55 protein-coding genes, 1 tRNA gene and 1 pseudogene (2 of these 57 only partly in view) are annotated in these 55,865 nt (G+C 64.7%); 15 read left to right on the top strand and 42 right to left on the bottom strand.

Going from position 1 to position 55,865, the window contains the following annotated elements; translation table 11 throughout:
• The 10 genes from AC3WP6_RS09705 to AC3WP6_RS09750 all read right to left on the bottom strand — a co-directional run.
• Positions 1–1,570, bottom strand: the 5' portion of a protein-coding gene (locus AC3WP6_RS09705; RefSeq protein ID WP_492627517.1) for a DUF3363 domain-containing protein. 392 nt of this gene lie to the left of the window's left edge; 1,570 of the gene's 1,962 nt are visible here — the first part of the coding sequence; its start codon is at positions 1,568–1,570; its stop codon lies beyond the left edge, outside the window.
• Positions 1,567–2,010 carry a hypothetical protein gene (locus AC3WP6_RS09710; protein ID WP_492627518.1) on the bottom strand — a complete coding sequence of 148 codons (444 nt, stop codon included), beginning with the start codon at positions 2,008–2,010 and terminating at the stop codon, positions 1,567–1,569. The genes AC3WP6_RS09705 and AC3WP6_RS09710 overlap by 4 nt, the downstream gene beginning before the upstream one ends.
• The gene (locus AC3WP6_RS09715) at positions 2,007–2,594 is read right to left on the bottom strand and encodes a S26 family signal peptidase (protein WP_492627519.1); all 588 of its coding nucleotides are present in this window, start codon (positions 2,592–2,594) and stop codon (positions 2,007–2,009) included. Before AC3WP6_RS09715 ends, AC3WP6_RS09710 begins: the two co-directional genes overlap by 4 nt.
• Complete coding sequence (locus tag AC3WP6_RS09720; protein WP_492627520.1) at positions 2,591–3,112, bottom strand: DUF2840 domain-containing protein; 522 nt, start codon at positions 3,110–3,112, stop codon at positions 2,591–2,593. Before AC3WP6_RS09720 ends, AC3WP6_RS09715 begins: the two co-directional genes overlap by 4 nt.
• Positions 3,109–3,360 carry a chromosome partitioning protein ParB gene (locus AC3WP6_RS09725; RefSeq protein ID WP_492627521.1) on the bottom strand — a complete coding sequence of 84 codons (252 nt, stop codon included), beginning with the start codon at positions 3,358–3,360 and terminating at the stop codon, positions 3,109–3,111. Before AC3WP6_RS09725 ends, AC3WP6_RS09720 begins: the two co-directional genes overlap by 4 nt.
• Positions 3,357–3,995 (bottom strand): ParA family partition ATPase, encoded by a 639-nt coding sequence (gene parA / locus AC3WP6_RS09730; RefSeq protein WP_492627522.1) that lies wholly within the window; start codon positions 3,993–3,995, stop codon positions 3,357–3,359. The genes AC3WP6_RS09725 and parA overlap by 4 nt, the downstream gene beginning before the upstream one ends.
• A gap of 277 nt (positions 3,996–4,272) precedes the next feature.
• Positions 4,273–5,100, bottom strand: a complete 828-nt coding sequence (locus AC3WP6_RS09735; RefSeq protein ID WP_492627523.1) for a replication initiator protein A — start codon at positions 5,098–5,100, stop codon at positions 4,273–4,275.
• A 26-nt stretch (positions 5,101–5,126) separates the two neighbouring features.
• The gene (locus AC3WP6_RS09740; protein ID WP_492627524.1) at positions 5,127–5,423 is read right to left on the bottom strand and encodes a helix-turn-helix transcriptional regulator; all 297 of its coding nucleotides are present in this window, start codon (positions 5,421–5,423) and stop codon (positions 5,127–5,129) included.
• An 83-nt stretch (positions 5,424–5,506) separates the two neighbouring features.
• A complete protein-coding gene (locus AC3WP6_RS09745; RefSeq protein ID WP_492628677.1) occupies positions 5,507–6,298 on the bottom strand; it encodes a DUF2285 domain-containing protein in 792 nt (263 codons plus the stop codon).
• 314 nt (positions 6,299–6,612) lie between these two features.
• Entirely contained in the window at positions 6,613–6,960 is a 348-nt protein-coding gene (locus AC3WP6_RS09750) for a DUF2958 domain-containing protein (protein WP_492627525.1), read from the bottom strand.
• A gap of 376 nt (positions 6,961–7,336) precedes the next feature.
• Here AC3WP6_RS09750 and AC3WP6_RS09755 point away from each other — a divergent pair, with 376 nt between their 5' ends.
• Positions 7,337–7,627, top strand: coding sequence for a helix-turn-helix domain-containing protein (locus AC3WP6_RS09755; RefSeq protein ID WP_081699983.1), 291 nt, complete (start codon positions 7,337–7,339; stop codon positions 7,625–7,627).
• 50 nt (positions 7,628–7,677) lie between these two features.
• Positions 7,678–8,556 (top strand): TIR domain-containing protein, encoded by an 879-nt coding sequence (locus tag AC3WP6_RS09760; RefSeq protein ID WP_155950908.1) that lies wholly within the window; start codon positions 7,678–7,680, stop codon positions 8,554–8,556.
• A gap of 73 nt (positions 8,557–8,629) precedes the next feature.
• On the opposite strand, the gene AC3WP6_RS09765 is transcribed toward AC3WP6_RS09760, so the two are convergent.
• The 3 genes from AC3WP6_RS09765 to radC form a co-directional block, all read right to left on the bottom strand.
• Positions 8,630–8,941 (bottom strand): DUF736 domain-containing protein, encoded by a 312-nt coding sequence (locus tag AC3WP6_RS09765; protein WP_492627526.1) that lies wholly within the window; start codon positions 8,939–8,941, stop codon positions 8,630–8,632.
• A 754-nt stretch (positions 8,942–9,695) separates the two neighbouring features.
• Positions 9,696–10,097, bottom strand: a complete 402-nt coding sequence (locus AC3WP6_RS09770; protein ID WP_492627527.1) for a hypothetical protein — start codon at positions 10,095–10,097, stop codon at positions 9,696–9,698.
• Between the two features lie 161 nt (positions 10,098–10,258).
• Entirely contained in the window at positions 10,259–10,906 is a 648-nt protein-coding gene (gene radC, locus AC3WP6_RS09775; protein WP_492627528.1) for a RadC family protein, read from the bottom strand.
• 1,089 nt (positions 10,907–11,995) lie between these two features.
• Between radC and AC3WP6_RS09780 the strand changes: the two genes are divergently transcribed.
• Positions 11,996–14,644 carry an AAA family ATPase gene (locus tag AC3WP6_RS09780; RefSeq protein ID WP_492627529.1) on the top strand — a complete coding sequence of 883 codons (2,649 nt, stop codon included), beginning with the start codon at positions 11,996–11,998 and terminating at the stop codon, positions 14,642–14,644.
• On the opposite strand, the gene AC3WP6_RS09785 is transcribed toward AC3WP6_RS09780, so the two are convergent.
• From AC3WP6_RS09785 to AC3WP6_RS09835, 11 genes and pseudogenes are all read right to left on the bottom strand, one after another.
• Positions 14,607–15,314 carry a hypothetical protein gene (locus tag AC3WP6_RS09785; protein WP_492627530.1) on the bottom strand — a complete coding sequence of 236 codons (708 nt, stop codon included), beginning with the start codon at positions 15,312–15,314 and terminating at the stop codon, positions 14,607–14,609. The two genes, AC3WP6_RS09780 and AC3WP6_RS09785, sit on opposite strands and share 38 nt — an antisense overlap.
• A 6-nt stretch (positions 15,315–15,320) precedes the next feature.
• Positions 15,321–16,604 carry a hypothetical protein gene (locus AC3WP6_RS09790; RefSeq protein WP_492627531.1) on the bottom strand — a complete coding sequence of 428 codons (1,284 nt, stop codon included), beginning with the start codon at positions 16,602–16,604 and terminating at the stop codon, positions 15,321–15,323.
• 13 nt (positions 16,605–16,617) lie between these two features.
• A complete protein-coding gene (locus tag AC3WP6_RS09795) occupies positions 16,618–17,436 on the bottom strand; it encodes a TIGR02391 family protein (protein ID WP_492627532.1) in 819 nt (272 codons plus the stop codon).
• A gap of 22 nt (positions 17,437–17,458) precedes the next feature.
• Positions 17,459–17,761, bottom strand: coding sequence for a helix-turn-helix domain-containing protein (locus AC3WP6_RS09800; RefSeq protein WP_492627533.1), 303 nt, complete (start codon positions 17,759–17,761; stop codon positions 17,459–17,461).
• A pseudogene (locus AC3WP6_RS09805) lies at positions 17,745–17,888 on the bottom strand (type II toxin-antitoxin system RelE/ParE family toxin); the annotation flags it as partial. The pseudogene AC3WP6_RS09805 and the gene AC3WP6_RS09800, both read right to left, overlap by 17 nt.
• A 21-nt stretch (positions 17,889–17,909) precedes the next feature.
• Positions 17,910–18,188: a helix-turn-helix domain-containing protein gene (locus AC3WP6_RS09810; RefSeq protein ID WP_492627534.1), complete on the bottom strand. Its 279-nt coding sequence runs from the start codon at positions 18,186–18,188 to the stop codon at positions 17,910–17,912.
• Between the two features lie 73 nt (positions 18,189–18,261).
• Entirely contained in the window at positions 18,262–18,579 is a 318-nt protein-coding gene (locus AC3WP6_RS09815; RefSeq protein ID WP_492627535.1) for a helix-turn-helix domain-containing transcriptional regulator, read from the bottom strand.
• Complete coding sequence (locus AC3WP6_RS09820) at positions 18,576–18,905, bottom strand: type II toxin-antitoxin system RelE/ParE family toxin (protein WP_492627536.1); 330 nt, start codon at positions 18,903–18,905, stop codon at positions 18,576–18,578. The genes AC3WP6_RS09815 and AC3WP6_RS09820 overlap by 4 nt, the downstream gene beginning before the upstream one ends.
• Positions 18,906–19,090: 185 nt before the next feature.
• Complete coding sequence (locus tag AC3WP6_RS09825) at positions 19,091–19,489, bottom strand: hypothetical protein (RefSeq protein WP_492627537.1); 399 nt, start codon at positions 19,487–19,489, stop codon at positions 19,091–19,093.
• The gene (locus tag AC3WP6_RS09830; protein WP_492627538.1) at positions 19,486–20,823 is read right to left on the bottom strand and encodes a tyrosine-type recombinase/integrase; all 1,338 of its coding nucleotides are present in this window, start codon (positions 20,821–20,823) and stop codon (positions 19,486–19,488) included. Before AC3WP6_RS09830 ends, AC3WP6_RS09825 begins: the two co-directional genes overlap by 4 nt.
• Positions 20,824–21,186: 363 nt before the next feature.
• Positions 21,187–23,817, bottom strand: coding sequence for a TonB-dependent receptor plug domain-containing protein (locus AC3WP6_RS09835; protein WP_492627539.1), 2,631 nt, complete (start codon positions 23,815–23,817; stop codon positions 21,187–21,189).
• Positions 23,818–24,231: 414 nt separating this feature from the next.
• On the opposite strand from AC3WP6_RS09835, the gene arsC reads away from it, so the two are divergent.
• Positions 24,232–24,642, top strand: coding sequence for an arsenate reductase (glutaredoxin) (arsC, locus tag AC3WP6_RS09840; protein WP_492627540.1), 411 nt, complete (start codon positions 24,232–24,234; stop codon positions 24,640–24,642).
• Between the two features lie 775 nt (positions 24,643–25,417).
• Here arsC and AC3WP6_RS09845 read toward each other — a convergent pair.
• Complete coding sequence (locus tag AC3WP6_RS09845; protein WP_492627541.1) at positions 25,418–27,487, bottom strand: sigma factor-like helix-turn-helix DNA-binding protein; 2,070 nt, start codon at positions 27,485–27,487, stop codon at positions 25,418–25,420.
• Positions 27,488–27,656: 169 nt separating this feature from the next.
• On the opposite strand from AC3WP6_RS09845, the gene AC3WP6_RS09850 reads away from it, so the two are divergent.
• A complete protein-coding gene (locus tag AC3WP6_RS09850; RefSeq protein ID WP_492627542.1) occupies positions 27,657–28,259 on the top strand; it encodes a hypothetical protein in 603 nt (200 codons plus the stop codon).
• Positions 28,243–29,922 (top strand): ATP-binding protein, encoded by a 1,680-nt coding sequence (locus AC3WP6_RS09855; RefSeq protein WP_492627543.1) that lies wholly within the window; start codon positions 28,243–28,245, stop codon positions 29,920–29,922. Before AC3WP6_RS09850 ends, AC3WP6_RS09855 begins: the two co-directional genes overlap by 17 nt.
• Before the next feature lie 229 nt (positions 29,923–30,151).
• Here AC3WP6_RS09855 and AC3WP6_RS09860 read toward each other — a convergent pair.
• The 3 genes from AC3WP6_RS09860 to serS form a co-directional block, all read right to left on the bottom strand.
• A tRNA-Ser gene (locus AC3WP6_RS09860) sits at positions 30,152–30,241 on the bottom strand.
• 123 nt (positions 30,242–30,364) lie between these two features.
• Positions 30,365–30,739: an LrgA gene (locus AC3WP6_RS09865; RefSeq protein ID WP_492627544.1), complete on the bottom strand. Its 375-nt coding sequence runs from the start codon at positions 30,737–30,739 to the stop codon at positions 30,365–30,367.
• Positions 30,736–32,016 (bottom strand): serine--tRNA ligase, encoded by a 1,281-nt coding sequence (serS, locus tag AC3WP6_RS09870; protein ID WP_492627545.1) that lies wholly within the window; start codon positions 32,014–32,016, stop codon positions 30,736–30,738. The genes AC3WP6_RS09865 and serS overlap by 4 nt, the downstream gene beginning before the upstream one ends.
• 130 nt (positions 32,017–32,146) lie before the next feature.
• Here serS and cycA point away from each other — a divergent pair, with 130 nt between their 5' ends.
• The 5 genes from cycA (at position 32,147) to xseA (ending at position 38,402) form a co-directional block, all read left to right on the top strand.
• Positions 32,147–33,541: a D-serine/D-alanine/glycine transporter gene (gene cycA, locus AC3WP6_RS09875; RefSeq protein ID WP_492628678.1), complete on the top strand. Its 1,395-nt coding sequence runs from the start codon at positions 32,147–32,149 to the stop codon at positions 33,539–33,541.
• Positions 33,542–33,543: 2 nt separating this feature from the next.
• Complete coding sequence (locus tag AC3WP6_RS09880) at positions 33,544–34,482, top strand: peptidylprolyl isomerase (protein WP_492627546.1); 939 nt, start codon at positions 33,544–33,546, stop codon at positions 34,480–34,482.
• Positions 34,483–34,560: 78 nt separating this feature from the next.
• Complete coding sequence (locus AC3WP6_RS09885) at positions 34,561–35,490, top strand: DMT family transporter (protein WP_492627547.1); 930 nt, start codon at positions 34,561–34,563, stop codon at positions 35,488–35,490.
• Between the two features lie 37 nt (positions 35,491–35,527).
• Positions 35,528–36,955, top strand: a complete 1,428-nt coding sequence (locus tag AC3WP6_RS09890) for a phospholipase D-like domain-containing protein (protein ID WP_492627548.1) — start codon at positions 35,528–35,530, stop codon at positions 36,953–36,955.
• 91 nt (positions 36,956–37,046) lie between these two features.
• On the top strand, positions 37,047–38,402 hold the full coding sequence (gene xseA, locus AC3WP6_RS09895; RefSeq protein WP_492627549.1) for an exodeoxyribonuclease VII large subunit: 1,356 nt from the start codon (positions 37,047–37,049) through the stop codon (positions 38,400–38,402).
• 22 nt (positions 38,403–38,424) lie between these two features.
• On the opposite strand, the gene AC3WP6_RS09900 is transcribed toward xseA, so the two are convergent.
• Complete coding sequence (locus AC3WP6_RS09900) at positions 38,425–39,078, bottom strand: response regulator (protein ID WP_492627550.1); 654 nt, start codon at positions 39,076–39,078, stop codon at positions 38,425–38,427.
• A gap of 185 nt (positions 39,079–39,263) precedes the next feature.
• Positions 39,264–39,806 (bottom strand): DUF2058 domain-containing protein, encoded by a 543-nt coding sequence (locus AC3WP6_RS09905; RefSeq protein WP_492627551.1) that lies wholly within the window; start codon positions 39,804–39,806, stop codon positions 39,264–39,266.
• Between the two features lie 134 nt (positions 39,807–39,940).
• Between AC3WP6_RS09905 and AC3WP6_RS09910 the strand changes: the two genes are divergently transcribed.
• Positions 39,941–41,368, top strand: coding sequence for an aldehyde dehydrogenase family protein (locus tag AC3WP6_RS09910; protein ID WP_492627552.1), 1,428 nt, complete (start codon positions 39,941–39,943; stop codon positions 41,366–41,368).
• 5 nt (positions 41,369–41,373) lie between these two features.
• Here the strand turns inward: AC3WP6_RS09910 and AC3WP6_RS09915 are convergent, their stop codons facing one another.
• On the bottom strand, positions 41,374–42,108 hold the full coding sequence (locus tag AC3WP6_RS09915) for a YdcF family protein (protein WP_492627553.1): 735 nt from the start codon (positions 42,106–42,108) through the stop codon (positions 41,374–41,376).
• A gap of 103 nt (positions 42,109–42,211) precedes the next feature.
• Positions 42,212–42,970, bottom strand: a complete 759-nt coding sequence (locus AC3WP6_RS09920) for a YdcF family protein (RefSeq protein ID WP_492627554.1) — start codon at positions 42,968–42,970, stop codon at positions 42,212–42,214.
• A 177-nt stretch (positions 42,971–43,147) separates the two neighbouring features.
• Between AC3WP6_RS09920 and AC3WP6_RS09925 the strand changes: the two genes are divergently transcribed.
• Positions 43,148–43,744, top strand: coding sequence for an IMPACT family protein (locus AC3WP6_RS09925; RefSeq protein ID WP_492627555.1), 597 nt, complete (start codon positions 43,148–43,150; stop codon positions 43,742–43,744).
• 71 nt (positions 43,745–43,815) lie between these two features.
• On the top strand, positions 43,816–45,585 hold the full coding sequence (locus tag AC3WP6_RS09930; protein ID WP_492627556.1) for an ABC transporter transmembrane domain-containing protein: 1,770 nt from the start codon (positions 43,816–43,818) through the stop codon (positions 45,583–45,585).
• Between the two features lie 133 nt (positions 45,586–45,718).
• Here the strand turns inward: AC3WP6_RS09930 and AC3WP6_RS09935 are convergent, their stop codons facing one another.
• Positions 45,719–46,906, bottom strand: coding sequence for a serine hydrolase domain-containing protein (locus AC3WP6_RS09935; protein ID WP_492627557.1), 1,188 nt, complete (start codon positions 46,904–46,906; stop codon positions 45,719–45,721).
• Between the two features lie 225 nt (positions 46,907–47,131).
• On the opposite strand from AC3WP6_RS09935, the gene AC3WP6_RS09940 reads away from it, so the two are divergent.
• A complete protein-coding gene (locus tag AC3WP6_RS09940; protein ID WP_492627558.1) occupies positions 47,132–47,590 on the top strand; it encodes a cytochrome c in 459 nt (152 codons plus the stop codon).
• A 66-nt stretch (positions 47,591–47,656) separates the two neighbouring features.
• On the opposite strand, the gene fabV is transcribed toward AC3WP6_RS09940, so the two are convergent.
• From fabV to AC3WP6_RS09985, 9 genes are all read right to left on the bottom strand, one after another.
• Positions 47,657–48,871 carry an enoyl-ACP reductase FabV gene (fabV, locus tag AC3WP6_RS09945; protein WP_492627559.1) on the bottom strand — a complete coding sequence of 405 codons (1,215 nt, stop codon included), beginning with the start codon at positions 48,869–48,871 and terminating at the stop codon, positions 47,657–47,659.
• Between the two features lie 186 nt (positions 48,872–49,057).
• Positions 49,058–49,270, bottom strand: a complete 213-nt coding sequence (locus AC3WP6_RS09950) for a cold-shock protein (RefSeq protein ID WP_492628679.1) — start codon at positions 49,268–49,270, stop codon at positions 49,058–49,060.
• 191 nt (positions 49,271–49,461) lie between these two features.
• Positions 49,462–50,211, bottom strand: a complete 750-nt coding sequence (locus tag AC3WP6_RS09955; RefSeq protein ID WP_492627560.1) for an S-methyl-5'-thioinosine phosphorylase — start codon at positions 50,209–50,211, stop codon at positions 49,462–49,464.
• Between the two features lie 89 nt (positions 50,212–50,300).
• Entirely contained in the window at positions 50,301–50,864 is a 564-nt protein-coding gene (locus AC3WP6_RS09960; RefSeq protein WP_492627561.1) for a hypoxanthine-guanine phosphoribosyltransferase, read from the bottom strand.
• A complete protein-coding gene (gene nagZ / locus AC3WP6_RS09965) occupies positions 50,861–51,877 on the bottom strand; it encodes a beta-N-acetylhexosaminidase (protein ID WP_492627562.1) in 1,017 nt (338 codons plus the stop codon). The genes AC3WP6_RS09960 and nagZ overlap by 4 nt, the downstream gene beginning before the upstream one ends.
• Entirely contained in the window at positions 51,877–52,401 is a 525-nt protein-coding gene (locus tag AC3WP6_RS09970; protein WP_492627563.1) for a CYTH domain-containing protein, read from the bottom strand. Before AC3WP6_RS09970 ends, nagZ begins: the two co-directional genes overlap by 1 nt.
• Positions 52,402–52,404: 3 nt before the next feature.
• Positions 52,405–53,748 carry a 23S rRNA (uracil(1939)-C(5))-methyltransferase RlmD gene (gene rlmD / locus AC3WP6_RS09975; protein ID WP_492627564.1) on the bottom strand — a complete coding sequence of 448 codons (1,344 nt, stop codon included), beginning with the start codon at positions 53,746–53,748 and terminating at the stop codon, positions 52,405–52,407.
• Positions 53,749–53,819: 71 nt separating this feature from the next.
• Positions 53,820–54,425, bottom strand: a complete 606-nt coding sequence (locus tag AC3WP6_RS09980; protein ID WP_492627565.1) for a YdbL family probable chaperone protein — start codon at positions 54,423–54,425, stop codon at positions 53,820–53,822.
• 39 nt (positions 54,426–54,464) lie between these two features.
• Positions 54,465–55,865 carry the 3' portion of an AsmA family protein gene (locus AC3WP6_RS09985; protein ID WP_492627566.1) on the bottom strand. Its footprint extends 621 nt past the window's final position, so only the last 1,401 of its 2,022 coding nucleotides appear in the window; the start codon falls outside the window, past its right edge; it ends in the stop codon at positions 54,465–54,467.

Genomic DNA, 55,865 nt, shown 5'->3' on the forward strand with positions numbered 1-55,865 from the left:
CAAAGCCCACGTCGCCCAACCCCGTGCCGCCACCAACCAACTGCTGGTCCAGCCAGGTAGCACCGATCACGCGGACCTGTCGTTCAATGGACAGGTGTGACTTCAGTTCGACCGCGACGCCACCGCCCAGGCGCTGGCTGTCATACCGGCGACCCCGTTCGGACAGATCGTCCGGCACCTTCCATAGTCCCTCGGTCACACGCTCCACGATGCCGGCTCGGCGCAGGGCTTCGAGTCGGCGCACGTGCGCGGCGACCACTTCGTAGGGATCGCGGGCGGGCGTGGCCTGGCCTTGGGCGATGGCTAGATGCTGGTCGGTGCGATAGAAACCATCGACGGCCAGCGCAGCGATGGTTTTGTCCGACGCGCGTGCGCCGGCGGCACCCTTGATCTCGACGACGCTACCGGTCGGGTACTGCTCCAGTTCGGTTTTCGGCGGAAGTGCCACGTAGTGCGCCTTGCCCTCCGTGCCATCCACGACCAGATACCCCTTGTCGTACAGTTCGTCGGCCAACCCTTTGGCGGCGACCCGGCCGACGATGGCACGGCCACTCTCGCCGGACTGGAACACGGCCAGCTCGCGCTGCGCGCCACCCATCGCCCGCTGCATGGTGCGGATGATGTCGCCGCGCTCGCCCATCGCCCGCAGGGTCGGCTCGGCCTCGATGTGAATCACCCACGCGCCAGCTTGCGATTCGCTCGCCAGCCCCATGCACTGCAAGTGTTGCAGGCGGCCGATCAACACCTCGCGCTGGCGGTGCAGTCGCGGCTCGTTGAGGCGTTCGGTACGCACCTGGCCATTGACGGCTTCGCGCTGCAAGGTGCGGTCCAGGCTAGTCCAGCGTTCCTGTTCGACCTCGCGCACGAGCGTGCGCTGGATCTCCTGTTCGGTACGCGGTCCCAGCCATTCGGTGGCGAGTTCGGCAGCGCGTTCGCGCAGACCGCGGGTCAGGTACGCCTGCGCGATGATGAGATCGTGGCCGGTGTTGTCCTTACCGCGCAGGATGATGTGGGTGTGTGGGTTGTCGGTGTTCCAGTGATCGACGGCTACCCAGTCCAGCCGCGTACCCAAGTCGGCTTCCATGCGGGCCATCAGGTGGCCCGTGTAGGTACGCAGGTCACCCAGCTCGGCGCCGTCTTCGGGTGACACGATGAAGCGGAACTGGTGGCGGTCGCCGTGTCCGCGTTCCTCGAATGCGGTCAGGTCGGCTTCGTCGGTCGCCGTGCTGTATGCCCTGCCCGGCTCACCGTCGCGGCCCACGCCCTCGCGCTCGATGTAGCGCAGGTGCGTGACGGTCGAGCGCGCGCCGGCCTGCTTCAGGTACACCAACCGCACCTTGACGGTGGCACGCCGCGATTGTGCGGACAGCGACTGCCCGGTGAAGCGCGCCGCCACATAGCCGCGCCCCAGTCGAGAGCCGGGGGTCTTGCCGCGCCGGCCGCCGGTGGTGTTGGCGGCCTTGCTCGCCTGGCGCAAGACCTGGGCGACGAAGGTATCGCCGCGTTGCTTCGGCGCGCCGGGACGGAGGCGGAAACTGTCGTCGCTGTCCGAGCGGCTGCGTCGGCTCATCGGCAAGCTCCATCCAAGGCCATCGCGTCCGCGGGTGGCAGGCACGCGATGCCTCCTGCGCCCTCCTGACCTTGCGGCGGTTCGCGGCACGGTGCCGCGTACCGGCGCGTGCCGCGCCACCCCCATGTGCAGACAGGCTTTGTGCGCACCGTGGTGCCGCACCCTTCAATCTTGCCCTGCATCTTTCCCCGACCTGACGGCACGGGGATGCGATGCCCCGGCAGCGCTGCGCGATGCGCAGCCTGCACACCGGCGAGTGCCTGCCATGCCATCGGCATAACGCGCTCGGGGCAAGCCGTCTGCACGATGGAAACCACTTCAGCATGTCGCAACGGATACCGGGCAAAGCGCGGCGCGGATGCGCTCGCGCTGCATGCACGGCGACGCTGCGGCGACACGGCACAACGCAGGTCCACATGCACGACGTCGATCGGCATCATGGCCTCTTCTCCAGCCAGACCGGATGCGCCACGCCGAGCACGGTGTCGGCGCGTACCGGCCCGAAATACCGGCTGTCGAACGACGCCGGATTGGTCGTACTGAGCAGGAACAGTTCGCCAGGGTGAAGACGCCGGCAGGACGACCAGGCATGCAGCGATCGGCCCATCCCATCGGTGCGCAACACGGCGGCCACCGGCACGCCGTCGATGCGCACGCTGCCCCCGGTGGTGCACACCTGTTGTGGCGCGACGGCAGCGACCGGCTTGAGCAGCGGGATGCGCAATGGCAGGTAGCCGCGCCGCGCGGCCAGTGCGGTGACGTCGGCCGGCAACGGAACCAGTACGATGCTGCCGACGTGCATCGGAGACGGCAGCGAGCTGGCATGGCGTGCGAGCGGATCAACACGATACCAACCGACCGCCACGCTGTCGGACGGGTTGTACACCAGATGCGGCACCGGCGACACGAAGGACGCCCAGGCCAGCGCAGCGAAGCCGACGGCGGCCAGTGTCGCCACGACGAGGCGAGCGTGCTCGCGCGGGCGACGACGCGGCACCGCGTCGGTGGTGGGAATGACCGTCATGACAACGCCCTCCCCGCCAGCCACGCGGCGTGCCGCTCTGCGGTGTAAACTGGCAACGGCTCATGCGCAACGAGCCGGTTGCTTAGCATGCGCCAGTAAGCGGGCGATACGTCGACCGGCGCGATGCCCAATGCGTCGATGGCGTCGATGAGCGGCAACACGAGGCGAACCATGCGTTCACCTTCGGCGTGCAGTAGCAGGCATGCGCCCGGCCACACACCGGGGATGCGCTGCGCGGCATCCATCGACGTACATGCCTGCATCACCATGAGCTGCCAGCGCACCGTGCCGTAGTCGTTGGCCTCCCAGCGGATGCGGCAGAAGATCGATGCTGGCCAGAACGCCGCCACGCGCCGCCAACGATCACGTTGCACGTGATACGCCGGTTCACCGAAGCGCAGGTAGAGGTTGAAACGATGCGCGACGTAAGCGAGCGAGACCCGCGTCAATAGCTCGTGATCGATGAGCGCTACGAATGGCGGCGGCGCGACTGCTGCCGCTTGAGAAGACGCATTCATGGCGTGTGCTCCGGGAACTCGCGCTCCAGCAACGCGCGCAACAGGTCGGCCACCGTCACGCCCTGCGTGAAGGCCGAGACCTTGATGCGCGCGCGCAGCGCAGGCGTGATGTCGAGCGTCAGACGCGCGGTGTAGAGGTCGCCTTTCTGAAGGTCGGCGCCGTCGCCTTGGCGAATCCACGCCTCGGCATGCGGATTCGTTGGCGGACGTGCGCCGATGGCGATGCGCTTGCTGCGCGCATGGTTCATGACGACCACCGCAGCAGTTCGTCGGTGAGCGCCGTGATCTCGCGTGCGGCGGCGCTGTCGGGCGCCAGCTCGCGCGCAAGCTGACCGGCCGCCACGCTGTCGGCGAAGACGATGCGCTGACGGATTTCCGATTGCAGCGATGGCAGCGGCTGTTCTGCAAGCGCACTGCGCGCCTCGCGACCGATGACGGTGGTGCTGACGCGTCGGTTGATGACGAAGGCCGCATGCAGCGCCGGCCGGAACACCTGCGCCTCGCGGATCAGCGCCACCATCTCGGCACTCGCCCACAGGTCGTAGGGACTGGGTTGCACCGGAACCAGCACACAATCGGCTGCCAGCAGCGCCGAGCGCGCCAGCGCGGCGATGCGCGGCGGCCCGTCGATGACGATGTAATCGCTACGGCGTGCCAGCTCCGGTGCTTCCTGGTGCAGCGTCTCGCGTGCGAGGCCCACGGCGCTGAACAACCGCGGCAGACCCTGCTGGCTGCGGCGCTGCGTCCAGTCAAGTGCGGAGCCCTGCGGATCGGCATCGAGCAGGATGACCTGCTGACCGCGCAGCGCCAGTTCGCCGGCAATGTGCGTGGCGAGCGTGGTCTTGCCCACGCCGCCTTTCTGGTTGAGCAGAGCGACGATCATGGGACGGTTCTCCATGATGGAAAACGACTCGTTGATCGACCTGCAAAACGCGACTGCTTGGGCCGTTGCTTTTGCGTTTCGGCAGTTGTCCACTGCAACGGCGTAGCTCTACTACCTGTTAGTGTTTTTAGGTTAGGTAGGTTAGAGGTCGCGAAAACTCGCGTGGCGATTGGGTTTGCGGCCGATTTTGTTGCCTGATAGCACGAGGATGTGTTGCCTGATAGCACGATACTTTGGTTGCCTGATAGCACGAGGCCATTCACCGCTTGTTCCCGAGTTATCCCCGTGCCGTGTACGGCACGGGCCGAAAGGTCAGCAGCTCCGCTTTGCGGTCGGACATCCACTCGATGCCCAGCACGTAGCCGGGTAAGGATTGTTTCGCCACCAGCGCACGCAGGTCGGCGGCGAAGTCGTAGAACCGGGCCATGCTGCCGGACTTGCGATGCAGGTACGCGAAGTCGAACTGCCAGCCGCCGGCCTGGCGTCCACCGTGTTTGCGCACGAGACGATACAGCCAGCGTTCGATGCCGCCGGTGAGCCGGAAGTACGCCGGGTCGATGGTCAGTACCAAGGCGGCGTCGAGCACGCCGGCGTAGAACCAATCCGGCAGGATCAGTTCGAGACCGAGCGGCACACCCTTGGCGTTCGCGCGCTCCTTCCATTCGTTGATCCACGAGAAGCGATGCAGACGCCGTCTGGTCGTCTCGCGGATCGAGGTTGCCACCGTGGTCGATTGCAGGCGATCCAGCGCGGCCTTGAGGCGCTGATAGTCGCGCAGCGACGTGCCGCGCCCGATGAAGCGCAAGATCTCGTAGGGCGTGGCCTGCATCAGCCGCGAGGTCGGGATGCCGGCGTCGCGTGCTTCGACGATCTGGCTCGCGGCCCAGATCAGGATGTCCGCGTCCCAGATCGTGGCGATGCCGTGCTCGGCCGTCCCTTCCACGCGCACGGTCACGCCACCGGAGCGGAAGTCGATCGGCGCGGTGCGCCGCGACTTCGCCAGTGAGAAGAACGGAAACGCCATCAGGTCCTGGCTGTCGCGCGGTGCCATGTCGCCCGGCAACGCGCGGAACAGCGCAAGCTGTTCGCGTACCGGTCGGGACATGGCGCTGACCGCCCGCGCGCCGCCGGTCAGCGCACACGGCTATCGGCCGAGTGCCGCTCGGCGTACTCGGGATCGGACGTGGCCTCGAAGCTGCGCGCATCGGCCCAGGCATCGAGGTCGGCGACGGCGTACATGACGCGCCGGCCGAACTTGCGAAAACGTGGCCCGCCACCGATCACGCGCTGTTTTTCCAGCGTGCGCGGCGACAGCCGTAGGTAGTCGGCGGCTTCGTCGTTGGTCAGGTAGCGCGGCGGCTGGGCGGTCACAGCGGGTTGTGGTGCGGCGGTGTGGGCGGCATAGGGCCGCACAAGAGCGGATCGCATGGGGTGAGCCTCCATCGGTTGAGAGCACCGGCCGCCATGGCGCGGCCAGATGGAGGCAGTCTCGGGAAAGATAGGCGGCTTGCTCAGGGACGTTTTGCGGGACGGTACAAACGTCCCTGTACGGCGGGCGCGTGCTGGAGTAAGCGGCGGTAACCGCCGCGCATCAGCACGGTGCCGCGCTGTGCCAGCCGACGCACGCGGGCGCGCAACGCGCTGTCGGCGTGCCAGTCGGCCGCGACAGCCGCCAGTCCGTACAGCACCTCGGCCATCTCACGCAGCGTGGCACCCGCCAGCGTGCCATCCAACGCCTGCAAGGTGTGCGCCTCCAACAGTGTGGCGCGGCCAGGCCGGGGCACGCACCAGGCCCACGGCGCATGCTCGTCCGCAGGAAATGATATTTCGGGATCATTGGAGTGAACGGCACGCACATAGGGCATGCCATGCGCCAGAGCAGGCGCGAGTGCAAAGCGCTGCCATCGGCCCGGCACCCAGACGGTCAGTGCCAAGTGCTGACCATCATGAAACAGGTGCTTGTGACCGACCATGCGCCAGAGATCGAATGGTGTCGCATCGGGCGTCGACGCGAGGTCGGGGTGGAGCTGCACGACACCGATCGGCTCAGGACACCAAGCTGGATGCGCGTCGCGCGCATCCAGGGCGGGGTTCTCCAGCCCATGCAAGCCCCAGCGACGTGCTACGGCATCGCCGCAGCGATGGTGACGCCGCCAGTCGCGACGGTAGTCGGGATGGCGCCGCAGGTATTCCCAAGCGAGTGTCGGGCCGTCCAGGTGCAGCACGTACAGATAGGCGGCGCTGGGATGCCAGGCTTCATGCGAATCGGTCATGGTGCGGACTCCTGTCGATCGGCAGGACATCGCCACGGGCATCCGTAAACCAGCGCGCTATCGCCAAAGCATCATGTCGATAGGCGAGACTCTGAGAAAATCAAGACCGTTTGGCTCCGGCGTGTTACGTGGCTCGTCCGGGTGCGACGGCGGCGCGTGTTGTTTTTCGCGCGCCGCACCGGACACGGTGCACAAGATCGAGCGTGCGATAGCGACTCTTTCGGTCTGGTCTGCACCACAACGGCGCAGCAATCGCGATTGATTCCGACTCGATCTGGAGCCGGACCTAAATAGACACAATGCGCCCGGCTTGCCGGGGCCTGGATCACGCGCACCGCGGTCGATCAGTCAAGGATCGACCCGTTGAGGCGGGCCAGCCGTGCGTATGCCGACAGCGTGCGCGTAGGTTGAAAATACCGATCACGCAGAATCGGCCGATCCAACGGGCCGATGATGGACGCGAGGTCTGATAGCCGCACTGTGCCCAGCTCGGGCATGCCAATGCCGACATCGCACAGGCCCCAGGCCGTATCGCCATCAACGGGATCGAGCGCGGCCAGCAGCCAGGTCGCGTGCGCGTCCGGCGTGAACAGCTTGACGACCGGCAGAGGATCGAAGTCCCGCGCGGCGGCGCGGGACTGACCGTTGGCCAGCAGTTGTGCGCGTTCGCCGTCAGTGATGAGGGGATTCATGGCTACGGCCCATGCAAGGATACGCTCCATCGGCGTATCGACCACGCTGTGTCAATGCCAGTTCGGAACCGCACCAAACCGCGCATGCACGGGTGCAACTTCCCGCCGCTGGACATATCCGCCGATCCGGCATCGTGCTTTCGTGCGAAAGCGCGGATGTGCAAGCCAGTTCATCTGTACAGGTACGAAAGCGCAAAAGCGGCATCGTGGAATGTAGGGAAGACACGGACGCGGCTCTCCGGCTTTGGCGTCATCCGTAGATGCGCAAATCCGCAAAGACACGGATACGGAAGGCATCATGATGAAATGAACACTATAGATTGTAGCTCTATAGAGCGCAATCAGTTGTCATCTTGGTTTTTAAGAGGAACCATAGGTGGCAGCGAAACTCGCATTGGCGGCGGCATTGAAGACGGTCAGGAAAGCGCGCGGCTTGAGTCAGGAAGCGTTCTCCGACGTGTCGAGCCGCACCTATCTGAGTACGCTGGAGCGCGACCTGAAGAGCCCGACCCTAAACAAGCTGGCCGAGTTGTGCGAAGTCATGGAGATTCACCCGCTCACGCTGCTGACGCTGGCCTATGCCGGCGACAGCACGCGCAAGGCCGATCAACTATGGGCTCAGGTGAGGCAAGAGCTGCGGGGAATCACCAAAGAAGACAACGAATGAACCTGTCGGCGCGTCGATCGCTGCGTCCGTAACTACGAAACGTTGATGCCATGTATAACTTGCTTGTTACGGCTGCGGAAGGCGCATGGGACTTATCCGCATACGAATATGATCGAACGCGATTCCTGGAATACACCACAGACAGCCTGAAGGCGAAGTTTGCCAAGCTCGATGCGAATGCGCTTGAAGAGTTGAAATCTCTGCCGACCCTCTTCACCTACGAGGGCGATGACGAGATTGTGCGAGTTGGATATATCCGGACAATCAGGGAGCGCGGCCGCAGCATTCTCATCGAGTACGAGTTCGATGAAAGCATCCCGGCTTTTTCGTTCTCCCAGCTAAAGCCATTGGCGATCAAGCTGGATATCCAAGGGTGGGAGATGTCGCGCACCCATTGGGCAGTGAAAGACGAGGACCTCTTTGAACTGCTTGCCTCCGTTGGTCTTGTCGATTCGAGCTACGTGGGTGAAGGACGGCCCCCCGGTCGGGTCGAAGAGATGCGATTCCGGGTTGCCCTGTCTTTCCCTGGTGAAAAGCGAGAATACGTTGCTGCGGTGGCTGCGGAAGTAAAGAAGAGGCTGGGGCGCGATGCAGTTTTTTACGATAAGGACTTCACCGCCCAGCTTGCCCGTCCCAACCTGGATACTTTGCTACAGCGCATCTATCTCAACAACTCGGACCTGGTCGTCGTTTTTCTCTGCGCAGAGTACGAGAGCAAGGAATGGTGTGGGCTGGAATGGCGTGCGATCCGCAACATCATCAAGAATAAAAATGATCACGCGATCATGTTCATGCGCTTCGATCACGCCGATATAAGCGGCACGTTCTCGATTGATGGCTATGTTGATCTGGAATGCACCCCACTGGAAGCCGCGCGGATGATTGTCGAACGTGCTCGATTGAACGATTTGCCTCCTGCTGCGGCGTGATGCGCTACTTGATGAACACATGGAAGCGTGAGACAGCGCCCCGCCGCGAGGGGCGGGACGCTGTGGGCGACCGTCAGGCCGCCGGCTTGCTGCGCGACCAGATCAGGTTGTGCGTGCCGTTGTCTTCCTCGATCAGCCGGGCGTAGATCGTCGCCGGGAACGAAGGGTCGTCGAGGGTCACGGACAGGTAGGGCCGTTCGGCCTGGCTGATTTTCTTCCACGCCGCGCCGATGTCGTAGCCGCCGGCCGCCTGGATGCGGAAGTCGGGGGCGTTCTCGCTGCCCTTGTCGTTGGGGACGAACTTGACCTTGACGTTGAGCGTCAGGGTGCGGACCGTGCCGGTGAAGCCGTCGTTCTGAGCGGTGAAGGTGCCGATGTTGGCCATGATGCTTTCTCCTTTCGGGTTAACCAAGGTCGCGCCTATCGCGTCCTTGTTGTGATCCGATCAGCAGGGGCCGGGCGGGCTGCACCGCTTGCGGCCGAAACGCAGTGGAGGACCGGGAGGCGCAAAGAATTTGCTGCGCGAGGAATCCGCATAGCGGAGGGGAAATTGTTTGCGCCGACGGTTGCGGCCATGAAGCCCGAGGCGCAGCCGCGCCCCCGCCAGGATGCACAACAGCAAAAGGACGCATGGGCCGATCTCCCCCGAAAGGAGCCGTGGCTGACTCGGCATCGCCGCGGGACGGCTTCACCGGCTCGTTCCCTGACGCGGACAAGGTCAACACCCCAACGACGAGTGAGAACGTGCCACAGCTTGCGGCAACGTGGTTGGGGCGTGGTGTGGAAGCTCCTTGGCAAGGCCGAGCGGCGTGTCGGTGATCCGTCCTTCATGACGTGCGGACAACGAACCGTCAGCGTCGAAGACGGCACGCTTTCACACAACCTGCCGCAGCAAGTCGGGGCGTAGCCCCCCCCTGCCCGCCCATTGCGGCGGGGCGCCATCAAAAGGTTGCCCGCCTCAGCGGGCAACCGATTGCCGTACCACGCACAAGGCATGTGCGTGCCGCCTCGTCGCCGCCCGGTCGAGGGCGGCCACGAGGCGATTTTTGCCTTGGATGTTGAAACCGGGCGCGGCAGACCTGCCGCGCCCGGTTTTGAGAGGAAGCCCCGGCGCACTGCGCCGGGGCCATGCGGCTATCTCATGCGGCCAGCGCGTGGGCTGCCTCCTCCTCGGTGGCCTCTTCCGGCGCATCCGCTTCGTTCGCCGTTCCCTGCGCGCCTTCCTGCGGCTCCGTGTCGTGTCCGGTCTCGAACACGGCCGGCATCCAGCCAGTGCTCTCGACCAGCCGTTCGGCTTCGCTGGCAATGTCGGCCTTCTTGAGCTTCGCCAGCCGGTTGACGTGTTCCGGCGCGAACTGTGCCACCGCTTCCAAGAGCATGGCCTTGGAGACATGGCGGAAATAGCCGTCTGCGGTCGGCTTCCACCATGTGGCCATGTCCAGCCCGACGGCCTGCGCTAGTTCCGTGCCGGGTTGGTGTTGTGCGGCACGTGGCGTCACCACGTCCACCGTAGCTGCCACGCACACCGCAAGCAGCCGCACCAGCTCGTCCTGTGGTAATCCCCCCGCAGGTTAGCTGACGCGAGCCGTGGCATTCATGCCGCGCTCCTTGAGTATGAAAATGACGTTATCACTCCGGCCGGCGTGCTGCGCCACGCCGGCCGCGCGGCCATGCACGCGGCCGCGGGGCAAGGATCAACGAACTACATCAGTCCACGGGCGGCCATCGACACCGGCTCGCCGCTGCCGATCACCAGATGATCGAGCACGCGCACGCCAACCAGCTGCAACGCATCGCGCAGTTCGTGGGTAATGGCGCGATCGGCGGCGCTGGGTTCGGCCACGCCCGAGGGGTGGTTATGGCTGAATATCACAGCGGCCGCGTTGACTTTGAGGGCTTCGCGCACCACTTCGCGCGGGTGCACGCTGGCGCCATCGATGGTGCCGCGAAACAACTCGGCAAACGCCAGCACGCGGTGCCGGTTGTCCAAAAACAGACACGCGAAAACTTCATACGGCAGGTGGCGCAGGCGCGCGCGCAGGTAATCGCCACTGTCGCGAGGGTTGCCCAGACTCGGCCGCTGTGCCAGTGCTTCATACAGGCACCGCCGGGACAACTCCAGCGCCGCTGCCACGCGTGCGCGTTGTGCTTCACTCATGCCCGCCTCCCCATACACCACGGCCTGCAGGCTGCCCGCCTCGCACACCATGCGGCGGAACGCGTCCACCTGTGTTGCGTGGGGAGCGCCGGCGACCACGGCCAGCAGTTCCACATCGGACAAAGCATTCACGCCCCGATCGCTCAAGCGGCCCAGCAGCGAATCATCGGCATACGGTTTGCGAGTAGTCATCACGTTTTCCCTTTGGGTTCGGTAGCGCCGAAAGCGCAGCGCCCGGTACGGGCGCGTCAGCTTTCGAACGGGAACCGGGCCTGCCGGCGCCGTGGCGGTGTCAAGGGACGTGCCCGCAGGGCGCGTAGGAAGCCGACTGGCGCGGGCAGGAGCCGCAGGCGACAACCCGGGTCGGCGACCGGCCCTTGACACGGGAAGCCACGGCAGAGGCGACAGGGGGAGCCGCCGGCTTCGCCGGTGGGGGACAAAGCGGGCCAACTCGGCCCGCGTCCCGCGTGGACGCGCACACGCGCGACGTAGGCCGCGCAGGCTGACGTAGCCAGCCGAGCGGTCACTATCGGCGCAGGCGTAGCTTGGAAGCCCGTCAGGGCGCACCAAGCTGCCCTGTCCACGCCCCGACGCAAACGCGCCTCTTCCTGTGCTTCCGGCACTGGCCGGCCGCGGCCGCAGCCCTTAGGGCGCCTACGGCGCGGCGGTCAGGTGAAGAAAAAGGGGGTGAGGTTTCTAGTGCTGGTTGTTTGCGGTAACGCCTGGCGCGAACGCCAGAAAGGGCAAAACGCCGGCCCTGCCCTCCTTCACCACGGCAATTAACCAGCTTCGCCAGCGAAACTGACTATCGCCAGCAGCCAAACTGCCCACTAGCGAGCCGCCGGTAGAATCTGGTCCGCCGTCGCCGGCAGATAACGACCGCGTGCGTCGCGCACCAACAGCGAGGACTCGGAAGGAGAGGAAAAGTGCGACATGATTGTGCTGCATTGCCCGGAACCAGCGCCCTCACGGCGCAGCGCAAGCAGTCAGGGGGCGAAGATGGCCAGGCCGCAAGCGTGCAGGCACGCGCAGCCCTTGACGGCGAGAACGCCGTTCTACCGTGAAGGGAAACAGCAAGACCGCCCACCACTACGCCACAACGCCGGCAAGCGGAGCGCGCAGGTCCGCCAAGGGCCGGAGACGTCAGGGACCAAAGCCGGATGGCCGCGACTCGGCACGAGGCGCGGGGCGCAGCCCGCGAGCCCGACGGCGGCACGCCGGGACGCGCAATGCCTCTCATTGGGGTAAAACTTATAACAGGGACTGGAGGGGACTGGGACTATGTCGATATTGCAAGAAATACTGGTTTGGACTCAAGGACTGCCTACATGGCAAAGCGACGCAGTCGCGCGCCTGCTGGCCAAACGGACGCTGACAGTGGATGATCAGGACGATCTATTCGCGTTGCTCAAAGTGGCGCATGGCATCCCCGACCCGAAGGGCCGAAAACCAAAAACGCTCGCGGCCGATCAGATTCCGGCACCGGTCAAGGTAACGACGCACATCCAATTGCTCGCGATGAAGAACATGCGTCACGTCAACGCGATTGCAGAGAATCAACATTTAGCATTCAGCGCCGCCGGAATGACAGTCATCTACGGCGACAACGGTTCGGGTAAATCGGGATATTCGCGGGTACTCAAGCGCGCCTGCCGCGCCCGCGATCAAGCCGAAGCGATTTATCCGAATGCCCATCTTCCTGCTGACAAAGCGGGTATCCCTGAAGCAGCCTTTGAAATAACCGTGGACGGCGTCGCCGAGGATGTGCAATGGACACAGGGCAAAGCGACACCTCCCGAATTGTCGTCATTCGCAATCTTCGACTCACGATGCGCACGCGCTTACCTGGACAGCGAAGACGATTTTTCCTACGTGCCTTACGGGCTTGATGTCTTCGAGGCACTGGCGAAGGTTTGCAAACAGTTGAAGACTGCGGTTGACGCAGAGCACGCGCAATCTGCCCCCGACCTCTCCGCGTTTGTGCCGTTGCAAGGCGATACGGCGGTCGGCAAGCTGATCTCGTCACTATCCGCCAAGACAACCCAAGCTCAGATCGACGCACTGGCCATCGTGACACCGGAAGAATTGGCTCAGCACGCGGCGCTGGAAAAGAGCCTGAAGGAGAACAACCCGAAGGAGAAAGCAGCTCAGTTGTGCTTGCGAGCCCGCCGCGTCGCAGCCATCGGGACGAATGCCACCAACAAAGGTGCGCTGGTGGATCAATCCGTCGTCGCCAAGCTCCGTAGTTTGGCGGATAGCTATCGCACCGCGCAGGCGGCAGCCGCGCTTGCAGCCAAAGAGTTCAAGGAAAGCGAGAACCTACTTTCGGGCTCCGGGGGCGAAGCCTGGCGCGAATTGTTCGACGCTGCCCGCAAATTTGCCGTCGAATCGCACCCAGGTAAGGTGTTCCCCGACTTGGGCGCGGATACGCCTTGTCCACTATGCCAGCAACCTCTAGCCGAAGGTGCCGCTCGCTTGCTGCGTTTCGAAGCATTTATCCAGCAAGAAGCCGAGAAGACCTCGCAAACACGTCGTACAGCACTGTACGCAGCATATAAGCCGTTCATGGCGCAGAGCCTGACGTTGAATCTCGACGATGTGACCTACGGAGAGATTGAAGCTCTAGATCCGCAACTGGCGGCCGACACCAAGGCGTTCGAGCCGCTGCTGACAGCTCGCCAGGAAGCTATCAAGGCAGCGGTGTTATCGCACCAGTGGGACGATGTCGCTCAAGCCTTGGTGAATCCGGCAGCGCGACTTCAAGCATTGGCCGACACGCTGAACACTGAGGCCGATACCTTGGAGAAGGCATCGGACGAGAAGGCCCGCGCCGCACTTCAGAAGCAGTTCATTGAACTCGATGCTCGGGTCAGGCTGAGCCAAATCAGGGGTGCCGTGGTCACGGCTGTTGGCAAGCTTAGTCACCAGGCGAAACTCGTGCAGTGCCTCTCTGCCGTCAAGACCAATGCCATCTCGCTGAAGGCATCGGATATGGCCGAGAAGGTTGTATCCAAGGAACTGGCTGAAGCACTGAATCGCGAATTCAAGACGTTGGGGGTCGGCACGTTGAGCGTTTCGCTCCAAAGTCGCGCCGACAGAGGCAAGGCTTTGCACAAACTGAAATTGGAACTGCCACAAAGTCGCAGCCCCAGTGACATCCTGAGCGAAGGTGAACAGCGCGCCATAGCGATCGGTTCCTTTTTGGCCGAAGTCGGATTGAGTGGTGGTAAGGGAGGCATCGTGTTCGATGATCCCGTGTCTTCGCTCGATCATCGCAGGCGAGAGCGTGTAGCAAGGCGCCTAGCCGCCGAAGCCGCGCACCGCCAAGTCGTCGTGTTCACCCATGACATCTACTTTCTTTGCCTCCTGGTGGAAGAGGCGAAATCGGCCGGCGTGACAATTTCCACCCAAAGTCTGGTCCGCCGCGCCGAGGGATTCGGAGTCGCCGATCCGGAGCTGCCGTTTGAAGGAAAGAATGCAAGCAAGCGGATCGGTGCGCTAAAAGCTCAACAGCAATCCATCGCCAAGTTGCACAAGGACGGCGAGGAGCAGGAGCATCGCAAGCAAACCATTGATGCTTATTTCCGATTGCGCATGGCATGGGAGCGTGCTGTTGAAGAAGTCCTACTGCGTGAGGTCATTCTCCGTTTCCGCAAGGGCGTGGAAACGCAGCGGCTCGCCGGGGTCGTGGTCGATGACGAGGACTATGCCCAAGTCAATGCCGGCATGACGAGATGCTCGAACTACGCGCACGACAAGGCACCTCTGGGCGGCGTTGCAGTTCCCGACCCTGATGAACTGCTTGCCGACATTACGGCGCTGGAGACTTGGCGCGCGCAGATTGACAAACGCAGCGTAGAGACGGCCAAGAAGCGCAAGGCAGGTCCGGCTGTTACTGGGGCACCTGCGGTGGTCGCAACATCCGGATGACCAGACCATCACGAAACTCGCACATATGCGAGTCGTCATGGGCAAAGATCGCATCGAATACCGAAAAGGCGCCCATTTCTGCCAGAAGCGGCGCCAGGTATGTTGCCGCCTTGGAGTAGTCGATGGCTGGCAGCGGCCAGTTGTCGTAGACGATCAGCCAGTTGGTGGGGCATCGAAAGAAGCCGTCGGCCATCGCTTTGGGAATCTTCTCTTTGACATAGTGCGCTATTGCTGCAGCCCATTCGCGCTCTGGTGAATCGCCGCACCAGCCAGAACCAAGCTTATCGTCCTCGATTTCACGACGGAGTTCGTCGGCCGCTTTCCGAGGCTCCCCAGCCGTGGCATGAGGGATGAAGTAGACATCCGGCCCCAAGCCCTTTTCACGCATAAAATTGGCCCGTGCGACGTTCTCCGGCACGGCTTCGGTGTGCTCGATACCCACCCCGGAGCCTGCCATCATCAACAGGAAATCCGGTTTGTCGGAATGAGTAAGAGTCAGCGGGAACGAAAGCTGTTCAATCCGTAGCGCCGCAAGCAAATGCGCGATGCTATAGCGTTCCGCGTGGTGATTTCGGCGTCCCTCCGAGCGTGCAGGTACGTCAATATCCAGCTCGGCAAGCCTGGCCCTAAGTTCCGCCGGAGTATCTGCTTGCAGGATGATTTCCGGCATGGGTGGTTATGCCTCTTGGCTGGCTGCCGCGTGATTGCGATGCAGGTCTGAAACCACCGCGATCAACCTGTTGATCGGTTCGGCCAGCCGCTTCGGCAATACGCGGTGCTGGGTATAGGTTTTCAGGTCGGCGATCCAGCGCTGCGCCACCCAAACATCGTCTGCGGGGTGGTTGTTGTCCACGCCGTTGCAATACTTGTAGCCAACAAGAGCATCGGTGTGCGAGAGCAGCACGCGCGCCATCGTCATGTGGAAGCGATGGGCCTGAAGATCCGCCAGCCCTTTGGGGCGCGGGAGGGTCAGTCGCAGGCATCGCTGCTCGTTGAAGTCCTTCCAGTCAGGCCCGACGACCTGGCCCGCACGCTCCAGCATCTTGCGAGACTGCTCGTTTTTCGCGTTGACCAAGGCTACGGCGACGGCACCCCTCGGGTACTTCAACTTCTCCGCTAGCAGATTCATCCAGTGCACCAGCTTGTGCAAAGTGTCATCGTCGGCAAATACCAGGAACTGGTGACGCTGTTCATCGTCGAGAAATGCCGGCAATTGCGCGTAGAGGGGATACAGCAGATCGTGCAGATAGATGTACGTCTGCTGGCGCCCCTGCTCATGGCTCCGCGTGGTCGCGGTCAACACCTTTTTCGCCCAAGCTGGCGTGAGTTCGGCCAGCGTCATCTCGGTGATGTCGATGGAGATGAGCGGGAATCCAAGCGACTTTCCGATCAGCGCCTTGCGCCCATCGAAGGCGTGCCCGAGTTCAATTTCAACGCCGCCAAGCACCATCGGCTCCGTCTGGACAGGCGGCCCTAGCACGGCAACGTCGAGTCGGAATTGGCACCCGAAAGGTGTCTCCAACGGGTGCTCGGTTGCCACTTGGTCGGCGCCGAGCAGCAAATTGCCTTCCAACGGATAGTCAGACGCATCTGCATCCTTGAACGACCACGGCATCGCAAGTCCAGCATCCAAGCGCCGTAAAAGTTCCGCTGCAACAAGCTCTTTCGCGCTTCGATGCTCGGGGCTTTCCTGTACGGTGCGCCGTCGGCTAGCTTCTTCTTTGTCGAAGTGCGCTTTGGGACTAAAGGTGTGCTCCGCGGGAAGCAGCCGAAAATGGGAACGACGACGCAGCCTCCCGTTCTCAAATGAGGGGCTGACCCACGTAACCATCTGCCGCGATGCGCCGGGAGATACTAGAGGCCACAACTTGCGCGCATGCTCTCGGCTACGAACATCGCGAGAAGCAATCTGAGTCTGAAACAGACCTTTCCGTGAGAAGACAACAATCGCCTCGTCCATTCTTGCCTTCCCTCTATGGCGATGTGGCAGCTACTTTCACGACGCCATCCAGCTTGCGATGAATCAGCGATATCAGCGTCAGAATGTCCAGCGCATCTTGTTCGGACATGGGCCAATTCGTCTTAGGCGCATGGGCCAATGGATTCCGCACTGCACCGAACAGGCCAATCAAAAGGTTGGCAAAGCCTTTCTGTTCGCTTTTTTCGGATTCGGTAGCGAGCGGCCCCAAAACCAGAACAGGCTGCTGGCCAGCGAACGCCTTGTTCACCAGGTCGGCGCCATCGCTGCTCAAACCCGACAGCAGGCGAATCCGCTCCGCCACGCCTTTCGTTGCCTCGAAGACGGCGTGGAAATAGTTTTCGTCCAGCAGCTCGACGCGGCAGTAGTTCAGAACCTCCGCATGTACGGCGCGACTTTCCAACGCTGCCTTGAGCCGCCCGGTACGCGCGCGCGCCGCGTCCAACGTCGTTGCCTTATCGGCATGTCCGACTTTGCCATCCTCGCGCACATGGAAGCCTGAGAAGGCCAAGACGACATTGAGTTCGTCGCGCCTCCATGCAAACGCCTCAGGGTCACGAGCGTAGCTCACCGGGTTCATCGCGCGGTTGATGAACATGATGAGATGGTTGCCGACCTGATGCTTGTTCTGTGCGCCGACCAGCGCATTGAACAGCCGTTTCCACTTGGTTATGCCGGGCGACGCGTCGGCAACCTCGATCTCTTGCAGCAATCGTCCAATCTGCGTGCCACTCAGGCCGCGATCGGTATCCGCCAGGACACGACAAACAGCTTCAAGGTGCTGTGAACTGAAAGGGTCAATCCGCGTCGCCAATATCTGTCTCCGTCGTCAGGCATCAGATGATGGCCTGCAAACCCTTGTCGGCGATGACGTTGAGCAATTTGAGCGCCGGCCCAGCGGGCCGGGTGTCGCCTTGCTCCCACTTGCGCACGGTCGAGGCTGAGGTGTGCAGGTGGTGCGCGAATACCGGCTGGCTGAACTTCAAGGCCTCACGCAGATGCTTGACGTCCTCGGCGCTGAACTCCCGCACCGGCGGCGGGCAGATCGCGTCGAATTCGCGCATCGTCACCTTGCCGATCGCGCCCACTTCATGCAGCACGGCCAGGTTGTCACGCAGCGATTCAATGATCTTGCTCACAATGCACCTCCACTAATACACCTGACTGCAACGCCTTCGACAAGGCTTCCGCAGACAAGCCCAGAAACACCTTCCCGGCGAATTGCAGCGCCCTCTTCTCGTCCTGCGTGATGTTCGCCTTGTCGCTTTTCGGGAAGGATCGACATGACTAAGCAGCGACCGTGATACCAGGCGCATGTGCTCGGCGTGCAGGTTGCACGACGATCTCGACACGCTGATCCAGCGACACCAGCGCCTGCATCAGCCGCGCCAGCGAAATGTTCTGGAGCTTGTAGCGGCGCACCTGCGACACCTTCGGTTGGGTCATGCCGATAATCGTCGCAGCCGCCATCTGGCTCAAACCGCGCTGGTCGATCAGTTCGTTGAGCTTGAGCGCGAGCGCTGCTTTCGTCGACAGAATTTCGGCATCGTCGAAACCGAGGCTCATCAGTACGTTGCCCGTAGCTTGCGGGTGGTCTGACGGATTTAGCATGTCTCCAGTCGGTGCGCGAGGCATGGCATTAGGCCGCGTGGGCGGGCGTCGATGGGGCGAGCGGCTGGACTGCCAGCCGCAAGCCCATTGCCTTGAGGACAGCGGTCAGGCTGTTCAACGCCGGATTGCCCTTCGGAGAGAGCGTGCGGTAGAGCTGCGTTGGATTCAGGTGTGCCTGTTCCGCTACCGCCTGCACGCCGCCAAACGCTTGGGCGAGTTGGCGCAGCACGATCAGCAGCTCGGCCTGGTCGCCGTCCTCCAGGATGCCATTGATGACATCGAGTACGAGGGCCGGGTCGCTGTGGTACAGCTCGGCCATCGCCTCATCATGGGTTCTGCTTCTCATTCGTCGGTTCTCCGTTGCCAGTCCTGCCAATAGTCCACCGCCCGCTCGATGTCCGCGTCCTGCGTACGCTTGTCGCCGCCGCACAGCAGGAGCACCAGCCGCTGGCCCGACAGGGCGTAATAGACCCGATAGCCTGGCCCCGCGTCGATGCGCAACTCCCACACGCCATCGCGGCAGAACTTGTGGTCGCCGAAATTGCCCAGTTCGACGCGGGTCACGCGTCGGATGACCGCCACCTTGGCCTGGCCGTCGCGCAAACGACGCAGCCAGTCGATGTAGAGATCCTTCTGCCCGTCGGCCGTCAGGTAGTGCTCGATTCGGTACATAGGCATCTTCGTTTATAAACGAATTGAAGTCAAGGGAGGGAAACAGTCACGCCCGGCAATCCGACCCGAATTGCCGTCACAGCGACACGACAATTCGGGGATACGGGCTCATGTCGAGATCATGCCCAAGGTCGTAGGCACCGGCTTTGCTGAGGCTGAGGCTCGCTTCCGTACTCGCTGCGTGCTCATTCCCTCGCCTCCTTGGACGCCTTGGGCGTCCCCTTCTCCCCGGGCGGCGCAGCACCGGCCTTTCCCTTTTGGCCTCCTTCCAAGCTCACCCTGTCAGACGTGGAGCGAAACACCGGCTGCTCGTCGGCCCAGCGGTCCAGATCCTCGATCATGTAGACGACGAAGCGCCCGAAGCAGCGATACGGCGGGCCGTTGCCGTCCATGCGCAACTGCTGCAAATAACGAGGAGACAGGCACAGATACTCGGCGGCCGCGTCGGTGCCCACGAAACGCCGGGTTATCGGCAGAGGGGCATCCTCGCCTGCGAGCACATGGCTGGCAGCAGCACCCGTGGGCTTCTTCATCGTCATCACCAACGGTTGCCGCAGCGAGAGCTGTCGAGGCCTGGTCTTCATGGCGCCGCCTCCTCGCGAGTCGAGCGCCCTCGCCTGGAGTCCGACGGAACGGCGCGAGTCTCCTCCTTGCGGTGACGAAATGGCCGGTAATTGCCAAGGCTCGTGCGGGTCTTGCCGGTCTGGTCCTCCATCGCCTCGGGCAATGCGTGCACTGCCCCTGCATTGCCGATGGTTTCCCGGCGACGACGGGCCACCTTGTCGGCGGCTTCTCGCACCGGATCGTCTTCAAGATGGACATAGCGCATGAACATCGCCACGGTCTTGTGCGCGGTCAACGCCATGCCGACCTTGACCGGGATACCGGCGTTGGCGATGTCGGTCGCCGCACGATGCCGGATGCCGTGCGTCCCCACATGGGTAACCTTTGCCCGCTTGAGGATACGTCGCCAGCCATTGACATAGGTGTCCTCCGGCAAGGCTTTGCTGCCGTCGAAGATGCTGGGGCAGACGTATCTGGAGCCTTCGACCCGGTAAGCGTTCGACAGCAAACACAACGCCTCCTCGCTCATCGGCTTGGACATTCCACCCGTCTTGCTGTCCGGCCAGGTGACTCGCCGGTTCTCGAAGTCGATCCATGACCATTCGAGGCACAGGATCTCCGACATGCGCGCAGCGAACTCGAACTGCAGTCGGATGCCCAGCGTCAGCAATGGATGTTCGAGGCCCTGCGCGTCCGCCCTGTCGAGGTAGGCGAAGATGCGCGCCAGCTCCTCGTCGTTGATGTAATGCGTCTTGCCACGCTCGGGATACTTCGGCACATGGCGGCACGGATTGGAACCGTCCGCCCGATAGCCCCAGACCTCGGCCATGTTGAGCATCTTGCGAACACAGCCGACGGTCCGGTTCGCGGTCACGGGGATCTTCGCCATCCGCCGCATCAGCGTCGAGATATCCGCACGCGTCAGCTCGGACACCTTCATCTTTCCGAGCACCGGAACGATGTAGTGATCGATGTAGTACTGGTAGGTCTTGACCGTCCTCGGCTTGTTGCGCGGGATCGAGTACTCCTCGATGAACTGCTCGCCCAGTTCCTTGACCGTCGGCACCTGTCGTCCCACCAGCTTCGCGGCACTCGGATCGCCGCCCTTGCGAACATCGGCCAACAGGTCCAGCGCGATCGAACGCGCCTGCTCGACGGTCAGCTCGCCGTAGCGACCGATGGACGGCTTGCGCCGTTCGCCCCAGTTCGTGCGGTACTGGAGCATGAACACCTTGCGGCCGCTGGGTGTGACTTTGCACAGGAAGCCAGGGATAACGGTGTCGCGCAGTTCGTACTCTTTGCCGATGATCGGAGCCGCATCGACAGCGGATTTGGTGAGCTTGGAAATAGTCATGACGCCTCCTGTTCGTGGGTCGAATGCAGGAACCAACCAGGAGCCACGCGAAAGATAATTTCGACGCGATTGGCCTAGTCATGGCGTAAGGCTAGACGAGACCACGCTCCCGGAAAACCAAGTAGATCAATGCATGGCGAGTTCCGGCGTAGACCCATCCTATCGAGGCTGCTTCAGCTCAAAATCCGCTTCTGGCGACAGAGTGTAGGTTCGAGTCCTATCACCGGTACCAATCGCTGTTGCAACCGAAAAGCCCGCCATCGGCGGGCTTTTTCGTTTGCGGTGCAGCCGTCAGCGGCGGCCTGCCTGCCCCGGCCGCCGCAGCACGAGATGCGGCGGCCGGGACAAGCTCCTTCCCATGGCTCAGAAGTTTGCCGTGACGCGGGCGTACCAGTACGCACCGTTGAAACCGAACGGCGAGGTCAGCGCGTAATTGACGCCCAGGAACCGCAGCGTCGCGTTCTGCTCCTTGTCCGGGTAGGTATTGAACACGTTGTTGCCGCCTACGGCCACGGTGAACATCTGGTTGATCTTGTAGCTGGCCTCGAGGTCAAGCAGCGTCTTGCCGCTGTAATGCGCCACGTCGGTTGGCGGGTTGTTGTTGCCGAACAGGCCCACCGTGGTGCTCCAGCCGTCGTAGTGGTTGACGCGGGCCACGGCGTCGAACCCGCCGACACCGTAGTCGAACGTGAGGATCGAGCGGCTCTTCGGCACCTGGTGTTCCAGGTCGTACACGAAGTCCTTGTTGAGCGTATTCGGTTTTACCCGCACCACGGCCTGGATGTTGCGGTTGTAACGGAAATTCACGTTGAGCTTGCCGGCGCCCAGCTGGTGGCGCGTATCGACCACAAAGTCGATGCCATGCACGTTGGAACCGAACGCATTGCCGAAGTAACTCGCGTCGCTGCCCAGCAGCAGCGAGGCGTTCGGGTAGCCCTCGGCGGACAGGCGATCGACCGTGGCCTGATCGACCGCCTTGCTGACCAGGCCGATCCGGTTGTGGATGCGGATGCGGTAGTAGTCGAGGGTGGTGGTAAGCGTATCGGTCGGCGTCCACACCATGCCTGCGGTGTAGCTCTTGGACGTTTCGGTTTGCAGCGGCGCCGAGCCGAGCGCACGCGCCACCGGGTTGTTGACCGGATAGGTGCCGGCTGGCACTAGGCCGCCTTGCGCGTTGGCCGTGGTCGTGACGTTGAGCGTGTTGGCCTGCCCCGGCGTGGGGGTGCGGAAGCCGGTGTTGAACGTGCCGCGCAACGCAAAGGCATCATTGAACGCATACCGGCTGGACAGCTTGTACACCACCTTCGAGCCGTAGCCATTGGCATGCTCGTAGCGCACCGCTGCGGCGCCCGACCACTTGTCGGTGAGGTTGGTCTCGGCATCGACATACGCCGAGTCGCTGTTCTGGGTGAAGCGCCCGGCCGCGTTGGCAGGGAACCCCTGGAACGCATCCGAACCCACACCGAACACCGACGCCGTCGGGCCGACCGCGATCGAGCCCTGGTCGCCCTGGTGGATGATGTAGGTCTCTTGCCGCCACTGCGCGCCAAACGCCAGGGTGAGCGGCGAGTTGTCGAACGATTGCACGAAATCCGCGCCGGCGCCCTGCTCGCGCTGGGTCAGCTTGCCGGGGTGGAAGGTGGTGGGTGACAGCGCGCCCAGGCTGGGGTTGATCGACCCTTTCAGGTCGTAATCCACCTCGTTGCTGCCGTTGCGGTAATGGACATCCCACTGCAAGTTGCCCTCGTTGCCGCCACGGATGCCGCCGACCACCTGGTGATCCGCCACATCGGCACCAAACAACGGCCCGTAGCCGCCGGGGAACTTGGTGTAGATCGGGTTGAGCAGCGTCCAGCCGCTCGGGCTGGCGGCGTTTGCCGTCAGGTAATTGGCCGGGTCGCCGCCGCCGGCAATGATGTTGTCCACCAGCGATTGCGGCGCATTGGCCGGGTTGAGCGTGCCCGGCGCGTAACTGACCAGCGTGGAGCGCCCGGCAATGCCGTCCTGCGCCGGCAGCACCGGGGCGCGGTAGAAGAAGCTCGACAGAATCGTCTTCTTCATGTAATCGCCGTAGCCGTACAACTGGATGTCGTTGGTAATCGGCAGGCCCGCATTGACGAACAGCTTGTCCGATTTGGTGTTCGGATCGCCCCAGCGCTGTCCAAGCCCGTTGTACGGCACCGAGCTGGCACCCACGAACGTGGCAACAGCGGCGGCGACCGTCTGCGGAATACCACGCGAGGTGGCATCGGTGGTTTCGCGCTCGGCACTCACGTGGACGAAACCGTCGGCGCCCAACGGGAAACCGGCGTCGGCGTCGTAGCGGTGCTGGGTGCCATCCCCCTTGCTGAACTGGCCCCATTGCGCGCTGACCGTCGCGCCTTCGCGCGACTGCTTGAGGATAACGTTCACCACGCCGGCGATCGCGTCCGAGCCGTACAGCACCGAGGCGCCATCACGCAGCACTTCGACGCGGCTGATGGCATTGGACGGGAACACCGAGAAATCGACCGCCTGCGCACCCTGGTTGAACGTGCCGAGCGGGTCGATCTGCAGATTGACCAGCGCCGAGCGGTGGAAGCGCACGCCGTTGACCAGCACCAGGGTCTGGTCAGGCGACAGATTGCGCAGCGACACCGGGCGCACGAACGACGTGCCGTCGGCAATCGGAAAACGCTGGGTGGTAAGCGACGGCACGGCGGCAGTCAGCGATTGGGTCAGGTCGGCCGACGGCTGGTTGGCAATCTGGCTGCCGCTGAAGGTGTCGATGGGCGACACCGATTGGGTTGGCGACAGGCCCGCCCGATGGGTGCCGGTCACCACCACCTCCTGCAGGTTGACGGCCTTCTTGTTTTTGGTCGTTGCCGCTTGCGGCGTATCCGGCTGGCTCGTTGCGTCCTGCGCCTGGGCGACACCCGCCACAAGGACAGTGGCGGCAAGTGTAGCACGAATGGCGTGAGTAAGCGTCCGATTGACATCGGCATGGTTGCGCATAGGTTCTCCCCGAAATTCCCCTGTGGGACACACGCTACAACTTGAACCCAAACGCTGAAAAGCTCCCGATGCGTTGCGCGCGTTCGACATTGGTCGAACCTGTCCGAGCCAAACATGGTGGGCGCCCGCATGGCGTCGGTATGGACGGCTAAAAGCGAAAGTTCATGCGCCGTCCGGATGTCATCGCGTCGTCGTCAACACCATGGCAACTCGACACCCGCAGCCCTGCCTGCCCCGCATCAACCTCGGCAAAAGTGATACCGCGAAAGGGAACGCACCCATGGCGCGCAGCCTGCCCAATACCTTCGCAGGCAGCGTGCCTGCGTTCGTGCCACGGTTCATCAGCAGGTAAATTACGGGCACGTCGGCTGCAACCAACCTCCCGGCACAGACGTTCGAAAAGGATTCCCCACCATGACCACCGCGTTCCCCGTCACGATCTACCACAACCCGGACTGCGGCACGTCGCGCAACGCACTGGCGATGATCGAAGCCGCCGGATACAGCCCCACCGTCGTCGACTACCGCCGGGTCGGCTGGACGCGCGCGCTGCTGGACCAACTGCTTGCCGCCATGGGCGCGACGCCGCGCGACGTATTGCGCGAAAAGGGAACGCCAGCCGCCGAACTTGGCCTGCTGGCTGCTGAGGTATCCGACGCCTCCATCATCGACGCGATGCTGGCGCATCCGATCCTGGTGAACCGGCCCATTGTCGTGACGCCAAAGGGGACGAAGCTGTGCCGTCCGTCCGAAGTGGTGCTGTCGCTGCTGGAGCGCCAGCCTTGCCATTTCACCAAGGAAGACGGCGAAGTCGTGTGCCAGTGACCGGTGAGGTCATGCGCTTCCAGTGTAGTGGTCAAGTGATTCTAGACACCAAGATAGGTGTTCATAACGCCAGCGCATCGACGACGGCTGGCGGACAAGCCTTCGCCGGCGCCGACGGCTCGGCGCAAGCGCGGAGAAAAGCCGGGCTTCACCGGAAAAGAGCCCCGCGCCGACCCCGTCAAGCCAAGCGCGATGGGAAAAAGGCCGCGCGCCGGAGAAAGAGAGCCACGGGCGGCTCTGTCGAGTGCCGCGTTCCGACGAAAAAGAGTCGCACTCCGATGAAAAAGAGCCGCGTTCCGATGGAAAAGAGCTACGCGAGACGCGCTGGAGTGCCGAGCGTCGATCTCTAGGCCCCGCGCTCGGCACGGAAAACGTGGTAGTCGGCACTGGCGCAGTCGCGTGTGGGGCTTTTGGAACCGAAACTGTCCACGACACCTTCTCCGCCAAACGGAGGACCCGCCGGGAAAGTGCACCCTGCCCCGGGTTTTCGCTTGGTTGCCCCGTAGCGCCCGCCCCTTGCGATGGGCCGGACTTCCTACGATCAAACTCGCCACGGCCTTTTGCGCTCGCGAGTGAGACTGAAAACAAGGACCGATTCGTAAAAATAAACCTGACCCCGCTTTCGTACCAGCTCGATTCCCTGATCGTCATCTCGACATCGAGGTGAATGGGATGCTTGAGGCGGCGGCGCTGGCTGAGGTTTGATGGTGGTCACGCCCCCCGTGGCTACGGTCGCAGACGGCCAAATTCGACACTAACCGATACCAAATGTCCCTCATTCCTCAAGCGCTTCTTCATCAACGATGTCCAGCGTGACCGTGGATGTCAGCAGGTCGAAAGTCATCCGTACCACATCCCCTTCGTCCAGACCCGCCGCGCGAGCAAACGTATAGAACCCGTATAGCGTTCCTTGTTCTTTGCTTGTCAGGGTGCCGCATGACGAGCCATCGCCAAGGGTCGCGCGGAAGCTACGGTCGCCTATGTAATCTTTGAGCGAAGGTGGAATACCGACCACCATGCTCATAGGTGGATGTGGAGCTTTGACTGCAATCCAGATCTTTCCATCCACTGTCCACCCATAATTTATGACGCGTCGATTGCGTGGCAAGTCGCGGGCTCGCTGCTGGACTGCTTCAACGGCGGAAGGGTCAACCGTGACGCCACGGATCTTCCAAACACCGATGCCAGCGCGCTCCAGAACTGGCGAAAATGAAGTCACGGCCCCGAAGGAGGCCTCACCTAGCCCTCTTTCGAGCGCACTTCTCGCAAGCGCCGCTCGATCAAGCACGCCAATTGCACATGACCGCAGAACTTCGACAATGGCCTGCTCTACTGAGCCCAATTGGTCCCTATAATCGAGCGGCGAACGACAACCGACAAAATCCCCCTCGACAAAAAAGTCCTCGTCGTGTTCGAAGAAACTCCGCAATATGGACACGGGTGGAACAGCCATACTGTCTCTCAGGCTGCTATTTGAAGATGCACGGCCACGGTAGGCACGTGCCACGCCGTCTCGCATCGTTTTTGCGCTCAGCGGTGACGCAACGCTGAGCATCTTCTTGGCAAGATTGACCAACCTATTGCGCCCGTCTGGTAGACCAGTTACCCGCCACCAGTCTCGATCACTGTCAAGCGAAACGAGCCCCGGAATCGTGCCTAGCAGCTCTCGGATGCGCCCTTCCTCTATGTCGATAGCCAGCTTGGCACACTCACGCTTCGCGTGAAATACGCTAAACGCGCCGCTCGCCCCGGCGAGTCTTCGCGCCGTGGCTGCCAAGGCACGAACTTGCCCGTCCGCATTTGTGGGCGAGACGTAGTATATGCCCTTGATGCGTGAACGCCGGAGCGAGTGCTCATGCCCAAGCGCGTCGGCCGCCTCGATAAGCGCCGCAGGGTGAAATCCAACTTTTGAGTAACCGCGATCGATGGTCAAGGCCATCGCAGCCTTGTCCGTACAAGGTGGCGACTCTTCTAACGCTATCAAAGCATTATCTAGTGCAGGGAGGAAAACAGGATGCGCGTTCGGCAGCCGCTTTATCACCCGGGCCTGAACCTGCCTAATTCTCTCGCGCGTGAGCCCGAGCTCCCTGCCAGTTTCTTCAAGCGTGCTCGGCGGCTTCCCGCCCCAGCCCAAGCGCCGCGCAATAGCATTTCGGCGTTTCTGTTCTGGAACGATATCGGCGAGCAAATCCGAAAGGGCGTCCTCGAGATTCTGCGCCTCAATGTGGTTCACAAGGTGTTGAACGTCCGCCAGCCCTGAGACTAGCTCGGCAATTAGCGGGGCTTCGGTCGTTACATCTGGATTCTCGAGAAGCTGATGAACATAATCACGGAACGACACACCATGGATAGCGTGCAACAGCGACCGAAACCGAGGGTCATCGCCGCTCACTTGTGCCGCCCATGGCTGCTCGGCTGCTTCAACAAGGGCTGATTCGTAAGTCGCCGGGTCTAGAATGGGGACGGCAACCGACTCAACCTCGCCAAACTGACGGATTGCCGCCTCTAACGTGGATGCGAAATCCAGCGCTGACAACACGTCCACACTAGGAATCGCCAAAAATTGGCCGAACGTAATGTTGGTGCTGATTTTATCGGGCCGGTAAAGGTTGGCTTTGACCAAAGCGTTCCTTGTTCGTCTCGACCATGGGACAGAGTCTGGCTTCAAACCCAGCGGCCAAGGCCCTTGTACGCAATGAATCCCCCGTATTTGTTCTCTTCGCTGCGATACGAAAGTTGTGATTGCGCGAAACACCCGGACCGGAACTTTTGGGGTAGCCAACCAGACGTTCCAATCCAAATACGCGAAAGTTGCGTGACCTGGCAATTGCAGATCCTTGACCATCCAAGGGGGTAGCCGTATGCGGCTCCATGCCTCGCGCAAGGTTCCCGGCAACAGCGGCGAGCCGAATTCCCCCCAGCCGGCGAACTCTTTGTGAAGAGTCATAGTTGAAGTGTCTTGATTTACGTGACATGATGATATCATGGTTAATAGAAGACCTACCACAAAAGGTTTGACAAAGCCACTGACCAAGCGCGAACTGACGCTCTTCGCTGTATACCTGCTCGGTGGAGGGCAGCGAGCCATTGACACGGAGGATGTCGCGGTCAAGGCGGCGGAGCTCCTCCCCGGAGCGTTCGCATGGCGAAAGTACCCGGATCAGATCAATCTGGAACTCGTCCGATCCGTTCTGAAGGATTCAAAGAAGCCTCAGTTCGGCCAGCTTCTTCACGGCACAGGTGCTGAAGGCTGGCGTCTGTCCGACGCTGGCGTGAGGTGGGCAGTACAAACCCAAAAGGAAATGCGTGTTGGCCATACCGTAACTGCCGGGTCGACTGATCCGTGGGCGGGTTCTTCCGACGCGAGGCGAGCGGACCGAGAGGTTCGTCGCGCAAAGTCAGGTCAGGCATGGGAACAATGGAAAGGCGGCTCTGAGATCACCGCCAAGGCGGCGTTACAGCTTTTCCGGATTGACGACTACACAGACGAGAAGATGCGCGACATCAAGATCGCCCGGCTACGCGCGCTAGTGACAGAGGATCAGGATGCAACTCGGTTCGTAGAAGCTGCCGCAAAGATCGCACTTGGGGGAGTAAGCAATGAACACCAGTCCTGACACCATGAAGATGGTCTCTCACGTCGCGCGGGACCTTCTTCAATCAGCATCGCATTTTCGGTCCGAGGCAGCCGCCGTCTGGGAGTATGTCATCAACTCTTTGCAGTACGTCGACGAAGGCGTCACCCCGAAAGTACAGGTGCTCGTCAATCAAAAGCTGAAAGAGATACGTATTGCGGACAATGGCGCAGGGATGTCTTCCGAGGACTTGCGAAGGTTCTTCACAATGCATGGCGAAAATCTGGCACGGAGAAAGGGGCGGCCAGGGCGGGGAAAGTTCGGGACGGGAAAGTCCGCTGCCTTTGGCATCGCCAGTTCTCTGCATGTAGAAACAGTCCGTAATCACAAAAGGAATATTGTTGAGCTTGACCGAGTGCTCGTGTCCAAGTCGGATGGCAGCAGTATCGAGCTCCGGTGGCTGGTAAAGGACGAGGCGGTGGGTGAGCCAAACGGCACAACGGTTGTCATTGGAGATATTTTGCTTCCTCGCATCAAGACACAGCCGATCATCGAATACATAGAGAGGAACCTGCAAATATTCCGGGCGCGCCTGCCCGAGGTTGCAGTGAATGAACACGTTTGTGTGTATCGGGAACCGGCCGTTGCCGAGACAATTGACTTTCACCCAACGGCTGAACAGCAGAAAGTTCTTGGTGATATCACGTTGACTATCAAGGTTTCTGCATCTCCACTTCCGGAACAGGATCAGGGGGTATCGATCACTGCAGGCTTGGGCAATCTTGTCGCGATTGAAACATGTGGCATAGAGAAGAAAGAAATGGGTAACTATCTTTTTGGGGACGTCGACGTGCCGGCCCTCGAAGCCTCAGACTCTCCAATTGAGCCTTATGACCCATCTCGATCGCTAAGCCTGAATCTTAACCACCCGATATCGATGGCCTTGATTCAATTCATCGCACCGAAGCTGGATGAAATTCGCCGAACCCAAGTTCGCAAGCTACGTGAAGTCAAAAAGACGGAGGACGCTCGCAGACTCAGCAAGCTCGCAGAACAAATCGCTCAGCTGTTGAACGACGACTTTCTCCATGTCGCTTCGCGATTGCGGGACATCCGCTCTGCCTCTTCTCGAGTAGGCCCCATCGGATCCCGATTCGGTGGCACCAGGGGAACCGGTCAGGAGGAAGATGGCTTCGTGCAGGGGGTAGACCAGCCCGGTGATGTCGACGAAAGCGAATCGAAACCGAACCGGGAACATGATCAGAAGCCGAACGCCATTTCTAGGCCTCCCCCGGACGTACCAGCGGCTGGAGCATCCAGCCAAAGCGGCGATGCCTCGGTCGATCCATCCGGCGGCAAAGGGAAGAAGCGGAATCCCCGAGGCGGATTTTCTGTTGACTACCGGAATCTGGGAGCAGAGGCCGACAGGTCAAAATATGATCCCGTAAGCTTGTCGATTCTGATCAACCTTGATCATCCCGTGGTCAGCGCTGCGCTTGGCAGTGCGGGCGTCGAAGACCCGGCGTTCAGACGGCTGTCTTACGAGATTGCCTTCTCGGAGTACTCCATCGCGTTTGGCTATGAAAAGGCCAGAGTCGATCCCGACATGCCCCCGGAAGACGTATTATTTGAAGTTCGATCGACGCTAAATCGGATCTCGACAAAAGCTGCATTGTTTTACCGTGACTCAGCAACCGTACGGTAAACCCAATGTCAACCACCATCGGTGGGAAGTTTAATGATATGTCGAACGGTCGACTTCGGGCCGGCGGTACGCATTGGCGCTGGCCGATCCGCGTGTGTGTGTCGAACTTGCTGCCCACAGGCATGCCAGCATCGCTCATGATGAAGCACACATGAGTAGGATTTACAGTAGGGAACGCAGGCGTAGATCTGATTACTATATCTAATAATCAAACGCTTACGCGTATATATGGCGGAGAGGGTGGGATTCGAACCCACGGAAGGTTTGACCCTTCGCCGGTTTTCAAGACCGGTGCCTTAAACCGCTCGGCCACCTCTCCAAAAGCGAATCCTGCCTTGGGTCGGGCTTCGGCCCGACTGTCGCCTCGATCCGGTGAGGCCCCTGGAAACACAGCCGGTCGAGGTGAATCCTGACCCAAGGGTGTATCCGGGCCGGCATGGTATCAGTTGCGCGGCGCGGAAGGACGGCCTTTGCGCGAGAGCGCGACCAGCGCCCAGACGGCGATGGTTACCGGGATCAGCGCGCCGAGCAGCGGCAGGATCACCAGCGGATGGCGCACGGTGACGGGCACCAGCTGGGTGGCGGTGGCGTAGGCGACGATGGCGATGCGCAGCGCGCGGCTGCGGCGCGCGAGCCACGGGCTGGCGACGATCAGCGCCAAGGCAATGGAACCCAGCCACACATCCAGCACCGGCACCGACCACACGTCGGCAAAGCTCAGGCGCACCACGATGACGCTGCCGAGCACGGTCAGCAGGAAATAGCTGGTCCAGAACTCGACCCGATCCCACTTGCCTTGCGCGGCGGGGGTGTTCACGCGATGCGCTCCACGCCGCCCATCAGCGGCCGCAAGGCTTCGGGGACGGTGATCGAGCCGTCGGCGTTCTGGTAGTTCTCCATCACCGCGACCAGGGTGCGGCCCACGGCGAGGCCGGAGCCATTCAAGGTATGCACCAGCTCGGGCTTGCCGGTGGCCGGGTTGCGCCAGCGCGCCTGCATGCGGCGCGCCTGGAAATCGCCGCAGTTGGAGCACGAGGAAATCTCGCGATAGGTGTTCTGGCTGGGCAGCCACACTTCCAGGTCGTAGGTTTGCTGCGCGGAGAAGCCCATGTCGCCCGAGCACAACAGCACCTTGCGATACGGCAGGCCCAGCAGCTGCAGCACTTTTTCGGCGTGGCCCACCATTTCCTCGAGCTGCGCATCCGAGGTTTCGGGCGTGGCGATCTGCACCATCTCCACTTTTTCAAACTGGTGCTGGCGGATCATGCCGCGGGTGTCGCGGCCGTAGCTGCCGGCCTCGGCGCGAAAACACATGGAATGCGCGGTGAGCCGCAGCGGAAGTTGGCCGGCGTCGAGAATGCTGTCGGCCACGAGGTTGGTCAGCGCGACCTCGGCAGTGGGGATGAGATAACGCTTGGCCTCGCCCACCTGGGTGTGGAACAGGTCTTCCTCGAACTTGGGCAACTGCCCGGTGCCCTGCATGGTCTGCGCGTTGACCAAGAGCGGAATGTTGCACTCCAGGTAACCGTGCTGCTGGGTGTGCAGGTTCAGCATGAATTGCGCGAGCGAGCGGTGCAGGCGCGCCAGCTCGCCGCGCAGCACGGTGAAGCGCGCGCCGGAGAGCTTCGCGGCCGCATCGGCATCGAGCCAGCCATGCGGCGCGCCGAGATCCACGTGGTCCTTGACCGCAAAGTCGAACGTGCGCGGCGTGCCCCAGCGCAGCTGCTCCACGTTGTCGTGCTCGTCGCGGCCGGTGGGCACCTTGGCGTGCGGCAGGTTGGGAATGCCCAGCGTGATGGCGGCGAGCTTGGCCTGTACCTCGGCCAGCGCGGCCTCGTTGGCCTTGAGCTGGTCGCCAATGCCGGCCACTTCGGCCAGGAGCGGCGCGGCATCCTCGCCCTTGGCCTTGGCCTGCCCGATGGCCTTGGAACGCGTATTGCGCTGGTTCTGCAGATCCTGCGTACCGGTGGCAAGCCGCTTGCGCTCGGCTTCCAGCGCCTCGACCGCCGCCACGTCAAGCTCGAACGCGCGGGTCTCCTTGAGACGCGCGGCGGTTTCGGCAAGGTGCGAACGCAACAGGGCGGGGTCGAGCATGAGCGGTGTCCGGATGAGGCTTGAACCGGGAATTATCGTCGCCGCGTGGCGCCCGCCGCAACGCGCCGTGTTGGCGCCGCCCCGGCTTTACTTCTATGGTGACCGCCCGTTTGCCGCGCAGGGCGCCTGCATGACCTCCTCTTTGCCGCCGCCGGAGCAACTCCGGCGCAGCCTGTCCAACCGTCACCTGCAGTTGATTGCGCTGGGCGGCGCGATCGGCACCGGGCTGTTCATGGGCTCGGGCAAGACCATCAGCCTGGCCGGACCGTCGGTGCTGCTGGTGTACCTCATCATCGGCGGCATGCTGTTTTTCGTGATGCGCGCGATGGGCGAGCTGCTGCTTTCCAACCTCGCGTACAAATCCTTCATCGACTTTTCCAGCGACCTGCTCGGGCCGTGGGCCGGATTTTTCTGCGGCTGGACGTACTGGTTTTGCTGGATCGTGACCGGCATTGCCGAGGTGGTGGCGATTGCGGCCTACACGCAATTCTGGCTGCCCGACCTGCCGAGCTGGGTGCCGGCGGTGCTGTGCGTACTGCTGCTGCTCAGCCTGAACCTGGTCACGGTGAAACTCTTCGGCGAACTGGAGTTCTGGTTTGCGCTGATCAAGATCGTGGCGATCTGCGCGCTGGTCGTGGTGGGTGTCGCGCTGGTGCTGTGGGGCTTCCGCTCGCCGGCCGGCAACGCGGCCACGTTTGCCAATCTGTGGAATGACGGCGGATTCTTCCCGCATGGCTGGAGCGGGTTCTTTGCCGGGTTCCAGATCGCGGTGTTTGCCTTTGTCGGCATCGAGCTGGCCGGCACCGCGGCGGCGGAAACCGCCGATCCGCAGCGCAACCTGCCGAAAGCCATCAACTCGATCCCGCTGCGCATCATCGTGTTCTACGTGCTGGCGCTGGTGGCGATCATGGCGGTGACGCCGTGGCACCTGGTGGAGGCCGACAAGAGCCCGTTCGTGGAGCTGTTCGTGCTGGCGGGCATTCCGGCCGCCGCCAGCATCATCAATTTCGTGGTGCTGACCTCGGCCACCTCGTCGGCCAACAGCGGCATCTTCTCCACCAGCCGCATGCTGTACGGGCTGGCCGGCGAGCGGCACGCGCCGCGGTTTTTCGCGCGATTGTCCAAGGCCGCCGTGCCCTCGCTCGGCTTGCTGTTCTCCTGCGGCTGCCTGTTGCTCGGCGCGCTCCTGATCTATCTCGCGCCAAGCCTGATGGCCGCGTTCACGCTGGTCACCACGCTGTCGGCGGTGCTCTTCATGTTCGTCTGGTCGCTGATCCTGCTGGCCTACCTTGCCTATCGGCGCCAGCGGCCGGAGCAGCACGCCGCATCGATCTACAAGATGCCCGGCGGCGTGGCGATGTGCTGGGTCTGCCTTGCGTTTTTCGCGTTCGTGATCGTGCTGCTGTGCCTGCAGGCCGACACCCGCGCCGCGCTGCTCGCCAGCCCGGTGTGGTTTGCGCTGCTGGGCGTGGGCTACTGGTGGAAAATCCGTCGGGCCGGCACCCCTGCGCTGGCGGGAGAGTGACCATGCACGCCGTTGCCTCGTCGCTGTTCGTGCTCGCCGGCCTGCTGACCGGCGCCTCAGCCATGGCCGATCAGGCCAAGCCCACGCCCAGCGCCAAGGAACTCCTCGCCGCCTCCAAGCCTGCCGAATGGCGTACACCCGACCCACAGAACCTCTTGTACATGCAGTTGCCGCAAGGCCGCGTGGTGATCGAGCTGGCGCCGGATTTCACCCCGCTGCACGCGGCCAACATCCGCACGCTGGTGCGCGGGCATTACTTCGACGGCCTGGCGATCGTGCGTGTGCAGGACAACTTCGTGACCCAGTGGGACGACCCCAACGGCGACGACGGCGGCGACAAGGCGAAGATGCACTCGTTGGGCACGGCGAAAACCACCCTGCCGCCGGAGTTCACCCGCGCGATCAACCCGCAGCAGCCATGGACACCGTTGCCCGATGGCGACGTCTATGCGCCGCAGGTGGGCTTCTCCGGCGGCCTGCCGGTGGCGCGCGATCCGGCTGCCGGCAAGGAGTGGCCAGTGCAGTGCTACGGCATGGTCGGCGTGGCGCGCGACGTGGCGCCGGACAGCGGCAACGGCAGCGCGCTGTACGCAGTGATCGGCCAGGCACCGCGCCGGCTGGACCACAACCTCGCGGTGGCCGGCCGCGTGCTCGTCGGCATGCCCTACCTGTCGGCACTGCCACGCGGCACCGGGCCGATGGGCTTCTACGCCAAGGCCGCGCAGCGCACGCCGATCCTCTCCGTGAAACTGGCCGCCGACCTGCCGCCAGCGCAGCAGGAAAAGGTGCAGGTATTGCGCACCGACAGCCCCACCTTCGCCGCGCTGATCGAAACCGCCCGCCACGGTCACAACCCGTTCTACCCCGAACCGGTCGGCAAGCTGGGCATCTGCGACATCCACGCGCCGGTGCGGGTGAACGGGAAGCCGGCGACGCCGTGATCGCCATCTCGCCAATGGTCTGATCGTCGTCCCGCGCCGGTCGCCCTAAAATGCCACGTGCCTGATTCCCTCTCTGCCATGCAAGCCACCCGTCGCGCCCACCTGCAGATTCATTTCTGCGTGCTGTTGTGGGGCTTTACCGCGATTCTCGGCAAACTCATCACGCTGCCGGCCTTGCAGCTGGTGTGGTGGCGCATGTTGATGGTGACCGCCGCGCTGCTGCTGATGCCAAAAGTGTGGCGCGGCCTGCGCGCCATGCCGGCGCGACTGCGGTTGGCGTATGCGGGCATCGGCGTGCTGGTGTCGCTGCACTGGCTCACTTTTTATGCGGCGATCAAGCTGGCCAATGCCTCGGTGGGGGCGACTTGCATCGCGATCGGGCCGGTCTTTCTCGCCTTCGTCGAACCGTGGCTGGCGAAACGCCGATTCAACCCGCGCGAGCTGATGGTGGGTGTGGCGGTGGTGCCCGGCGTGGCGATGGTGGTGGGCGGGGTGCCGGGCAGCATGCGTTTGGGGATTGCGGTAGGCGTGCTGTCGGCGTTGTTCGTGGCCTTGTTCGGCTCGCTCAACAAACGCTTTGTCGATCGCGGCGACCCGCTTACCGTGACCTGCATCGAACTGGGCACCGGCGCGGTGTTCCTGACCCTGCTGGCGCCGATCCTGCCGCATACCGGTCCGGCGTTCGTGTTGCCGAATCACCACGATACGATGCTGCTGCTCGCCCTGGCCTTTGGCTGCACCCTGCTGCCGTATGCGCTGATGCTGGTGGCGCTGCGCCACATGACCGCCTTCGGCACGCAGATGGTGACCAACCTCGAACCGGTATACGCGATCATCCTGGCCACGGTGCTGCTCGGTGAGCAGCGCCAGCTCGACCACACGTTCTACCTCGGCGTTGCCGTCATCCTGATTGCGGTGTTCGCCCACCCATTGCTCAATCGCCGCCTCGGGCCGCCGCGCGGCGCCGAGCTGCTGGGGACCACGGAAAGCCACAACGTGGTGGACTGACACCGGAGCCGGTGCCGCGACGTGGCACACTCCGCGCATGCCTACCCGCTCGCCGCTGTCCTCCCCTGCCACGCGCCGCCTTGCCGAACAGGCATTGAGCCGCAGCGCCGGGGCGCCGTTGCTGGGCGGCCACGCGGTGGAATTGTTGATCGACGCCGAGGCGCATTACCGCGCCTGGCTCGAAGCCATCGGCAACGCGCGCCGCAGCGTGCTGCTGGAGAACTACATCATCCGCAACGACGAGGTCGGCCGCACGTTTCGCGCGGCGCTGATCGAGCGTGCGCGGGCCGGGGTGGTGGTGGCGGTGCTGGTGGACTGGCTCGGTTGCCTGGGCGAATCCGGGCGCAAGTTCTGGCAACCGTTGCGCGCCGCCGGCGGCCAGGTGGCCATCTTCAACCCGCCGCGACTGGGCCAGACCTTCGGCTGGCTCAGCCGCGACCACCGCAAGTTGCTGGTGGTCGACGGCGCGGTCGGTTTTCTCTCCGGCGTATGCATCAGCGCGCAATGGCTGGGCAAGCCCGAACGCAAGATTCCGCCCTGGCGCGACACCGGCGTCGCGCTGCGCGGGCCGGCCGTGGCGGACATGCAGGCCGCGTTTGTGCAGACCTGGGCCGAGACGCGCATGCCGGTGCCGGTGCTCGACACCGTGCCCGAAACCACCGCCGGCAACATGGCCTTGCGCCTGATCGCGACCCAGCCGGCCAGCGCCGGCATCTACCGGCTGGATCAAATGATCGCGGCGCTGGCGCGCAAGACGCTGTGGCTGACCGATGCGTACTTCGTCGGCACTGCGCCCTATGTGCAGGCACTGATCGCCGCCGTGCGCGACGGCGTGGACGTGCGCCTGCTGGTGCCCAGCACCAGCGATCTCCCACTGGTGGCCAACCTGTCGCGCTCCGGTTACCGGCCCCTGCTGGAAGCCGGGGTGCGGGTGTTCGAGTGGAACGGTTCGATGCTGCACGCCAAAACCGCCGTGGCCGACCAGCAGTGGGCCCGCGTCGGCTCCTCCAACCTGAACCTCGCGAGCTGGCTCAACAACCGCGAAATCGACGTGGCGATCGAAGACGCCGGCTTTGCCGCGCAACTTGCCGCGCAATACCAGGCCGATCTGGAGCGCTCCACCGAGATCGTACTCAGCCCGCGCAAGCATCGCCGCGCCAAGGTGGGCGGACGCCAAGCGCGGGCGCATCACCCGCACCTGGATGGCGGCAGCTCCGGACGCGCCGCCACCGGCGCCTTGCGCCTGGCCAACCGCATGGGCGCCGTGCTGATCGACCAGCGTGTGCTGGGCCCGGCGGATGCCGCCCTGCTCGGCCGCGGCGCGCTGGTGCTGTTCGTGGTCGCAGTGCTGGCGTGGGTCTGGCCCACCGTGCTGGCGTGGCCATTCGGGGTGGTGTGCGCCTGGCTGGGGCTGAACCTCGGTATCCGCGCCTGGCGCGAGCGGCGGCGCAAACCGCGCCAGTAGGCAACATCAACCGATACCTGCAAAACGTTCGCCAACCAACTGTTGCAAAAGCCATCGCAGCCACGTGGCACCGTGCTAGTCTCGGCCTCCCATGTCCGCACCCGACGCCTCGCCTGCCCCCAACCGTCAGGTGCTCACCCCAAGCACGCTGAACCGCCTGGTGCGTGGGCTGCTTGAGGACGCCTTTCCCACGGTGTGGATCGAGGGCGAGCTGTCGAACGTGGCCCGTCCGGCGTCCGGGCACCTGTATTTCACCTTGAAGGACAGCGCGGCCCAGGTGCGCTGCGCGATGTTCCGCTCCAGCAACACCGGGCTGCGCTTCAAGCCGGCCGATGGGTTGCAGGTGCTGCTGCGCGCCCGCGTTGGCCTGTACGAGGCGCGCGGCGAATACCAGTTGATTGCCGAGCACATGGAGCTGGCCGGCGAAGGCGCCTTGCAACGCGCGTTCGAGGCGCTCAAGGCCAAACTCGACGCGGAAGGCTTGTTCGACGCCAAGCGCAAACGCCCGCTGCCGCCGTTTGCGCGCCGCATCGGCGTCATCACCTCGGCTACCGGCGCGGCGATCCGCGACGTGCTGAGCGTGCTGGGCCGCCGCTGGCCGTTGGCCGAAGTGGACGTTTTGCCGGTGCCGGTGCAGGGGCGCGAAGCGCCGCCCGCCATCGTCGCCATGCTGCGCAAGGCCGCGGCCAGTCGCCGCTACGACGTCCTGCTGGTCACCCGTGGCGGCGGTTCGCTGGAAGACCTGTGGGCCTTCAACGACGAGGCCGTGGCGCGTGCGATCCACGCCAGCCCGGTGCCGGTGATGAGCGCAGTTGGCCATGAGATCGATTTCTCCATCGCCGATTTCGTTGCCGACGTGCGCGCCCCCACGCCATCGGCGGCCGCGGAAATCCTGGTGCCCGACGCGCAGGCTATGTTGCGCCGCCTGCGTCAGCAGCAAAGCCGGTTGGCAACGGCGGCGCAGCGCACGCTGCAGGCGCTGGGCCAGCGCCTGGACACCGCCGCAGCCAGGCTGCAGGCGCAACGCCCGGAGGTACGCTTGGCGCGAAACGGCGAGCGCCTTGCCAACCTGCATCACCGTCTGCTGGCGGCACTGCGCACGACGCGGCAGCAGCACCATGCGCGCCTCGTGCAACTGCAATTGCGCCTGCGCGCGTGCGACCCGCAACGGGCCGTTGGCATGCACCGCAACCGCCTCACAGAGCTGGCGCAACGGTTGCGGCAAGCCGTGGCGCGGCAGCTCGAACGCCGCAAGCTGGCCCTGCAGGAAGCCGCGCGCACGCTGCACGCGGTAAGCCCGCTGGCCACGCTGGAGCGCGGCTACGCCATCGTGCGCGATGCCGATGGCCACGTGGTGACCTCGGTCACTGGCGTGCACCCGGGCGACACCGTGCAGGCGCGACTGGCCGACGGCACGCTGCACGCCAAGGTGATCGACGCGGCGTGACGCCGCGCGGCGCACGCCGGCATCACGGCGCAGGGGCGTGGTTGCGCGGCTCGATCAGGCCATGCGACGCCATCAGCTGCGCCAGCGCCAGCACGTGTTCGACGTGCAGCTTTTCCATCAGGCGCTGCTTGTAGGTGGACACCGTCTTCGGGCTCAGGTTGAGTTGATCGCCAATCAGCGTGAGCGTCTTGCCATGCACCAGCATCATCGCCACTTCGAGCTCGCGACTGGACAGCACGTCGAACGGCGAAGCCCCGCCGTCGATCGAGGCCAGGGCCAACTGCTGCGCCACTGCCGGGGCGAGATAGCGCCGCCCGCGTGCAGCGAGGCGCACCGCCTTGACCAGCTCATCGGCACTGCAGCCCTTGGTGAGATACCCGGTGGCACCCACCTCCAGCATGCGCCGCGGGAAGCGGCCATCCTCCACCACGGTCACCACCACGATGTGCGTGGGCAGCCCGGCGCAGCGCACGCGCTCGGTGAGTTCGATGCCGCTCATGCCCGGCATGTGCACATCGACCACGGCCACCTGCGGCTTGAGCGCGCCGATAAGCTCCAGGCCGTCCTCCGCGGTACCGGCTTCGCCGCACACCCGCAGATCGGGCTGCTGCTCAAGAATCATGCGAAAGCCCGTGCGCACGAGCTCGTGGTCGTCGACGACTGCGATCTGGATCATGCCCAGCACTCCGTTCCGAGGCAAACCGCGCCGATGGTAATGCGTCCCCGCATGCAGACGCAGCGAACCCGCCGTGCATCACATGCGCAGCGGGTGGAAACACCGCGCGCGGGAGTCATGAAAATACCTCGTTCCCCCATCGCGCAAGTGCGCGGGGCGCTGCCCCGGCCGGGCCCGGCAAACCCTCACCAGGTCAGATCATCCGGCACGGCGAATTGCCGGTAGTACGCCGCATCGGCTCCCTCGTCGCTGCGCGCCGGCTCGCCGCTGGCGTGGTCGAGCACAATCAACTCCGCCGCGCGCTCACGCACCTTGTCGGCTGCGGCACGCGGCAGGAGTTCGAAGTTTTCGCCATGGCGCACGATCACCAACGTGCCAGCAGCCAGCTGGGCGCGCTGGCCGGTATCCACCAGTACGCTCTTGATCGCGTTGCCATCGGCAAAACGATAAGCCAGCTCGCCCTCGCGCTTCACCTTGTGCGTTTCGATGATCTGGCGCGCCTGGGCGCGCGCATCGTCCTTGCGCCGCTGCGCGTTGCGCTCGGCGGCCAACGCACGATCGCGTTCGGCTTTCTCCGCTTGCAGGCGCACAGCTTCCAACTCGGCCGCACTCGGCGGCGCCGGCTGCTTGCCCTTGTGCCGGGCCGCCTGCTCGCGCACGGCTTGCGCCGCCTTGGCCTTGCTGGTCAGGCCGGCCTTGAGTAGTTGCTCTTGCAAAGGGTTGCGCATGCGGGCGGGGGCGATAGGGGATTCGCCGATTGTAGCCGGCACCAAAATCGACGCGGCTGCGCTTGCCGCGCCACTCACGGCCCTTGAACGCACGCGTCCTATGCTTGGGGGAGTCTCCCCGCAAGGTCAGCGTCATGTTGAACCCGAGTTACCCGTATTACCTCGCCAACCGCGCGCAGACCTCGAAGGAAATCCTCGAAGTGCGCAACAAGTTCAGCGGCCGCCTGGCCACCCGCGTTGCCGTGCCATCGTCCGCCGCGGTCGAAAAGGCGATTGCCGCCGCAGTGAATGCCACCCGCACCATGCGCGAATTCAAGCCGTGGGCGCGCCAGGCGGTGCTGCAGCACTGCGTCCAACGCTTCAGCGCCCGCCGCGACGAGCTGGCCGAGGCCTTGTGCATCGAAGCGGGCAAGCCGATCCACGATGCCGCCGGCGAAGTGACGCGGCTGATCGAAACCTTCCGCATTGCCGCCGAAGAGGCCGTACGCATCAACGGTGAGGTGCTGAACCTCGAACTGGCGCCACGGCTGGACGGCTACCACGGCTACGTCAAGCGCGTGCCGCTCGGCCCGGTGTCGTTCATCACGCCATTCAACTTCCCGCTGAACCTGGTGGCGCACAAGGTGGCGCCGGCGATCGCGGCCGGCTGCCCGTTCGTGCTGAAGCCGTCGGAAAAAACCCCGGTCGGCGCGCTCATCATCGGCGCCGTGCTGGCGGAAACCGACCTGCCGCGCGGCGCGTTTTCCATCCTGCCGCTGGACGGCGCGCACGCTGCACCGCTGGTGGAGGACGAACGCTTCAAGCTGCTGTCGTTCACCGGCGGCCAGATCGGCTGGCAACTCAAGGCACGCGCCGGGCACAAGAAGGTGACGCTGGAACTGGGCGGCAACGCGGCGTGCATCGTCGACGCCGACCAGGGCGACAAGCTCAACCATATCGTCGAGCGCCTGGTGTTCGGCGCGTTCTACCAGTCCGGCCAAAGCTGCATCGGCGTGCAGCGCATCTATGCCCACGCGGATATCTACGCCGCGCTCAAGCGCAAGCTCGTCGCCGCCACCCGCAAGCTGAAAGCCGGCGACCCGACCGACCCCAGCGTGTTTCTCGGCCCGATGATCGACGAAGCCGCCGCGCAGCGCCTGCAGGGCTGGATCGACGAGGCGAAGCGCGCCGGCGGCAAGATCCTGTGCGGCGGCAAACGCCACGGCAACATGCTGGATGCCACGCTGATGGAAAACGTGCCGGTCGACGCCAAGGTCAACCGGCTCGAAGCCTTCGGCCCGTTTGCCCTGCTCGCCCCGTTCGAAAAGTTCGACGATGCGCTGGCGATGGTCAACGACTCCGACTACGGCCTGCAGGCCGGCATCTTCACCGACCGCCTCGAACACGCCATGCGCGCGTGGGACGAACTGGAACAAGGCGGCGTGATCGTCAACGACATCCCCAGCTTCCGCGTGGACAACATGCCCTACGGTGGCGTCAAGCTCTCCGGCCTGGGCCGTGAAGGCTTGCGCAACGCGATCGCTGACATGACCGAGCCGCGGCTGATGGTGATGCGCCGCTGACGCTGTCAGTGCCGGTGCATGCGCCACGCAAACCAGTGGTACAACGCCAGGCCGGCGTATTCGTGCAGCGCCGCGTTGGTCATGGCGAGGTTTTTCGCACTCGGCAGCAATGACCAGACCACCCGCGTGTAATCGGCGCGCACCGGCGTGGCGGCAATCCCGAACTGGCGGAACGCGAACATGCCACGGCGCAAATGCAGCGCCGAGCTGACCAGCCACACGCGCTGCGCGGCGAGGCGCGCAAGGATCGGCTGGCTGAACTCGGCGTTCTGCCACGTCGTGCGGCTGTGCGGTTCCAGCAGCAGGTCGGCCTTGGGCACGCCCAGGCGTGCGAGCGCCTCGGCATAGGCAAGCGCCAACGGACGATCCGCTGTGGGCGTCTCGCCCCCGGTCACCAGCACCGTGCAACGCGCACCAGCCGCACGACATGCGCGATACAGCGACGCGGTCTCCGCCACCCGCGTATAGCCGACCACGCTCGGCTCCGGTGTGCCTCCAGGCGGGTTGTTGCTGGTGGCGGTGAGCAGCACGATGGCATTGCTGGGCGCCCAATCGAGCGCTGGCCGCTGTGCAAACGGCGCCTGCCAGCCGCACAGCAGGAGGTTGGGCACCGGCCCGCAGCCAACGGCGAACATCGCCACCAACGCCAGCCCCCCCAGCCCGGCGCGCAACCGTCGCCAACCCAACGCTCCGGCCAAAACGGCGGCCAGCCACACGGCAAGTAGCGCGGGAACCACCATGGTCAGGCCTCGCGGGCGGAAACCGGCATTATGCCGGCAGGTTGGGATTCGGGATTGGGGATACGGGATTCGACCAGACCCCGCGGCGCAACCGGCGCGATCGTCATGGCGCGCCCGGCTGCGTGGTCGCGGCATTCCAGCCAAAGCGGTTGTAGACGTGGAAACGCCACACGCCGATGTACTCGTGCAGTGCGGCGTCGGTCACCGTCAGGTTCCACGCCTGCGGCATCCAGCCAACGCGTGCCTTGAGCCAATCGCCACGTACCGGCACCGCATGCACGCCAAAGTGCGCGAAGTAGCGGCTGGCACGACGCAGGTGGAACGCCGACGACACCAGCCATACGCGGCGCACGCCCTGTGCGCGCAGCAGCGGCGCGCCGAACTGCGCGTTTTGCCAGGTGTTCATGCTGCGCACTTCCAGCAGCAGATCGCCGGGGGCGACGCCAAGCGCCACCAGCGTTTCGGCATACACCTGCGCCTCGCTGCGCCCGGTGTGCAGCGCATCGCCACCGCTGACTTCCAGTCGGCACTCGCCGCCGTGCGCCTTGCACGCGCGATACAGGCGCACGGCCTCATTGATGCGGCCCTGCGCAAACACCGTCGGCTCCACGCCATCGCCCGGTATCCGCACCGTGCCCGCACCAAGCAGCACGATCGCGTCGCGGCCGCTCCAGCCCGGCACCGGGCGCTGCGCATATGGCGTTTGCAACCCAGCCAGCAGCTTCGCCGGCAACCACCCGCAGGCGGCGGTGGCAAACAGCACGCCAGCCAGCAGCCACGCGCCAACCGCCAGCCGACGCCGGGCCAGCCGATACAATGCAGCGCCAACCACAATCAGGCCGAGCAGAATTTCCAGGCTCACCGGCATCCCCCATGTACGCACAGCGTCCCATGATCGCAGCGCAGGCGACGGCGTGCAGCGCCGTCATGCAACGCAAACAAAGCACGCGCACGGTGAGTGCTGCTTCAGTGCGACGGCGTTCGCCCTGCGTAGCGGCGTCACGCGGTGCCGGCGAAGCACCCGCATGATCGCCCCGGCATGAGCACCATGCTGTTCACCCTGCGCCGCGCGTACGAGTGGCAGGCGGAGATCCGCAAGAGCCGCTTTCGCGCACTGGCCACGCCGGTGGCTTCGGCGGAGGCCGCGCTGGACTGGCTACGCACGGCCACCGCGGCCGACGCCAGCCACAATTGCTGGGCGTATCGGGTGGGCTCGGCGTACCGCTTTCACGACGACGGCGAGCCCGGCGGCAGCGCCGGGCGGCCGATCCTTGCAGCCATCGACGGCCAGGCGTGCGACCGCGTGGCGGTGCTGGTCACGCGCTGGTACGGCGGCATCAAGCTGGGCGTGGGCGGATTGGCGCGCGCCTATGGCGGTACCGCGGCCGAATGCCTGCGGCGGGCCGAACGCACGCCCATCGTGGTGATGGCGCACCTGCGCATCCGCTGCCGCCTCGGCGACCTCGCCTTGATCGAAGCGCGCCTGCGCGCGGCAAACGGCGTGGTCACCGCCCGCCAGTTCGGTGCCGACGACGCCACGCTTGATCTTGTGCTGCCGCAACCCGACGTAGACGAGGTGCTGCAGCGCGTGACCAATCTGACCCGCGGCCAGGTCGGCGTGCAGCGGATGGATTGATCCTTCTGCGACATAGCCAACGCGTCGCAGCAGGTTTGCGCCGGCCGCTTCCCTTTCCACACGATCCCCGCATGAGCCCTCCCACGCCAGCATCACGTCAACCCCGCCACTTGCGCGCCCTGCGTCCGCTGTGGCCATTCGTCCGCCCCCACTGGCGGCTTGCGCTCGGCTGGCTGGTGTTCCTGGGGCTGTCCTCGGCCGCCACGCTGACACTGCCCGTCGCGGTGCGCGCCATCATCGAACACGGTTTCCTGCACACCGACCCGCGCGCGATCAACCTGGCCTTCGTCGGCCTGTTCGGCGTGGCCCTGGTGCTGGCGATCGCCACCGCGGCGCGCTACTTCTGCATCACCCTGCTCGGCGAGCGTACCCTGGCGGCGCTGCGCGGCGCGCTGTATGCCCACGTGATCCGGCTCGACGTGGGGTTCTTCGAGCAAAGCCGCGTCGGCGAGCTCAACTCGCGGCTGGGCAGCGACACCGAGGTGGTCCAGGCGCTGGTCGGCTCCGGCGTCTCGGTGGCGTTGCGCAGCCTGGTGATGCTGCTGGGCGCCGCGGCGATGATGGTCTGGACCAGCCCGCGGCTGGCCGGCCTGGTCGCGCTGGTGATCCCCGCGGTGCTGGTGCCGATCATGCTGTTCGGCCGCCGCGTGCAGCGCCTTTCGCGCGCCAGCCAGGATCGTCTCGCCGACGCCGCCGCGCTCGCCAATGAAACCCTGAACGCGGCGCCGGCAGTCAAGGCGTATGCGCGCGAGGCGATCGAGAGCCGGCGCTATGCCGATGCCATCGCCCGCGCGCTGGCCTCCGCGCGTTCGCGCATCGGCATGCGCGCATGGCTGACCGCGGTGGTCATCACCCTGTTTTTCGGTGCCATCGCGCTGGTGCTGTGGACCGGCGCCCGCGACGTGCTGGCCGGCAATCTCGGCATCGGCGTGCTCGGCCAGTTCGTGCTGTATGCGGTTTTTGCCGCCGGCTCGGTGGCCGGCCTGTCCGAAGTATGGGGCGACGTGATGCGCGCGGCCGGCGCGATGGAACGCATTGGCGAGTTGTTCGCCGAGCGCGCGCAAGTCACCAGCCCGGCGCAACCGGCGGTGCTGCCCACGCCGTTGCGCGGCGGCCTGCGCTTCGAGCACGTCGGTTTCCATTACCCCACGCGCCCCGACGCGCCCGCATTGCGTGATTTCGATCTTGCCATCGCGCCCGGCGAAACCGTGGCGCTGGTCGGCCCGTCCGGCGCCGGCAAAAGCACCGTGCTGGCGTTGTTGCTGCGCTTTTACGACCCGCAGACGGGGCGCATCACGCTCGACGGCGTGGACCTGCGCGCCATCGCGTTGCCTGCCCTGCGCGGCGCCATTGCGCTGGTGCCGCAGGAGACCGCGATCTTTGCCGGCAGCGCCGCCGACAACATCCGCTTCGGCCGTGCCGAGGCAAGCGACGCCGACGTCGTCGCCGCGGCGCAGGCGGCTGAAGCCGATGACTTCATCGCGGCCCTGCCCGACGGCTACGCCGCGGAACTCGGCGAGCGCGGCACGCGGCTCTCCGGCGGCCAACGCCAGCGCATCGCGATCGCGCGCGCGATCCTGCGCGACGCGCCACTGCTGCTGCTCGACGAGGCCACCTCGGCGCTCGATGCCCAGTCCGAAGCCGCGATCCAGCAGGCGCTGGCCCGGCTCGAACACGGTCGCACCACGCTGGTGATCGCCCACCGCCTTGCCACCGTGCAGCGCGCCGACCGTATCGTGGTGCTGGACGGCGGCCGCATCGTCGCGCAAGGCACCCACGCCAGCCTGCTGGCCGAAGACGGCTTGTATGCGGAGCTGGCGCGGTTGCAGTTTGTGGCGTAAAGGCCGGGATTGGGGATACGGGATTGGGGATTTGGCAAAGCGCTGCCGAGCGAGGTGGGGGCGTCCGCGATGGAACCGTTGCATTCCAGCCTGCGCGCGATCTCGCTAAAAACCCGTCGAGACGAATCCCGACCTACGGCTTGGCATCCACGGCGTGCTTGATCGCCTCGACAAAGGCACGGCGGCCGGCCATCAGCCCCTTGGAAGTCGCGGCGGGCCACGAGGCCACCTGGGCGATGACCAGCTGGCGTGCGGGGTCGACGTAGATCATCTGGCCGAAGATGCCAATGGCGGCGTAGCTGCCATCGGTGTCCGTCCACCACAGGAAGCCGTAGCCGCGGTTCGGCGCATCGGTGGCCACGTGCCCGCGCGTGCCGCCGGCGAGCCACGCTGGCGCGATCACCGGCTTGCCGTCGATGCGGCCGCCCCCCAGCATGAACTGCCCGAAGCGCGCGTAATCGGCCAGCGTGGCGGACAACCCGCTGCCGCCAGTGTCGCTGCCGTCGCATTCATCCTTGATCCAGTACGCGTCGGCCGCCATGCCATACGGTTCCCAGATCGTGTCCGACAGGTAGGCCGCCAACGAGCGGTGCGTGGCCCGCTGCACCAGGATGCCGAGCAGATCGGTTTCCGCCGTGTTGTAGTTCCAGTGGGTGCCGGCCGGCCACTGCCGGGGCTGGCGCTTGAGGTAGGAAAGCACGTGCGCCTCGCCATCCGCGCACGCCCCGAGGTACATCTGCGCCACATCGGATTTCGCATCGGCGTAATCCTCGTTCCAGTGCACGCCCGAGGTCATCGTCAGCAGCTCTTCCACCGTGACATCGGCATACGCGCTGCCGCGCAGCGCGGGGATGTAGCTTCCCAGCCGGTCGTCGAGGCTGTGGATGTAACCCTGCTGCAAGGCAACGCCGAGCAGCACCGAGGTGACCGACTTGGCGACCGAGAACGAGGTCCAGCGCTCCTCCGGCGTGAACCCGAGCGCGTAGTGCTGCGCGCGCACCCGGCCATCCTGCAGCACCATCACGCCGGCCACATGGTGCTTCGCCATGTAGTCGGCCAGCCAGGCATCACCGGCGCGACCGTCGATGCGCAGCGGTTTCCCGGCCGGCAGCGCGCGCACCGACGCGCCGTGCGCGGCACGATCACTGGGAAAGCGCCGGTACATCGTGCGGAAGCGTGCGTCACGCTGCGCCTGGGTCCAGAACAGCACGCCCTCGCGCTGCTGGCCGATGGTTTCCGCCGCCGTCGCCGTCGCCGGCAACGCCACCGGCAAACAAGTCACGCACGCGGCAACGAGGCCGAACCACCAGCGTAAAGCCATGACGCTGCATCCCATCGTTGAAAACGCCCCAGTCTAGCGATGTCGTCAAGCATGCCAGGGGCATGGGTGCACGAAACCATGCGGGGGTTCGAGACGACGCGGTTCGCCAGCCCAGCGTGCCGCCGTGGGGCGACAGCGCGCCGCGAACACCTGTTCTGCATCAGCACACGCACCGCACGCAACGCGCTATCTTCAGCCGCTGCCACGCATCGGGGAGAACCGGCAATGAAACTTCGCACAGTGGGTTGGTCGCTGCTTGGCCTCGTCGTCGCGGTGGTCGCAGCTGGCGCCATCGTAGTCGCCAAGGATCGCCCGGGGCCGGGCACGCCGGACGGCCTGCTGGCGACAATGCAGCAACTGGATACCAACACGCGCGCTGCCGGCGACGCCATTGCCGCCAGGAACTGGCCGCTGGTCGCCGAGCTGGCCGACCGCCTGAACCACCACGTCGAGCCGCCGCTCGGCCAGAAACTGCGCGTGATGCTGTGGCTGCGCACCCAGGCACCAAACTTCCGCGGCTACGACGGCAAGCTGCGCACCGCGGCGGTGGCGATGGGCGCCGCGGCGAAGGCCGGCGACGGGCAAGCCGTCAGTGCCAGCTACGCGCAACTGCAGTCCGCTTGCACCGGCTGCCACGAGAAATACCAGGCCGCCTATGTCGCGCATTTCCAGGGCGGGAAATGACGCCGCGGAATGGCACCGGTGTCCGCAACCAGGCGGGTGCGGCCGCCTGAGCTTCCTCGTGTCAGTTCAGTGCAGCTCGACGCAGTCGAACTGGCGATCGGCCTCCACCTCGGCGCTGTAATCCACGTCGCCGCGGTCGAAGCCGAACAGTTTCAGGAATTCGTGCTTGTAGCCAGCGTAGTCGGTGATGGTCTTGAGGTTTTCGGTGGTGACCGTCGGCCACAGCGTCTTGCAGGCGGTCTGTACGTCGTCGCGCAGCTCCCAGTCGTCGAGCCGCACGCGGCCGCCATCGTCCAGCGCCGGAGCGGCACCATCGGCGCGATACAGGCGGTCGTGGAACAGGCGGTTCACCTGCTCGATGCAGCCCTCGTGGACCCCCTTCTCCTTCATGATCTTGAAGGCAATGGACACATACAGCGGAATCACCGGAATCGCTGCGCTGGCCTGGGTGACGACCGATTTCATCACGCTCACGCGCGCATCGAGGCCGCGGCCGGCGTGCCGCTCACGCAGCGCTTTCGCGGTGTTGTCCAGATGCTGCTTGGCCCGGCCCAGCGTGCCGTGCCAGTACATCGGCCAGGTGATTTCGGTACCGATGTAGCTGTAGGCGATGGTGCGCGCGTGCTCGGCGAGCACGCCGGCCTTGGCCAGGGCGTCGATCCACAGCGCCCAGTCCTCGCCGCCCATCACCTTCACGGTGTCCTTGATTTCCTGCTCGTTCGCCGGCTCCACGCTGGCCTCGATCACAACGTCCTTGTTGGTGTCGACCGAGCTGGCGGTGAAGGTCTCGCCGATGGTCTTGAGCGCGGAGCGCACCACCTCGCCGGTATCCGGCAGCTTGCGCACCGGCGAGGCGAGCGAATACACCACCAGGTCGATCGGTCCGCCCATTTCCTGCTGGATGATCTCGATCGCGCGCTCGCGCGTGGCATCGGAGAACGCGTCGCCGTTGATCGACTTGGCGTACAGGCCGGCCTGCTTGGCCAGCTTGTCGAACGCGGCCGCGTTGTACCAGCCGGCAGTGCCGGTCTTCTCGTGGCTGCTCGGCTTCTCGAAGAACACGCCAAGCGTGGCGGCGCCGTAGCCGAACGCCGCAGTGATGCGCGAGGCCAGGCCATAGCCGGTCGAGGCGCCAATCACCAACACCCGCTGCGGTCCCTTGCCGGCGCCGTTGGCCATGGCGGCCCGGGTAGTGGCGATTTCGTCGGCCACGTTGCGCTCGCAACCGACCGGATGGGCGGTAACGCAAATGAAGCCGCGCACTTTGGGTTTGATGATCACTGCCAGTCGCTCCGCACAGGAAATGCAATGCGGCATCTTAACCAACGCAGGGCGCCATGCGCTGCGGTAGGGAGCCGCGATGCCCGCGTGCCGCCGCGCAAACCCGCCCTGAAAGCAAAAAGCCCCGCGCCGGAGCGCGGGGCCGCAAAACGATTGCGCGACCGGCCGGGAGCCGGCCGATGTCGCTCAAGCCGCGGGTGACAACTCGACGTTGCTCGCTTGTTTCCCTTTCGGGCCGGAGTTTTCCTCGAACTTCACGCGCTGCCCCTCCTGCAAACTGCGGAAGCCTTTGGCGTTGATTGCCGAAAAGTGGACAAACACGTCCTCCCCACCATCCTCGGGCGCGATGAAGCCGAAGCCCTTGGCATCGTTGAACCACTTGACCGTACCAAAACGCATTGCTGGAACCTCTGGAAACATGGACAGGGTGCACCCGGCCGTGTTCGCGCCATCCCCCTGACCGCGGCGCGGGTACTCCCAAAGTATCAACAGGTCTTCGGGCAAAGTGCAATATGCATACGCAAAATTCCGGCGCTGCGCCGCACTCGACGCCATGACCTGTCGTAATGAGCTAATGCATCAACCGGTGGTCACGCCCGCAGCATGGCGTCGAGGACGACCGGCACCTGCGCCGTGGCGGCCGCCAGGTGGGCAAAGATCTCCTCGATGCTGATGACGGCGTCATCGCCGCAGCCAGCGGCAAAATTGGCCACCAGCGCCAGGCAGGCGTAGGCCAGGTCCAGCTCGCGGGCAAGCGCCGCCTCGGGCATGCCGGTCATGCCGACCAGATCGCAGCCGTCGCGGCGCAGACGCGCGATTTCGGCCCGGGTCTCCAGCCGCGGGCCCTGTGTGGCGCCGTAACAACCGCCGTCCACGATGGCCAGCCCGGCCACGCGCGCGGCCGCCAGCAGGCGTTCGCGCAAGGCCTGCGTGTAAGGTTCGCTGAAGTCGATATGGCGCACTTCCGCGCCCTCGGCATCGCAGTAACTGGTGGCGCGGCCGTGGGTGTAGTCGATGAGCTGGTCAGGCACCACCAGTGTGCGCGGCCCAAGGTCGGCGCGAATGCCGCCGACGGCGTTGACGCCCACCACCGCCCGCACGCCAAGCTGGTGCAGCGCCCACAGGTTGGCGCGGTAATTCACCCGATGCGGCGGCACGCTGTGGTGCTCGCCGTGGCGGGCCAGAAACGCCACCCGCTTGCCGGCGAAATCACCCAGCACCACCTCGCCGGACGGCTCCCCCCACGGCGTCGCCACCGCCTGCCGGGAGACGTTCGCCAGCCCCGGCAACGCATACAACCCGCTGCCGCCGATCACCCCGAGTTCAATCTCGCCACTCATCGCCATTCGTCGCCCTTCGCCTGCGGTCTCGGCCTCGCCAGCCTTTCCGAATCCCGTATCCCGAATCCCGTATCCCAAATCCCGGCTCCCTAATCCCCATTCCCTGCCTTCAACGCATAAATATCCGGCAAGTTGCGCCCCTGCTCGTGGTAATCCATGCCGAAACCGAACACGTAGCGGTCGGGCAGCACGATGCCGTTGAAATCCGAATGGATGCCTGGCACCAGGCGGTCGTGATCCTTGGTGCACAGGCTGACGATCAGCACCCGCCGCGCACCACGGCGCAAGCATTCGTCGCGTACCGCCTTGAGCGTGTTGCCTTCGTCCAGGATGTCGTCCACCAGCAGCACGCTGCGTCCACGCAGGTCAGCCACCGGTTCGCGCAGCCACTTCAGCTCGCTGCCACGGGTTTCGCCGCGATAGCGGGTGGCATGCACATAATCGAATTCGAGATCGGTGCGGATCGCCAGCGCGAGATGCCCGGCAAACATCAGCGCGCCGTTCATCACGGTCAGGAACACCGCGCGCTCGCCGTGCAGTTCCACGTCAATGCGGCGACCGATGTCGGCAATCACGGCTTCGATTTCGGCGCGCGTGTGCAGCACTTCGGCATGCGCGAGTGCGGCTTGCAAGCTGGGGGCGGGCTGGTTCATGCGTGATCCTGATCGGCGTCGAGCGCCGTGATGCGCGCGACAAAACGGTCGCGCTGCGGGTTGTCCTGCAGGCCAGCCCAAGTGGCGGCCACGGTGCCGCGCAGGGTGGCAAGCCGTTCGGCGGCAAGGGGCGCGCGGTCGGCCACCGCAGCGATGGCGTCGGGAACGACATCGGGGAAGCAGGCCAATACGAGGTCGCAGCCGGCATCCAGGTGGCCGTGCACACGCGCTGCCACGGCGCCGGCCACACCGGCCGCCACCATGCTGATGTCGTCGCTGATGGCGATGCCGGTGAAGCCGAGTTCGTCGCGCAGCACGTCGTGGATCCACCGCCGCGAAAACCCGGCGGGCACCGCGTCCAGTGCCGGATAGATCACATGCGCCAGCATCACCGCTTCGACATGCGTGGCAATGCACTCGGCGAACGGGCGCAGATCATCGCGGCGAATCTCGGCGAGCGGGCGCGGGTCCACCGCCTGCGCCTTGTGCGTATCGACCGCCACCGAACCATGACCGGGGAAATGCTTGAGCACGGCGGCCATGCCGGCCAGATGCATGCCGCGCACGTAGGCGGCGGCCAGATCGGCGGTAACCGCCGGGTCGGCATGGAACGCGCGCACGCCAATGGCGGCATTGCCGCGTGCGAGGTCGACCACCGGCGCAAAACTGAAATCCACGCCGCTCGCGCGCAACTCGCTGGCCATGAGCCAAGCGTGTTCTTCGGCCAGGCGAACCGCTTCGTCGGGGGCGCGGTCGTACACCGCGCCGATGCGCGCCAAGGCCGGCAAGCGGGTGAACCCGGCACGAAAGCGCTGCACTGGCCCACCTTCCTGATCCACCGCAATCAGCTTGTCGTCGCCGCCGATGGCGCGGATCGATGCGCACAACGCCATGAGCTGGTCGCGATCGGCATAGTTGCGCGCAAACAGGATGACGCCGGCAACGTTCGGCGCGGTGAGCCATGCCCGCTCGCGCGCGGCCACGCTGGTGCCGGCCAGCCCGATCAGCAACATCAGGTTGCCTCCGCATCATCGCCACCGCGTTCGGCGGCCGTCCAGCGCGCATACGGATGCGCGATGAGGTTGACGTTGTAGTAGCGCGAAAGCCGGCTCACCTCGCGCCCCAGCCATGCCGGCCGTGGAAACGGCGCATCCACCTGCGGCAACTCGACCTCGGCCACGACGAGGCCGGCATTGGCGTCGAGAAATTCATCGACCTCGAACAGCACGCCGTCCACCCGCACATGGTGCCGCCACTTGCGCAGCACACCATCGCACAGCGTGGCGAGGAGTTCATCCGCGTCGGCCGGCGGCAGCGGGTATTCGTATTCCGCGCGCTCGATGCCGGGCCTGGCGGCCTTGATGTTGATCCACGCGGCATCGCCGGCACGCCGCACACGCACCGAGGCGCGCGCCTGCCCGGCGGCCAGTGCCGCGGCGCCAACCAGATACCCCTGCGCAAACTGCATGCTGCGCGTGACCTGCGCGCGCCACGCATCGCTCGCGAGGAGAAACTTGCGCTCGATCTCGATGCCCACGGCCTACCTCTCGAACCAGGCAATCGACTCGACGTGCGCGGTGTGCGGGAACATGTCCATCACGCCCGCCGCACGCAACGTGAAGCCGTGCTGGTGCACCAGGATGCCGGCATCGCGCGCGAGCGACGCCGGATGGCAGGAGACGTACACCACGCGCCGCGTCGCCTGATGCGGCAGGTAGGCCAGCACCTGATCGGCGCCGGCGCGTGGCGGATCGAGCAGCAGCTTGTCCCACGGCGTACGCGCCCACTCCGCGCCGTGCTGGTCCTCGAACAGGTTGGCGACGTGGAAGCGTGCATTGCCGATGCCATTGCGGCGCGCATTGGCGTCCGCGCGCGCGACCAGGCCATGCTCGCCTTCGACCCCGGCCACCGCGGCCACCCGCCGCGCCAGCGGTAGGGTGAAATTGCCCAGCCCGCAGAAGAGATCCAGCACGCGGTCGTCCGGCTGCGGATCGAGCAGCTGCATGGCGTGCGCCAGCATCCTGCGGTTCATGCCGCCGTTGACCTGCACGAAATCCAGCGGCTCGAACTCAAGCTCCACATCGGCGGCACCGTCACCGGGCGACAACGTATAGGCGAGCCGCGGCGAGGCCGGCCACAACGGCACCACGCTGGTGATGCCGCCGGGCTGCAGGTAGATCGCAAAGCCTTCGCGCTGTGCAAACGCGGTCAGCGCCTGGCGGTCGTGCTCGCTAAGCGGCTGCATGTGGCGAAATACCAGCGCCACGGTGTCGTCGCCCGCCGCAAATTCGATCTGCGGAATGCTGGCGGCGCCCTCCAGCGTGCCGAGCAGGTCGCCCAGCATCTCGATGCGCTCGCCCAGCCGGGGGTGCACCACGTCGCAATGGCGCAGGTCGGCCACATAACGCGGATTGGCCGCTTCGCGGAAACCGACCAGCACGCGCCCTTTCTTTGGCACCGCGCGCACCGACAGGCGGCCACGCCGGCGGTAGTTCCACAATGCATCGGTCAGCGGCGGCAACCACTCGCGCGGCTCGACCTTGCCGATGCGGGTGAAATTTTCCGCCAGCACCTTCTGCTTGCCGGCGATCTGCGCCGCCGAGCTCAAGTGCTGCAGCGTGCAGCCGCCGCACACGCCAAAGTGCGGACACTTGGGCGTGACGCGATCGGGCGAAGGCACCAGCACCTCGACCGTGTCGGCCTCGTCGTAGTGACGATGGCGCTGGCGGATGCGCAGGCGCACATGCTCGCCTTCCAGCGCGCCGGTGACAAACACCGCCTTGCCGTCGATGCGCGCCACGCCGCGGCCGTCGTGGCCCAGCGCGGTGATGTCGGCTTCGAATTCGGCCGCAGTGGCCGGTGGACGGGAGTGGTGGCGTGACATGATCCGCGGCGCTTCAACGCAGGGGTAGACCGCGCATTATCGCGAACCGCGGCGCCCGCGTCGCGCGCCGCTCACTTGCGTTGCCACGCGCCCGCGGCGTCCTGGTAATACCAGCCGGCGTGCGCGCGTTCGATCCAGGTCTTGGCGAAGGTCGCGCGAATCTGCGCCTCCCACTCCGGATGCGCATTGGCGTTGGCGATCTCGCGATACAGCGCCGCGCGGTCGCGGTTTTCGTCGGCCACCGCGATCGTGGCCTGCGCGCGCTGCGCCAGCGGCACCTTGGCTGGATCACGCAGCGCCACCATGCCGTCGCGGGTAAAGCCCGCGGCGCCGCTTTCCATCAAACCTTGCAACTCGGTGGCAAAGCGCGTGCGCATGCGCGCCTGGATCGCCTGCACCGCCGGCGTCTGGATGCGCAGGTCCGGAATCTCGGCAGCCTGCGCGGCCGGGATCAAGAGATTCATCAGGCTTGCCGACGGCCCGGATTTCGGTGCTTGCGTCGGCGCTGGCGTTGCTGGCGCGGGTGCCAGCTTGCCCGGCGCCTCACCCAGTACGCCGCCCACGAACTGGTCGGCCGCCTTTTGCGCGGAGGCTTCGGGAAAGTACACGTTGATCGTGACGCACCCGGCGACCGCGACCGCGAGCAAGGTGACGAGAAAGCCACTGAATTTGCGCATGGATGCCCCTGAAACGCTCGATGGAAAACGCGGCTGCAGTCAGCGCACCACCGGCGCGTTGCCCTTGACGGCGTCGCGCAGCCGATGCACCAGCGTAGGCCAGTCGACCCGCGTCTGGTAGCCGATCACCTCCAGGCGCGGCAACCCGCTGCCTTCGACGATAGTGTAGCCGCCGTCTTCGTCCTTCAGGCCGCTCATGTCGCACACCGCACCGTGCAGCGTGCAATTGAGGCCAATGCGCTTGTAGCTGAAGGTCTTGAACAGCTTGAGCACCGCCCCCTGCAGCCCGGCCGCGACACCGCCGCCGCCAACCACCGTGAGGTTGTTCACCGCCCGCTGACTGATACGCCCGCCGCCGGCCGCCAGCAGCGAGGCCTTGAACGCGACCGGGCTCCAGCCCACCAGGCGCAGGTCGTCGATGTTGCCGTCCAGACGCCCGGTGATACTGCCGAAGTCAAACACGCCGGTCAGCGCCCCCAGATCGAGCTGGCTCAACTGGACATTGGCGGCCAGCACCGGCGCATCGCCAAACGGCTGTTGCAGGCTCACGGCAGTCATGTCGATGAACCCGCCGAACACGTTGATCGACAACCCGCCAGCAAGATCCAGCCGGTCGCCTTGCCAGCGCAGCGACGGTATGGCGCCACCCAGCGTGCCCGAAAACACCGGCCACCCCAGCGCGTGGCTGAGGCTGGCCATGTCGACCCCGGTCACGGCCAGGCTGGTGGCCAGCCGCTGGGTCTCGCTGGCGGTGGGTCGATAATCGATCCGCGCCACCCGCAACTGGCCCTTGTACAGCGGAATCACGAACGGCGACGTCAGTTCGAGTGAGCCGGTATAGGTTTGCCACTGCGACTGCGCCGCGCCAGCCTCGAGTCGATACGCCCGCAGCGAATGCCAGGCAAGGCGGGTTGCCGGCCGCTCGCCTTTCGCTGCCCAGTCGAGCCCGCCGCGCAGGCCGGTCACGCCAAACTTGCCACCGGCATCGACGACATCCAGCCCGTCGGTGTTGAACGCAAACGCGCGCAGGCCATCGGCCGCCCAGTCCAGCTGCCCGCTCAAATGTCCGGTGATGTGTGCATTGCGCACGCCCAGCGTGGCAAGCCAGGTGCGCCCGTAGCGCTCATAGGCCGCCGGAAAACTCGCATGCAGGCGACTGATGCGCAGGCGCTGGAGATTCCCCTTCGCATCCGTCGCAAAGCTGCCATCGAGCTGCAGCGCATCGGCGTCGTTCACCCGCAGGCGCTCCACATCCAGCGCGCCACGCCGGATGCGTGCCGCCACGTCCAGCTGCAACGGGTGAGAGGGCAGCTTGGCGTACATGTCGCCCACCAGCAGCTCGCCGCCATTCAAACCGCCCTGCACCGCAAGCCGCGAACCGTCCGGATTCTGCTCGAAACTGAAGCGGCCATCCCCGTTCAACGTCCCCGCGGCCAGCTT

The sequence above is a fragment of the Rhodanobacter sp. FW106-HT46G03 genome, from assembly GCF_058789895.1.

Excerpts from the sequence above, each read along its gene's own strand:
- AC3WP6_RS09785 (WP_492627530.1), bottom strand. The coding sequence starts at position 15,314 with ATGCCGGAAATCATCCTGCAAGCAGATACTCCGGCGGAACTTAGGGCC.
- parA (WP_492627522.1), bottom strand. The coding sequence starts at position 3,995 with ATGATCGTCGCTCTGCTCAACCAGAAAGGCGGCGTGGGCAAGACCACG.
- serS (WP_492627545.1), bottom strand. The coding sequence starts at position 32,016 with ATGCTCGACCCCGCCCTGTTGCGTTCGCACCTTGCCGAAACCGCCGCG.
- AC3WP6_RS09925 (WP_492627555.1), top strand. The coding sequence starts at position 43,148 with ATGAGCACCATGCTGTTCACCCTGCGCCGCGCGTACGAGTGGCAGGCG.
- cycA (WP_492628678.1), top strand. The coding sequence starts at position 32,147 with ATGACCTCCTCTTTGCCGCCGCCGGAGCAACTCCGGCGCAGCCTGTCC.
- AC3WP6_RS09715 (WP_492627519.1), bottom strand. The coding sequence starts at position 2,594 with ATGACGGTCATTCCCACCACCGACGCGGTGCCGCGTCGTCGCCCGCGC.
- radC (WP_492627528.1), bottom strand. The coding sequence starts at position 10,906 with ATGACTACTCGCAAACCGTATGCCGATGATTCGCTGCTGGGCCGCTTG.
- AC3WP6_RS09890 (WP_492627548.1), top strand. The coding sequence starts at position 35,528 with ATGCCTACCCGCTCGCCGCTGTCCTCCCCTGCCACGCGCCGCCTTGCC.
- AC3WP6_RS09810 (WP_492627534.1), bottom strand. The coding sequence starts at position 18,188 with ATGAGCCTCGGTTTCGACGATGCCGAAATTCTGTCGACGAAAGCAGCG.
- AC3WP6_RS09780 (WP_492627529.1), top strand. The coding sequence starts at position 11,996 with ATGTCGATATTGCAAGAAATACTGGTTTGGACTCAAGGACTGCCTACA.
- AC3WP6_RS09740 (WP_492627524.1), bottom strand. The coding sequence starts at position 5,423 with ATGCGATCCGCTCTTGTGCGGCCCTATGCCGCCCACACCGCCGCACCA.
- AC3WP6_RS09950 (WP_492628679.1), bottom strand. The coding sequence starts at position 49,270 with ATGCGTTTTGGTACGGTCAAGTGGTTCAACGATGCCAAGGGCTTCGGC.
- AC3WP6_RS09930 (WP_492627556.1), top strand. The coding sequence starts at position 43,816 with ATGAGCCCTCCCACGCCAGCATCACGTCAACCCCGCCACTTGCGCGCC.
- AC3WP6_RS09960 (WP_492627561.1), bottom strand. The coding sequence starts at position 50,864 with ATGAACCAGCCCGCCCCCAGCTTGCAAGCCGCACTCGCGCATGCCGAA.
- AC3WP6_RS09745 (WP_492628677.1), bottom strand. The coding sequence starts at position 6,298 with ATGTCCTGCCGATCGACAGGAGTCCGCACCATGACCGATTCGCATGAA.
- AC3WP6_RS09915 (WP_492627553.1), bottom strand. The coding sequence starts at position 42,108 with ATGGTGGTTCCCGCGCTACTTGCCGTGTGGCTGGCCGCCGTTTTGGCC.
- AC3WP6_RS09980 (WP_492627565.1), bottom strand. The coding sequence starts at position 54,425 with ATGCGCAAATTCAGTGGCTTTCTCGTCACCTTGCTCGCGGTCGCGGTC.
- AC3WP6_RS09760 (WP_155950908.1), top strand. The coding sequence starts at position 7,678 with ATGTATAACTTGCTTGTTACGGCTGCGGAAGGCGCATGGGACTTATCC.
- AC3WP6_RS09765 (WP_492627526.1), bottom strand. The coding sequence starts at position 8,941 with ATGGCCAACATCGGCACCTTCACCGCTCAGAACGACGGCTTCACCGGC.
- AC3WP6_RS09710 (WP_492627518.1), bottom strand. The coding sequence starts at position 2,010 with ATGATGCCGATCGACGTCGTGCATGTGGACCTGCGTTGTGCCGTGTCG.
- AC3WP6_RS09855 (WP_492627543.1), top strand. The coding sequence starts at position 28,243 with ATGAACACCAGTCCTGACACCATGAAGATGGTCTCTCACGTCGCGCGG.
- AC3WP6_RS09910 (WP_492627552.1), top strand. The coding sequence starts at position 39,941 with ATGTTGAACCCGAGTTACCCGTATTACCTCGCCAACCGCGCGCAGACC.
- AC3WP6_RS09735 (WP_492627523.1), bottom strand. The coding sequence starts at position 5,100 with ATGTCCCGACCGGTACGCGAACAGCTTGCGCTGTTCCGCGCGTTGCCG.
- AC3WP6_RS09885 (WP_492627547.1), top strand. The coding sequence starts at position 34,561 with ATGCAAGCCACCCGTCGCGCCCACCTGCAGATTCATTTCTGCGTGCTG.
- nagZ (WP_492627562.1), bottom strand. The coding sequence starts at position 51,877 with ATGTTGCTGATCGGGCTGGCCGGCACCAGCGTGGCCGCGCGCGAGCGG.
- arsC (WP_492627540.1), top strand. The coding sequence starts at position 24,232 with ATGACCACCGCGTTCCCCGTCACGATCTACCACAACCCGGACTGCGGC.
- AC3WP6_RS09790 (WP_492627531.1), bottom strand. The coding sequence starts at position 16,604 with ATGGACGAGGCGATTGTTGTCTTCTCACGGAAAGGTCTGTTTCAGACT.
- AC3WP6_RS09825 (WP_492627537.1), bottom strand. The coding sequence starts at position 19,489 with ATGAAGACCAGGCCTCGACAGCTCTCGCTGCGGCAACCGTTGGTGATG.
- AC3WP6_RS09845 (WP_492627541.1), bottom strand. The coding sequence starts at position 27,487 with ATGGTCAAGGATCTGCAATTGCCAGGTCACGCAACTTTCGCGTATTTG.
- xseA (WP_492627549.1), top strand. The coding sequence starts at position 37,047 with ATGTCCGCACCCGACGCCTCGCCTGCCCCCAACCGTCAGGTGCTCACC.
- AC3WP6_RS09900 (WP_492627550.1), bottom strand. The coding sequence starts at position 39,078 with ATGATCCAGATCGCAGTCGTCGACGACCACGAGCTCGTGCGCACGGGC.
- AC3WP6_RS09835 (WP_492627539.1), bottom strand. The coding sequence starts at position 23,817 with ATGCGCAACCATGCCGATGTCAATCGGACGCTTACTCACGCCATTCGT.
- AC3WP6_RS09720 (WP_492627520.1), bottom strand. The coding sequence starts at position 3,112 with ATGAATGCGTCTTCTCAAGCGGCAGCAGTCGCGCCGCCGCCATTCGTA.
- AC3WP6_RS09725 (WP_492627521.1), bottom strand. The coding sequence starts at position 3,360 with ATGAACCATGCGCGCAGCAAGCGCATCGCCATCGGCGCACGTCCGCCA.
- AC3WP6_RS09830 (WP_492627538.1), bottom strand. The coding sequence starts at position 20,823 with ATGACTATTTCCAAGCTCACCAAATCCGCTGTCGATGCGGCTCCGATC.
- AC3WP6_RS09940 (WP_492627558.1), top strand. The coding sequence starts at position 47,132 with ATGAAACTTCGCACAGTGGGTTGGTCGCTGCTTGGCCTCGTCGTCGCG.
- AC3WP6_RS09750 (WP_492627525.1), bottom strand. The coding sequence starts at position 6,960 with ATGAATCCCCTCATCACTGACGGCGAACGCGCACAACTGCTGGCCAAC.
- AC3WP6_RS09815 (WP_492627535.1), bottom strand. The coding sequence starts at position 18,579 with ATGAGAAGCAGAACCCATGATGAGGCGATGGCCGAGCTGTACCACAGC.
- rlmD (WP_492627564.1), bottom strand. The coding sequence starts at position 53,748 with ATGTCACGCCACCACTCCCGTCCACCGGCCACTGCGGCCGAATTCGAA.
- AC3WP6_RS09905 (WP_492627551.1), bottom strand. The coding sequence starts at position 39,806 with ATGCGCAACCCTTTGCAAGAGCAACTACTCAAGGCCGGCCTGACCAGC.
- AC3WP6_RS09955 (WP_492627560.1), bottom strand. The coding sequence starts at position 50,211 with ATGAGTGGCGAGATTGAACTCGGGGTGATCGGCGGCAGCGGGTTGTAT.
- AC3WP6_RS09820 (WP_492627536.1), bottom strand. The coding sequence starts at position 18,905 with ATGTACCGAATCGAGCACTACCTGACGGCCGACGGGCAGAAGGATCTC.
- AC3WP6_RS09880 (WP_492627546.1), top strand. The coding sequence starts at position 33,544 with ATGCACGCCGTTGCCTCGTCGCTGTTCGTGCTCGCCGGCCTGCTGACC.
- AC3WP6_RS09935 (WP_492627557.1), bottom strand. The coding sequence starts at position 46,906 with ATGGCTTTACGCTGGTGGTTCGGCCTCGTTGCCGCGTGCGTGACTTGT.